We start from the raw sequence: 57671 nt of genomic DNA on the forward strand, positions 1-57671 counted from the left end.
CGCGGCCGCCGCCGAGACAGCCATCGACACCGCCGAAGGCACCGAAGCCAAGCCCCGGCGGACTCGGAAGACCGCGGCGACAGCTGCCGCCGACACGGCCGAGGGGGCGGAGGCCAAGCCTCGGCGCCGTACCCGTAAGGCCGTCGAGAGCGTCGATACCGCTGGTATCCCGGCCCAGGCCACGCAGGAGCCGGAGGCCGCGCCGCGGCGTCGGACCCGTAAGGCCGCGGCCGCCACGGCCGCCACGGAGCCCGTGGAGAGCTGATCTCCTGTCCGACGGCCCGGTCCCACCCTGCGTGGGGCCGGGCCGTCGGCGTTCCTGGGGGCCTGCGCGGGGTCGCTCGCCCCCGCCGCCCCTACCCGTCCCGTCCCAGGGGCTCCGCCCCTTCGACCCCGCCGGGGGCTCTGCCCCTGGACCCCCGCCCCTCAAACGCCGGAGGGGCTGAAGCCAAGGGGCTGGAGCCAGGGGGCTGAGATGCGGTCCCGGCCCGACCGGTCCACTCCACCGGCCGCTACCCTCTCTCCGTGAGCAGCCAAGTCTCCTTCACCCCGCCGCCCAGTGCCCGTTCGTATCCTCTGCGGACCGCGCGTGGCGAGTTCGCCGTCGTGGATTCGCCCGTCCCGCCCGGTGTCGAGGCGAAGGGAGTCGCCCTGCTGGTTCCCGGGTTCACCGGGAGCAAGGAGGACTTCACACTGATGCACGAACCGCTCGCGGCGCGCGGGTACCGAACCGTCGCCGTGGACGGGCGGGGACAGTACGAGTCCGACGGGCCAGAGGACGATGAATCGGCGTACGCGCAATCGGAGTTGGCGCGGGACGTGCTCGCACAGGCCGAGGCCCTGGACGCTCCCGTGCACCTGCTCGGCCACTCGCTCGGCGGGCATGTCTCGCGCGCTGCCGTTCTCCTCGACCACTCCCCCTTCGTCTCGCTCACCCTCATGTCGTCGGGCCCGGCCCGCATCTCCGACTCCCAGCAGCAGCGCGTGAAGCTGCTGTGGGACGCCCTCGCGGTGATGAACATGGCTCAGGTGTGGGAGGCCATTCAGGCCATGGGCCCGCCGGAGGAGGTCGGCGGGCCCGCCAGCGGCATCGGCGACCCGGCCCTGCTCCGCCGCCGCTGGCTGGGCAACAAACCGGCACAACTCCTCGCCACCGGCCGCCAGTTGTGTTCCGAGCCGGATCGTGTGGCCGAACTCGCCGCCGTCCCGCTCCCGTTCCACGTGCTGTCCGGCGCCAGCGACGACACCTGGCCGGTGACGCTTCTCGACGACATGGCCGTACGGCTGAGGGCGCGCCGTACCGTCATCCCTGGTGCCGAGCACTCCCCCAACGCGGACCAGCCCCTCCCGACGTCCCACGCCCTCGCCGACTTCTGGGACAGCACGAGCCGGTAGCCGGTCCGGTAACCGGTGTGGAGGTCAGTACAGCGTCTGCAGGTGCTCCCAGAAGCCGTCGCGCAGCGCGCGCCGCAGGTCGGCCTGGCCACGGAGCGAGTACTGGAGAAGGACCTCCGCCTCCACCAGCAGGTCCTGGTCCACCGAACCCGGCAGGTACGGGTGTCCGGGCAGCAGTTCCACCAGGGACTCCCGGCCCCGCGCCGCCAGCCACTTCGCCGCGATCTGCGCGCCGACGAAGCGGACGTCCTCCCGTGTGGGCCTGCTCGTCGTCGCCTCGTATGCCGGTGCCGTCCGCCGTGCCACGTAGGGCTTGAAGAAGTCGAGGTCGAAGGTGCGCTGACTGTCGACCTCCCACAGCAATGGTTCCGCCTGGTTGCGGCCCTCCGGCGCCTCGATGCCCCAGAGGTGCACCCGCGCCCCGTACCCTTGCGCCGCCTCCACCGCCGACACCAGGTCCTCGTCGCCGCCCAGCAGAGCCGCGTCGCTGATCGCCCGGTGTCTGGCCAGTGACTCGAGGTCCGTCCGGATGAGCGAGTCGACGCCCTTCTGCTGGTTGTTGGCGTTGAGGTTGCCCAACCGGACCTTCACGTCCGGGAGTTCGGCGATGGACTGCTGCTCCGCGGTGTGGATGCGGCGTCTCGCGCCGTCGTACCAGTAGACCCGCAGCAGCCGGCTGTCCGCGAAGATCGTGCGGGCCCGGTCGATGAGCGCCTCGATGAGCCCTTCGGCGTCCAGGTCGAAGGCTCGGCGGTCCTCCGTGCCGGCGATGAGACGGCCCGCGGCCGCGTACAGATAGCCCGCGTCGACGAAGATCGCATGGGTCGAGGGCGTCTTCGCCACCTCGGCGAGCATGCGCTGGAGCAGCTCGTTCGTGCGGTCGATGCGGGCGATCAGCGCCGCGAGGTCGTCGTTCATCGCCTCCATTGTCCCGGCGGTCACGCTGCGAACACAACCGATCCCGATCGGTCTCGTGGAGTTGCCTTACCGGTCAGTAGTTAGACGTTCGAAAAATTTCCTTAGCGTAGGGAATGTTTGTAACACGCAGCTCGTTGAATACGTATGGAACACGGGCACCGATGCTCCGTGGGCCACCACCAGTAGTTCTCCTCAGGAGGATGACCAGACGAAGGGAGAAGCCAATGCGCTTCGAAATCATGCGACTCGACGATGTCGACGGCACGCCCGTGGACAGCACCGTCGTGGACGCCGCCTCCGTCAACCGTATCGTTCAGCAGGCTGCCTCGATCGGACAGCGGCTGTGGATCCGGCCGGCCGGGACCCCGGCCTCGTAACAACCAGGGTCCCAACACAGGTTTCAGAGCCCCCGTACGGCATCGACTCCGACGCCGTACGGGGGCTCTGCGCATGCCGGAAGAGGGCCCTCAGCTCCCTTGGATCACCTGCGTGACCCCATTGATGATCTGCTGCACGGCGATCGCGGAGAGCATCATGCCCGCGAGCCGTGTCACCAGGACCACGCCGCCGTCCTTGATGACCCGGATGATCAGCAGCGAGTACCGCATCACCAGCCACAGCACGGCATGGATGGCGAGGATCGCCGCCCATACCGACACCTGCGAGGCGACACTGTCGGCCTTCTGCACCGCGAGGATGACGGAGACGATCGCGCCGGGCCCGGCCAGCAGCGGCATACCCAGCGGCACGAGCGCGACGTTGACGTCCTTGGTCTGCTTCGGCTCGTCCGTCTTGCCGGTGAGCAGGTCCAGCGCGATCAGCAGGAGCAGCAGCCCGCCCGCGATCATCAGCGCGGGCACGGACACATGCAGGTAGTCGAGGATCTGGTGCCCGAGGAGTCCGAAGACGGCGATCACTGCGCCGGCCACGCAGACGGCCTGGAACGCCATACGCTTCTGGACCTTGCCGGGCCGGCCGGCGGTCAGCGCGAGGAAGATCGGGGTGATCCCGGGGGGATCCATGATGACGAAGAGGGTCAGGAACAGGGAGCCGAAGACGGCGACGTCGAACATGGGTGAGTACAAGCCTTGCAGGAGAGACACGGACGTGGACGCGCGGAGGTGCGGCTCAGGCCCCGCCGGTCCCCGGCACCGGGAACGCGCCGGTCGCGCGCCGGGTGATCTCCCCGTACACCTCGGGGTCCGTCGTGTACTCGCCGAGCGAGACCGCCTTCCGGCTGCCGTGGTAGTCGCTGGAACCGGTCGCCAGCAGCCCCAGTTCCCCGGCCAGGCCGCGCAGCCGCCCCCGCGTGTCCGGGTCGTGGTCCATGTGGTCGACCTCGATGCCGTCGAGCCCCGCCGCGGCCATCTCCGCGATCGCGGACTCCGGCACGGTCCGGCCCCGCTTGCTGGCGGCCGGGTGCGCGAACACGGCGACGCCGCCCGCGCCCTTGATCAGCCGGATCACCTCGAAGGGGTCGGTCTCGTGCTTCTCCACGAAGGCCCGGCCGCCGTTGGCCAGCCACTCCCGGGTGAACGCGTCGCTCACGGTCGGCACGACGCCGAGCTCGACGAGCGCGGTCGCGACATGCGGGCGGCCGACCGAGCCGTCCCCCGCGATCCGCGCCACCTGTTCCCAGGTGACGGGCACACCGAGCTCCTGGAGCCTGGCGACCATCCCCCGCGCCCGCGGCACCCGGTCGTCCCGCACCAGCTCGCGCTCGGCGAGCAGCGCCGGCTCCTCGGGGTCGAAGAGGTAGGCCAGCATGTGCATGCTGACGCCGTCGATACGGCAGGACAGCTCGGCACCGGTGACCAGCGTGAGCCCCGCAGGGAGCGCGGCGATCGCCTCGGCGTACCCGCGGGTGGTGTCGTGGTCGGTGAGGGCCACCACGTCCAGACCGGCCGCGGCGGCGTTGCGGACCAGCTCGGCCGGGGTGTCCGTGCCGTCGGAGGCCGTGGAGTGGCAGTGCAGATCTATGCGCACGACGCGGCTCCAGGCGGTGACGGGACGGAAGGGGACGCTCCAGCATAACGGGAATCCCGAGCCCCCTGTCACACCCGCAGCGGCCCAGCGCCCCCTACAGGCTCCCAGAGGGCATCAGACGCTCTCTCAGGGTTCGAGCAGCCGGGGCGACAAGGCGCCGCACGGCACGAGTTCCACCTCGGCCCCGGCGTCCCGCAGGTCGGTCAGCACCAGCTCGTCGTACATCAGCAGCCCCGACTGTTCGGGCCAGACGACCGCCCACAGCCACATCCCGAGCGCCTCGCCCGCGAAGACGGCACGGTCGCCCGGAGTCCCGGTGACGTGCCAGAGCGGAGTCGGACGGCCGGCGGCGAGGAGCTTGGCCTGGGCCGGCTTCTCGACGTTCATGTACGGCCCCGGGTCCGGGCCGTCGATGCCCGCGTACCGGGCGCCGAGGCCGACGCCGAGCTCCTCGGCCACCAGGATCAGTTCCCCCATGCCACCGAGCGGACCGGGTCCGGAACAGGCCACCGCCGTGGCACGGCCGCCGCTGCGGTCGTCGCCCGCGCAGGCCACGCCCGTGAACAGCCAGCCGACGGGCAGCGGCCACGGCATCCACACCGGCACCTGCGTGCGGTGCACGACGACGTCGAGAGCCTCGACGCTGGGCGGGATCACGGGCTGCACCGGATGCACGGTCCCGTGGACATCGCACTGCCAGGTGTCGGCGAAGAGTCCGGGAGCCCTGACCCGGCCACCACACTTCGGGCAACTGGGTTCGCCCCTCATAGGGCCCCACGGTCCTACCCCTGCTGCCCCACGTCAAGGACGATCACCCGTCCGGACCGAAGCGAGTCAACTAAGTGCAGGTTGCATTAATCAGCTGGGCCGAGTTGTCGCATGCCGGCGCGGCGGCATCCGACCGCGGTGCGGGCGGGCGCCGGCGCGGCGTCGGCTCCGACCGTGCCGGGTGCCGCCGGCCGCCGGCGTACTCGTCCTCGTTCCACGGCACCACGGGTGTCACCGTCTTTGCCAACTGACGCTTCCCAGGCACGGGTTGGTGAGCTTGCTCACTCCCCCGTCAGTCCAGCGGGACGGACCGGCGGGACGGATCCCTGAGGTCCGTCCCGTTCGCGAGCCAGCGCTCCTGGAGCGCCGGGGCACCGTGCACCCGCTTCCAGGCGGCCTCGTTCGGGGTCATGGGCAGCAGCGGCAGGAACCGTACGGGGTCGAGTGGCTCGTCGAGTTCCAGGTCCTCGACCAGGCCGCCCGGCTCGGCGACCAGCACCGAGGTGAACGAGGCGCCGGGCCACAGGGGTTCACCGACGTCGAGGGAGGCTCCGGGAGCCACGACCACACCCTCGACCTGGGGGGAAGCGGCCAGCACGGCGAGCGGGCGGAGCACCTTGTCGGTCTCCGCGAGGCCGGCCCGGACGGACAGGATCAGCTCGGCGCGGGGCCCTTTGACCGGGTCGGCGAGCACCGCGGTGGGGTCGCTCATCGGCTGCGCGGACATGCCGAGCGTGGCGTAGCGGACGAAGGCTCCCTCCTGGCCGGTGTCCTGGAAGCGCAGCACCTCGATGCGGTCCGTACCGAGGAAGGTGACCGCGGCGCGGGCGTCCGGCTCGCCCAGCGCGGTGCGCAGACGGGCCTCGACCAGAGGAAGAACATCAGCCATGCGGCGAGCATAGAACTCGTCAGTACCGGGCAAAGCAGCGCCTTGACACTTCTGTCGGCTGATACTCTTGCCCGGTGGTTCGGGGCAGCACGCAGAAGCGTCGCGATCGAGTCCCGACGCCGATGAGACTCCCCTACGGGGGCTCCCCTTCACGGGGAATGGATCGTCCCTCACGAGGGACCGGCCGGAGGAGGTGGGGCTGCAATGGACCGAAGTCGACCGTGCAGTACCACCCGCTCTTCCGGCCGCTGATGTAGCTGCTACGGCTCTGGTCTGGCTGCCACCTCTCGCGTTCGCGTCACAGCGGAAGAGCACTTCGTTTCGTTATTGCCTGATCTGTCTGATCTGTCTGTCTGCATCAGTACCTGTATCAGTAGCGAAGCTCGCCACCGCGACGGTGCGGTGCTCCCCGCTTTGTGGACGTGCCAAACATCCGCAGTCAGGACGTCCCCATTCCGGGTAGTTCCACCCGTTCGCCGGCGGCCTCTCGTTGCTCGCTCGCGAAGGAGCCAGCCATGTCGATGATCCGTGACCTGCGTGCCGTGGTCCGCCCGTCCCGCGTCTCCCTGCGCAAGGACAGCAGCGCGTACGACACCACCCGCGACCCCTCGACGCCGTCCGCCGTCGTCGACTGCGCCGTCTACCGCGACGGCGCCCGCGTCGCGACGCCGAAGCCGCTGACCCCGCACGAGGCGATGCGCCAAGTCCGCCGGGACGGCGGGTTCGTGTGGATCGGTCTGCACGAGCCGACCGAGGCCGAATTCTCCGGTATCGCCGGTGAGTTCGGGCTGCACCCGCTCGCCGTCGAGGACGCGGTCCAGGCCCACCAGCGGCCCAAGCTGGAGCGGTACGACGACTCCCTCTTCACCGTCTTCAAGACCATCCACTACGTCGAGCACGACCGGCTCACCGCCAACAGCGAGGTCGTCGAGACCGGCGAGGTCATGTGCTTCACCGGACGGGACTTCTTCATCACCGTCCGGCACGGCGGGCAGGGCTCGCTGCGGGCGCTGCGGCACCGGCTGCAGGACGACCCCGAACTGCTCGCGAAGGGCCCCTCGGCCGTGCTGCACGCGATCGCCGACCATGTCGTCGACGGCTACATCGCGGTCGCCGACGCCGTGCAGGACGACATCGACGACGTCGAGACGGAGGTCTTCTCGCCGGGGCGCAAGGGCGGGGTCTCGCGCGGTGTGGACTCGGCGCGGATCTACCAGCTCAAGCGCGAGGTCCTGGAGTTCAAGCGGGCGGTCTCGCCGCTGCTGCGGCCCATGCAGCTGCTGAGCGAGCGGCCGATGCGGCTGATCGACCCCGACATCCAGAAGTACTTCCGTGACGTCGCCGACCACCTGGCCCGGGTGCAGGAGCAGGTCATCGGCTTCGACGAACTGCTGAACTCGATCCTCCAGGCCAACCTCGCGCAGGCGTCCGTGGCCCAGAACGAGGACATGCGGAAGATCACCTCCTGGGCCGCGATCATCGCCGTACCGACGATGGTGTGCGGGGTGTACGGCATGAACTTCGACTACATGCCGGAGACACACTGGAGGTTCGGTTACCCGGTGATCATGATGGTCACCGGAGTCATCTGCCTGGGCATCCACCGCACTCTGAAGCGGAACGGCTGGCTGTGAAGCCGCCTGGATAGGCTGGGACCATGACAAGCGAGCTGCTCGACCAGGCCCTCGTCGAGGAGGCCACGAAGAAGTCCGGCCTCATCTGGGTCAGGGGTCCCGCGGGCCCGGCCCGGGCGCTGTGGCACGTGTGGCACGAGGGTGCCGCGTGCGTGGTCGGCGACGGGCCCGGTGAGCAGCCGCTGCCGGGGCTGGCCGACGGGGCCGGCGCCGAGGTGACCGTCCGCAGCAAGGACAAGGGCGGCAGGCTGGTGTCGTGGGCGGCGAAGGCCGTGGAGCTGACGCCGGGTTCGCCGGAGTGGGCGGCGGCCGTCGCGGAGCTCAAGGGCAAGCGCCTGAACGCCCCCGACGGCGAGGCCATGACGGAGCGCTGGGAGCGCGAGTGCCGGGTGCTCCGCCTGGAGCCGACAGGAGTGCGGGCGCCGTTGCCCGCCGACAGCCTGGCCGAAGCGCCGCTGCCGTCGCCCGCCACGACACGAGAGCCGATGCCGGCGGGTCTGCCGCGGCTGCTCGTGAAGAAGCGGCGGAAGTAGAAGAACAGCCGGAAGGACAGAGAAACAGGCGGAGGACGAGAACAGGCGGAAGGACCGGAGTCAGGACGTCGGCAGCTGCTTGCCGTAGTCCACCGTTTCGTTCTTCGCCGGTTCCCGCACGGCGAAGTCCTTCCCCCAGTCCGAGAAGCTGAGCGTCCCCGCGCGGCCGGCCCGCACCAGACGCAGCGGATACGGCGTGCCCTCCAGGGAGACGTCCAGCGTGCCTCCGGAGCCCTGGTCGCCGGCGATGCGGATGGTGCGGACGCCCGCCTGCTCGTGGCGGCCGTCCGTCGCCAGCTCGCCGTGCAGCGTCAGCAGACCGTCGAGGAGGACGTCCTTGTCCGTGAAACCGCTGAACTTCTTGTACGACGGGTCGCCTTGCGGCACCTTCACGAACTTGCCGTCGAGCTTGTCGGCGGCCGCCGGTTCCGCGTCGTCGCCCGCCTGGCTCCAGAAGCTCGCGTCCGCCTTCAGGTACAGCTGCTCACCGAACCGCAGCAGCCGGAAGGCCATCCCCTTCGAGGTGACCGAACCGCTGGCGCCGTCGGCCTTGAGGCGCATGTCGAGTCTGTAGGTGCGCCCGCTGGTGACCACGGTTCCGGAGAGACGTACCGCGTCGGCGGACTCGGCGGCCGTACGGGTCCTGGACTGGATCTGGGCGGCCGGGAGTTTGCCGACCCCGTTCGTGCCGGCGTCCGGGTCGTCGCTGCATCCCGTCAGCCCGGTTCCCGTCACGGCCAGGGCGCACACCGCGCCCGCCAGAGCGGCCCTGCGGGTACGGCGCCGGGGAATCGCAGTCACAGGTGGGGCTGCCTTTCTGAGAGAGTCCGGGAGCGGCGTACGGCAGCGTACCGGGGCTGTGGCGGCCGGGCGGAGCCAGTGCGTCCGGAGCGACCACCAGGGCGTATCCGAACAGGACGGGCTAGCCTGAAGCCCATCCGAGCGGGCAATTCGGAAAAGAACCACACTGCGTAACGCAGCTCGAACCCTGTACGAAAAGGAGGCGCGGCCATGGCAGCGGGCGCCCCCCGGATCTTCGTCTCGCACCTCGCCGGCGTCGCCGTCTTCGATCCGAACGGCGACCAGGTGGGCCGCGTGCGCGATCTGGTCGTCATGCTGCGGGTCGGGCGGCGGCCTCCCCGGGTGCTCGGCCTGGTGGTCGAACTCTCCACCCGGCGCCGCATCTTCCTTCCCATGACCCGGGTGACGAGCATCGAGTCCGGCCAGGTCATCACCACCGGCGTGCTCAATGTCCGGCGCTTCGAGCAGCGGCCCACCGAGCGGCTCGTCTTCGGCGAACTGCTCGACCGGCGCGTCACGCTCGTCGAGACCGGCGAGAAGATCACCGTCCTCGACGCGTCGGTGCAGCAACTGCCTGCCCGCCGGGACTGGGAGATCGACCGGGTGTTCGTACGGAAGGGTGGCAAGAGCGGCGCGTTCCGGCGCAAGGGCGAGACGCTCACCGTCGAGTGGTCCGCCGTCACCGGGTTCTCCCTGGAGGAACACGGGCAGGGCGCCGAGAGCCTGCTTGCCACCTTCGAGCAGCTGCGCCCAGCCGACCTCGCGAACGTCCTGCACCACCTCTCCGCCAAGCGGCGCGCCGAGGTCGCCGCCGCCCTGGACGACGACCGTCTCGCCGACGTGCTGGAGGAGTTGCCGGAGGACGACCAGATCGAGATCCTCGGCAAGCTGAAGGAGGAACGCGCCGCCGACGTGCTGGAGGCGATGGACCCGGACGATGCCGCAGACCTGCTCGCGGAGCTGCCGGAGGAGGACAAGGAACGTCTGCTGACGCTGATGCAGCCGGACGAGGCAGCCGACGTGCGCCGGCTCATGGCCTACGAGGAGAAGACCGCCGGCGGGCTCATGACCACCGAGCCGATCGTGCTGCGGCCGGACGCCACCGTCGCCGACGCGCTCGCCCGCGTACGCAACCGCGACCTGTCCCCCGCCCTCGCCGCCCAGGTCTACGTCTGCCGCCCGCCCGACGAGACCCCGACCGGCAAGTACCTCGGCACGGTCCACTTCCAGCGGCTGCTGCGCGACCCGCCGTACACCCTGGTCAGCGCGATGATCGACGACGATCTACAGACGCTGCGGCCGGACGCGGCGCTGCCGGTCGTCGCCGGGTTGTTCGCGACGTACGACATGGTCGCCGTGCCCGTCGTGGACGAGGCCGGGTCGCTGCTCGGCGCGGTGACCGTGGACGACGTGCTGGACCACATGCTGCCGGAGGACTGGCGGGAGACGGAGTTCCACCTCGACGAGGGTGAGGAGGTGGTTCCCCATGCCCCATGAGCGGTCTCATGAGCGCGAGACGGTCCGCGAGCGGACGCCGGCGGGCGCCACCGCCACCACCCGGCACCGCCCCCGGCTCGACCAGCCGCGGCCGCCGCGCCGCCGGCTGCTGCCCGAGTGGGACCCGGAGGCCTTCGGGCGGCTGTCGGAGCGGGTCGCCCGCTTCATCGGCACCGGGCGGTTCCTTGTCTGGATGACGGTCGTCATCATCCTGTGGGTGGTGTGGAACGTCTTCGCGCCGCGCGACCTGCGCTTCGACAACTACCCGTTCATCTTCCTGACGCTGATGCTGTCCCTGCAGGCCTCCTACGCGGCCCCGCTGATCCTGCTCGCGCAGAACCGGCAGGACGACCGCGACCGGGTCAATCTGGAGCAGGACCGCAAGCAGAACGAGCGGTCGATCGCGGACACCGAGTACCTGACACGCGAGATCGCCGCCCTGCGCATCGGCCTCGGCGAGGTGGCGACCCGCGACTACATCCGCTCCGAGCTGCAGGACCTGATGAAGGAACTGGAGGACAGGCACGACGGCCACCACAAGCGCGTCGTATTCCCGGCAGAACGGCCGCACGGACGTGACGTAGACGACCGCTGACAGGCTTCCCGGGGCCCCCGTGCGGCGCCGTACCATCGTCCTATGGCTACGGAAGACGCGGTGCGCGAAGCACTGGCGACGGTGAACGACCCCGAGATCCAGCGACCCATCACCGAGCTGGGGATGGTCAAATCGGTGGAGATCGGTGCGGACGGAGCGGTCGCGGTCGCCGTGTACCTGACGGTCTCCGGCTGCCCGATGCGCGACACGATCACGCAGCGCGTGACGGAGGCGGTCGCGCGGGTCGAGGGCGTCACCCGCGTCGACGTCGAGCTGGACGTGATGAGTGACACGCAGCGCAAGGAGCTGGCGACCGCACTGCGCGGCGGCCAGGCCGAGCGCGAGGTCCCGTTCGCCAAGCCGGGCTCGCTGACCCGCGTGTACGCGGTCGCCTCCGGCAAGGGCGGCGTCGGCAAGTCGTCGGTGACGGTGAACCTGGCGGCGGCGATGGCGGCCGACGGTCTGAAGGTGGGTGTCGTCGACGCCGACATCTACGGCCACTCGGTGCCGCGCATGCTCGGTGCCGAGGGCCGTCCCACCCAGGTCGAGAACATGATCATGCCGCCGTCCGCGAACGGCGTGAAGGTCATCTCGATCGGCATGTTCACCCCGGGCAACGCGCCGGTCGTGTGGCGCGGCCCGATGCTCCACCGGGCGCTGCAGCAGTTCCTGGCGGACGTGTTCTGGGGCGACCTGGACGTGCTCCTGCTCGACCTCCCGCCGGGCACCGGCGACATCGCCATCTCCGTGGCCCAGCTGGTCCCGAACGCCGAGATCCTGGTCGTCACCACCCCGCAGCAGGCGGCGGCAGAGGTCGCGGAGCGGGCCGGCTCCATCGCCGTGCAGACCCACCAGAAGATCGTGGGCGTGGTCGAGAACATGTCCGGCCTGCCCTGCCCGCACTGCGACGAGATGGTCGACGTCTTCGGCACGGGCGGCGGCCAGCGGGTCGCCGACGGCCTCAGCAGGACCACGGGCACGAACGTCCCGGTGCTCGGCAGCATCCCCATCGACGTCCGCCTGCGCGAGGGCGGCGACGAGGGCAAGCCGGTCGTCCTGACGGACCCGGACTCCCCGGCGGGGTCCGCGCTGCGGGCGATCGCGGGGAAGCTCGGCGGCCGGCAGCGCGGCCTGTCCGGACTGTCGCTCGGGATCACGCCGAAGAACAAGTTCTAGGCGGTACGCACGGAAAGAACCCCCGGGGCAGGGTCGTCCCAGGGGTTCTCTGTGTGTCGGGTCCCGTGGGTCTTCCGGGTGTCGGTCCCGGAGGCTTCGAGGTGGCCGGTTTCCGGGGGTTCTCCGTGTGTCAGGTCGTGTGCTGGTTCACCGGATTCGCCGGGCGGTCCGTCACGGGCACGGGGCCGGTCGGCCCGCCCCGGCGACAGCACCGGCCCCCGTCACGCGTATGCCGAGATGTCCTTGATCATGGCGAAGCCGAGACCGTACGCGCTCATCCCTCTGCCGTACGCCCCCACGTGCACCCCTTCCTGCGTCGACCCGGCCAGCACCCAGCCGAACTCGGACTCGCGGTAGTGGAAGGGCGTCGGCACGCCGTCGACCGGCAGGGACAGCGTGGACCAGGCCGGACCGGCGAGATCGTCGGCGAGGGCCCAGGCTGTCTCGGTCTGCTGCTCCAGCCAGTCGTCGCGCAGCGAGTGGTCCATCTGGCCGGGCCAGGTGAAGGACAGCAGCCCCACCCCCGCGAGCCAGGCCGCGGACGACACCGACGTGGCCTCCAGAACGCCGGTGCCGTCCGCGCTGTGGCGCATGGGGTTGGCCGCGACGGTGACCACGACGGCGTACTTCTCCCGCTCCTCCGTCGTCTCGTTGCGCACGGAGGGCTCGTCGCCGTGCCCGATCGAACCGTGCTCGACGGCTCCGTCGGCCGACGTACCGACCTGCATCAGCCAGCGCGGCCCCGTGAAGGCCTCGTCGAGGCCGTACCACGGGAAGGGGGCCAGCAGGTAGCCGTCGACCGTGCGCCGGGCTGAGGGCACCTGCTGTGCGCCCTCCGCGGCCGGCGCCTGCGCGACCGCCTGACTCGTCGTCTCCATGTGCCGGGACGCCTCCTCGCTCTCGTCGGACCGGAGGGCCCGCCCCCCTTCGGGCGGCGTCGCTCGTTTGCGTACGGTCCGCACAACAACTCGGCAGCATAGCCACCCCGCACCGGGCAGCCGGGAAACCGACCGCCACGTAGGTCGCTCAGAGGGGTGGGTTCAGGCCGTGGGAGGCTCCGTCCGGAGCATGAAACGCGTCACCTCAGGCGGGCGGCGACGCGGCTCAGGTGGCGTCCGCGTCGAACGGCGGGCGGTCGTCGGGGATCTCGGGCTTCTTCGTCATGTCGAGGCCGCCGCCGGAGGAACCGGAGGAGGACGACGACACCGCCGAAGAGGCCGAGGACAGGTCGGTGTCGCGGCCGTGGACCGCGTCCGTGACCTCGGCCATCTCCTTCTTCAGGTCGAAGCCGTTGCGGATCTCCTTGAGCCCCAGCTCGTCGGTGTCCAACTGCTTGCGGATGAACGTCTTGGGGTTGAGGTCCTCGAACTCGAAGTCCTTGAACTCCGGGCCGAGTTCCTGCCGGATGTCCTGCTTGGCGCTCTCCGAGAACTCGCGGATCTTGCGGACCGTCCGCATCACGTCCTGGATGACCTTCGGGAGCTTGTCCGGACCGAAGACGAGCACGGCGAGGACAACGAGCGTGATCAGCTCGAGCGGTCCTATGTCATTGAACACCTGAAGCTCCTTGCGATGTCCTCGGTCCTCGGCCCTCGGTGGTCTGTGCGGTCTTCCGTGGTCCGGGCCGCATCCACGGTACCCGGCGATCCCGTACGACCGGTACTGTCCGGCTCCGGGTGCGGGTCGGCGCACGGCTTTCCAGGTTGTTTGCCTTGTGGAACCGGGGGCGGGACGGCCGAGGCGGCCCTGCTGTGAGGTCGCCGTGATTCCCACCGTCGTCAGCGTCCGTCGGAGGAGCCGAGGACCAGCGCGATCTTCTCCTCCTTGCCGTCGCGCTCCAGGGTCAGCTCCAGCCGGTCGCCGGGGCGGTGCGCGCGGGTCTTCACGATGAGCTCGTCGCCGGAGTGGATGCGCTGGCCGTCGACCTCGGTGATGACGTCGCCGGGTTTGATCCCGGCCTCGTCGCCGGGGCCGCCCTCGGTGACCGCGGGTCCGCCGTCGACGGCCTTCGTGCCGACGCGCGCGCCGTCGCCCGTGTAGTCCAGGTCGAGGGTGACACCGATGACCGGGTGGGACGCCTTGCCGGTGTTGATCAGCTCCTCGGCGACGCGCTTGGCCTGGTTGACGGGGATCGCGAAGCCGAGCCCTATGGAGCCGGCCTGCCCGCGGTCCGGGGCGGAGCCGCCGTCGGCGGAGCGGATGGCGGAGTTGATGCCGATGACGCGGGCCTGGGCGTCGAGGAGAGGGCCGCCGGAGTTGCCGGGGTTGATCGGGGCGTCGGTCTGCAACGCGTCCACGTACGAGACGTCGCTGCCGTCGCCGCTGTTGCCGCCGGCCGTGATGGGCCGCTCCTTGGCACTGATGATGCCGGAGGTGACGGTGCCTTCCAGGTCGAAGGGGGCGCCGATGGCGACGACGGGGTCACCGACCTGGACGTTGTCGGAGTTGCCGAGGGTCATGGGCTTGAGGCCGCTGACGCCGGTGACCTTGACGACGGCGAGGTCGTAGCCGCTGTCCCGGCCGACGACCGTGGCCCTGGCCGTGTCCCCGCTGTTGAAGGTCACGGATATGCCGCCGCCGTCGCCTGCGGGCTCGACGACATGGTTGTTGGTGAGGATGTGACCCCGGTCGTCGAGGACGAAGCCCGTGCCGGTGCCCGACTCCTCGGTGCCGGTCACATGCAGGGTCACCACACTGGGCAGCGCCCGCGCCGCGATCCCGGCCACGCTGTCCGGGGCGCGCCCGCTGGGCTCCGCGCCGGCCTGCGGCAGCTCCACGTCCCCGATCCCGCCGTTGCGCTCCAGATACGCCCCGGTGGCCCCGCCGACGAGCCCGGAGACGAGCGCGAGCAGCACGGCCCCGCCGACGAGCCCCTTCCGGGCCCGCCTGCGCCGCTGGTCCCTGGGGGCGATGGGCGCGCCGTTCTGCTGGAGGGGGGCGGGGACGGGAGCCCAGGGGTCGTAGTTCTGCCAGGGGGTGCTGACGGGTGGGGTGGGGGCGGGCGCGGCAGGGGCGGGGGTGGGCGGCGGAGCCTGTACGCCGGGGGCGGGCAGGGGATGTGCCGTGGGCGCGAGCATGCCAGGGGCGGAAGCGAACGCAGCGTGCGCCGGTGTGGGGGGCGTTACGGGCTGCGGTGCGCGAGGCGTCGGCAACGCCGTGCCGTGCGCGGGCGTTGCCGCCGGGTGCTGCACCGGCGGAGCGGGCGCCCAGGGGCCCGGCTGGCCGTACGGCGGGGTGCTGTAGGGGTCACGGTCGTGCAGGGGCTTGACACGCTCCGCTTCGGGCGCGGCGGGCTGCTCGCCCAAGCGGGCGGCCGGCTGCTCGGCGGGCGGCGCGGCGCGCTGCTCTGCGGCGGGCGCGGCTGATCGCGGCGGCACGGCAGCTCCTGTCGGTGGTACGTCCGCCGCTGTGGGCCGTTCCAGCACGTTGTCGTCCTGGGAGGAAGCCGGCGCCGCGTCGCCTCGGGCGGCCGGGGCGGGCCGCCCGAGTTCGAAGTCACCGTCGTCGTCACGCGGTTCCATCCCCGCAGCCCCCGCGCCCGGCGTCACCTCGTCCGGTGTCGGTGCGGCCCCCTCCGCCGGCCCCGCGGGGTCCTGCGGCCGAGGACGGCTCCACCACTTCGCCTTCGTGGGCTTCCCCTCGTTCATGCTCTCCCCACAGCTGGCCACGGCACGGCACAACTCGTCGGCGGTGACCGTGGTTCGTCGACTTCCCTGGATTCAACCAGGTTCGCGGACCACTGCGCAGAGCCCGGTCAGCGGGAGGATGCGGAGGAGGAAGGGGAGGAAGGGGAGGACGTCGCGTCGGGGACGGGTTCGGCGGGCGGGCCGGAGGCCGTGAGGTCCGGGGCGGACCACGACGTCAGGGTGAGCGGCGGGGTGGCGGTGAGCGGACGTATCAACGGTGACATCGCGGCCGCGCCGGCCACCACGGGCGCCGTCAGCCTGTGCGCGGCATCCTCGGCCCGGGCCACGGTGGCGGCCGAGATCCCGGGCAGCAGCGGTGCGGAGACCTCGGTCGGGGCCACCGCGGTGTCGCCGAACGACCGCTGGCCCTGTCCCTGCGCGAGCAGCGGGCCGACCCCACGGCGGCGCTGGTTCTCGGGTGCGGTGGCCGCTCCGGTGTTCTGGGGGCGGGCCGGCGTCGCATTGCTGCCAGCGCCGGTGCCGCCGCGCGCGTCCGTGGCCGTGTCGACGGGTGTGCCGGTCGTGACACCGCCCAGTGCGATCGCGGCCAGGGACACGGCCCCGGCGGCGACGAACGCGAAGCGCATGCCGCGCGAGGCCGAGCGCTCGGCGTCGTGTCGGCTGACGTCATGGATGCGGAAGCCGTCGGCCGCCGAGGCGGCGGCCGGCAGCACGGAGGCGTGCGGGCGGCCGGGGACGTAGCCGAACTCGAAGAGCTCTCCGCGTTTCAGTCCGAAGACACCGAAGACACCGGCGGTTCCGGTACGTGCGGACAGGCCGTCGCCCCCTCCCCCGCCCAGCGGCGCATCGCCGCCGTCGGTGTCACTCCCTCCGGAGAGCCCCTGCAGGCGCGCCAGGAAGCTCTCCGAGGGCGGCGGCGGGGCCGCCTCCGCGAAGACGTTCTTCAGTCGGCGCTGCGCGTCCGCCTCCGCCTTGCACTTCGGGCAGGTGGCCAGGTGCGCGAGGACGCGGTCGCGCGACTCATGACCGAGCTCGCCGTCCACCAGGGCGGCCAGTCGGTCTCCCAGGTGCTGTTCGGCCAGGAGCCGCTCGGCGGGATCGGGTCGTGTTCCACTCACGCGGTCGCGCCCCCTCCCCCGAGAGCGGGCACCCGGGCCATGAAGGAACGGCGCTCGGCACGCGCCTCCGGTGAACGGTGCGCGAGGGCCTTGCGCAGCTGGGAGCGGCCGCGGTGGATGCGGGAGCGGACCGTGCCCAGCTTGACGCCCAGGGTGGCGGCGATCTCCTCGTACGACAGTCCCTCGATGTCGCACAGGACGACCGCGGCGCGGAACTCGGGGGCGAGGGTGTCGAGAGCCTGCTGGACGTCCGCGTCGAAGTGCGCGTCGTTGAAGATCTGCTGCGGGGACGGCTCGCGGCTGGGCAGCCGCTCGGCCGCGTCCTCGCCGAGAGCGTCGAAGCGGATGCGCTGCTTGCGGCGCACCATGTCCAGGAAGAGGTTGGTGGTGATGCGGTGCAGCCAGCCCTCGAAGGTGCCCGGCGAGTACGTCGACAGGGAGCGGAAGACCCGGACGAAGACCTCCTGGGTGAGGTCCTCGGCGTCGTGCTGGTTGCCGGTCAGCCGGTACGCGAGCCGGTAGACCCGGGCGCTGTGCGTGCTGACGATCTCCTCCCAGGCAGGGGGAGTCCACGCCGGCCCGTCCGCGTCGGTCGTGAAAGTCGCGGTCTGGGCGTCAGCGGCGTGACTGTGGTCAGCAGCGGTGTCGTTCACGGATTTCGGCCTGCCCGCCGATCCGAGGAAGCGCCGGAGCACTCCTCCCCGATCCACAGGTGCAGCCGCACCTCCCCTGTCGGCTCTGGTGGTGTCCAGTGGAGCCCCTACCATAGCCACCTCGCCCGTTAGCTCCGGATAAGCGGTTTTACGAGAATTTGATCTGTGCTGATACGGCTCGTGCGGCTGCGTCAGCACTTGTTGGACCTCTTGCTCGTCATCGTGATCCAACCGTGTCCCCCCGCGTCGTTTCCCACCCTTCTAAACGCCTGGTCCCATCTGCGGGTTCCCGGCAGCAACGGATACAGTCACGCCCAGGCAACCACGGGGACAGGAGAGGGTCATTACCGGCAACCGGCAGACGAGCTGGGCGTTCGCCGACGCCTATGTCGCCGAGGACGAAGCGCTGCGCTGGGCCCGCGACCGGGCCCGTGACGCGGGGCTGCGCTCGGTGTCGCCCGGCACGGGCGCTGCGTTGCGGTTGCTGGCCGCCTCCGTGGACGCGAAGGCGGTCGCGGAGATCGGTACCGGCACCGGCGTCTCCGGAATCCATCTGCTGCACGGCATGCGGCCGGACGGGGTGCTGACCACGGTGGACCCGGAGCCGGAGCACCAGCAGTTCGCCCGCCAGGCGTTCCGCGCGTGCGGCTTCGCCAGCAACCGGGCCCGTTTCATCCCGGGCCGCGCCCTGGACGTGCTGCCGCGGCTCGCGGACGCCGGCTACGACCTCGTCTTCTGCGACGGTGACCGCCTGGAGTTCCTGGACTACCTCGCTGAATCGTTGCGCCTGCTGCGACCCGGTGGCCTCGTCGTCTTCGAGGGCGTCTTCGCAGGCGGCCGCACGGTGGACTCGGGGCCCCAGCCCACGGAGGTCCTCAGGCTGCGGGAGCTGCTGCGCGCGGTGCGCGAGAGCCAGGATCTGGTGCCGTCCCTGCTGCCGGTGGGGGACGGGCTGCTGTGCGCGGTCAAGCGCTGACCGAGCGGTGACACCCGGCGACAGAGAGCGACCCCGGCACCACGTGGGATGCCGGGGTCACCGAAAGGGTATGGTCGCTTCCGCGTCAGCCGACGACCTTCTTGAGGGCGTCGCCGAGCGCGTCGGCCTCGTCAGGGGTCAGCTCGACGACGAGCCGACCGCCGCCTTCGAGCGGAACGCGCATGACGATGCCCCGCCCCTCCTTGGTCACCTCGAGCGGGCCATCACCCGTTCGCGGCTTCATGGCCGCCATGCTCGTTCCCCTTCCTGAAACCAGCTCATCGTCAAAGCCGACGGCCCTGGAGGGCACGCGGATCCTGTGGGGACACGCGACACCGGCATCGAACACATTGCTTCCAAGCCATTATCCCGCATCTCAGGACCCGATGACCAACATCAGTCGGCATCGCTTGGGCAACGCGCGCGAGCAAAACCACTCAATTCGGCGATGTGACTGCGATACTGCGCGGCCGCACGGACTTCCGCCGGCCGGATGGAGTCCGGAATTCTTTGACGCAGGTCACACGTTCGGTCCGGCCCGTCGCCGGTGATCTCCGCCATGCTGTCCTTCGAAGACAGGGACGTACCGACGGGTACGCCGAGCCGCTGCACCGGAGGGGATACGCCATGGCCGACACCGTGCTCTACGAGGTGGACGACGGGCTCGCGACGATCACGCTGAACCGCCCCGAGGCGATGAACGCGCTGAACGTCGCCGCCAAGGTCGCCCTCCGGGACGCGGTCCGGTCCGCGGCGGCCGACGACGCCGTACGGGCGGTCCTGCTGACCGCCGCCGGCGAGCGGGCGTTCTGCGTCGGGCAGGACCTCAAGGAGCACATCGGGCTGCTGGCCGCCGACCGGGATGCCGGCACGGGCCAGACCATGACCACGGTGCGGGAGCACTACAACCCGATCGTGAAGGCACTCACCGGGATGCGGAAGCCCGTGGTGGCCGGGGTGAACGGGGTCGCGGCCGGGGCCGGCTTCGGCTTCGCGCTGGCGGCGGACTACCGGGTGGTGGCGGACACGGCGGCCTTCAACACGTCGTTCGCGGGTGTCGCACTGAGCGCCGACTCCGGGATCTCGTGGACGCTGCCGCGGGTCGTGGGGCCCGGGCGCGCCGCCGATCTGCTGCTCTTCCCGCGGAGCATCAAGGCGCAGGAGGCGTACGAGCTGGGGATCGCGAGCCGTCTCGTGCCGGCCGCCGAGCTGCACGACGAGGCCGAGAAGGTGGCGCGGACGCTGGCCGAGGGGCCGACGGTGGCGTACGGGGCGATCAAGGAGGCGATGGCGTACGGGCTGTCCCACTCCTTGGAGGAGACGCTGGAGACGGAGGACGAGCTGCAGACGCGGGCGGGGGCGTCCGACGACCACGCGATCGCGGTGCGGGCCTTCGTCAACAAGGAGAAGCCCCAGTACTCGGGCCGGTGAGTCAAGGGGCGGCAGCGCCGTGGGGGCTGCGGGGCCGCTGTGGCTGGTCGCGCGGTTCCCCGCCCCCCTCAGGGGGCGCTCCGGGCCACGCACGCTTCCAAGTGGTCGTCCACCAGGCCGCACGCCTGCATCAGCGCGTACGCCGTCGTCGGGCCGACGAAACGCAAGCCCCGCTTCTTCAGGTCCTTGGACAGGGCCGTCGACTCGGGGGTGACCGCCGGGACGTCTCCGAGGGTCCTCGGGGCCGGTCCCGGGGCGGGCGCGTGGGACCAGATCAGCTCGTCCAGCTCGCCCGGCGCCCAGTCGGCCAGCACTCGCGCGTTGGCGAGCGTCGCGTCGATCTTGGATCGATTGCGGATGATGCCGGCGTCGGCGAGGAGGCGCTCACGGTCGTCGTCGGTGAAGGCCGCGACCTTCGCGATCTCGAAGTCGGCGAAGGCGGCGCGGAAGCCGGGGCGGCGGCGCAGGATCGTGATCCAGGACAGGCCGGACTGGAAGGCCTCGAGGCTGAGGCGTTCGAAGAGGGCGTCGTCGCCGTGGACCGGGCGGCCCCACTCCTCGTCGTGGTACGTCACGTAGTCCGGGGTGGACAGGGCCCAGGGGCAGCGCAGCGCGCCGTCCGGGCCGGCGAGGGCGGCGCCGTCGCTCACTGCTGCTCTCCCCGGGCGCGCCACTGCCGGTCTTCCGGGGCGGGCTTCTCCATGGAGACGTGGGGCGCGGCCTGCGCGCCCGCCAGCGCGGACTCCAGGTCGGCGATGCGGGCGTCGCGCTCGGCGAGCTCGGCGCCGAGGCGGCTGAGGGCGTCGTCGACGTCCCCCATGCGGTAGCCGCGGGCGGCGAGCGGGAAGCGCAGGTTCTCGACGTCCGCGCGGTCCACCGGGCGGTCCGGCGGCAGGGGGTCCTGCAGCCGCTCGGGGGCGGCCTCCGGCAGCGGGCCGTCGCCCTCGCCGCCCCCCACCACCGCGAGCGTCACCGCGGCGACGACCACGGCGAGCGCGACGACCAGGAACAAGAACATAACCATCGCTGGGGTCCCCACCGTCGGATGTGTCGGAGTCGGATGTGTCAGGGTCCGATCGTGCCATGCGAGTCTGACAGTTAGGGTCGCAGGCGGCCGGAGAACCGGTCGTACCCAGGTCGTACTAGGAGAGGTCACAGCGGATGCTCAGGCTGGGCAGGCGCGCATTCGAGGCGCACGAGCCGGTGATCATGGCGATCGTGAACCGCACCCCGGACTCCTTCTACGACCAGGGCGCGACCTTCCGCGACGAGCCCGCCCTCGCCCGCGTGGAGCAGGCGGTGGCCGAGGGGGCGGCCATCATCGACATCGGCGGGGTCAAGGCCGGACCGGGCGAAGAGGTCACCGCTCAGGAGGAGGCGCGGCGGACGGTCGGGTTCGTGGCGGAGGTGCGACGGCGCTTCCCCGACGTCGTCATCAGTGTGGACACATGGCGGCACGAGGTCGGCGAGGCCGTGTGCGAGGCGGGCGCGGATCTCCTCAACGACGCGTGGGGCGGCGTCGATCCACGCCTCGCGGAGGTCGCCGCGCGGTACGGGGTGGGGCTGGTGTGCACGCATGCCGGGGGCGCCGAGCCGCGGACGCGGCCGCACCGGGTGACGTACGACGACGTCATGGCCGACATCCTGGCGGTGACCCTGGGCCTGGCCGAGCGGGCCGTGTCGCTGGGGGTGCCCCGGGAGTCGGTGCTGATCGATCCCGGGCACGACTTCGGGAAGAACACCCGGCACAGCCTGGAGGCGACGCGGCGGCTGGACGAGATGGTGGCGACCGGGTGGCCGGTGCTGGTGTCGCTGTCCAACAAGGACTTCGTCGGGGAGACGCTGGACCGGCCCGTCAGGGAGCGGGTGGTCGGGACGCTGGCGACGACCGCGGTGTCCGCGTGGCTCGGGGCGCAGGTGTACCGGGTGCACGAGGTGGCGGAGACCCGGCAGGTGCTGGACATGGTGGCGTCGATCGCCGGCCGTCGGCCTCCGGCGGTGGCGCGCCGGGGGCTGGCCTAGCTTTCGAGCAAGGGCCGGCCCCCGCACGTGGTCGGGGCCCAAGGCCCTGTCGTCACATTCCCGCCTGCCCCGCGACGCCACGCACGCTCCCCCACTGCCTTGAGGGCGTGGGAGGTGCCCCCCACTCGCGGCAGCGGGCCCCGGCCCGCGTACAGCCGGTACGAGGGCCAGGGCCCGGCACGCCGAGAGCACGCACCTGACGCCGCGGAGCCCGCCCTCCGGGCGGAGGACGGGAATTCGACGACAGGACCTGGGCCCATGTGCGTATGCCCCGATGCGAGCGGATTCACGCCGATGGGCCGGTTTCGCCACCCTTCGCGGTGGCGGAACCGGCCCATCCGGACCAGGCGTGGCGGGTCAGTCGCGCGCGGGCTCCACGGAGTCGACCGCGGCCGCCGTACGGTCGAACCTGCCGTCCAGCTTGGCGACGAGGCCGGTGACCTGGCGGGCGATGTCGGGGGCCGTGAGGCCGATCTCGGCCATGACCTCGGCGCGGGAGGCGTGGTCGAGGAAGCGGGGCGGGATGCCGAAGTCGCGCAGCGGGACGTCGACGCCCGCGTCGCGCAGGGCCTGTGCGACCGCGGAGCCGACTCCGCCGACGCGGGAGTTGTCCTCGACGGTGACGACCACCCGGTGCCGCTCGGCGAGCGGGGCCATGGCCTCGTCGACGGGCTTGACCCAGCGCGGGTCGACGACGGTGGTGGTGATGCCCTGCCTGTCGAGCAGACCGGCGATGTCCAGGCACATCGGCGCGAGGGCACCGACGGAGACGAGCAGTACGTCCGGGGTGTCCGTGCCGGGCTCGCGCAGCACGTCCATGCCGCCGACGCGGCCCACGGCCGGTACGGCGGGGCCGACGGCGCCCTTGGAGAAGCGGACCACGGTCGGCGCGTCGGTCACCTCGACCGCCTCGCGCAGCTGGGCGCGCACCTGGTCGGCGTCGCGCGGCGCGGCGAGTCTGAGGCCCGGGACGACCTGGAGGATCGACATGTCCCACATGCCGTTGTGGGAGGCGCCGTCGGTGCCGGTGACACCGGCCCGGTCCAGTACGAAGGTCACCCCGCACTTGTGGAGGGCGACATCCATCAGCACCTGGTCGAAGGCACGGTTGAGGAAGGTCGCGTACACCGCGAACACCGGGTGCAGACCACCCGTGGCCAGGCCCGCCGCGGACACGGCGCCATGCTGCTCCGCGATGCCGACGTCGTACACGCGCTCCGGGAAGGCCTTGGCGAACCTGTCCAGGCCGACCGGCTGGAGCATGGCCGCGGTGATGGCGACGATGTCCTTGCGCTCCTTGCCGAGCTCGACCATCTCCTCGCCGAACACGGACGTCCAGTCCGCGCCGGAGGTGGCGATCGGCAGGCCCGTGTCGGGGTGGATCCTGCCGACGGCGTGGAAGCGGTCGGCCTCGTCCTGGAGAGCGGGCTGGTAGCCGCGGCCCTTCTCGGTGAGGCAGTGCACGATGACCGGCCCGCGGAAGCGCTTGGCGCGCGCGAGAGCGGACTCCAGGGCCTCGATGTCGTGCCCGTCGATGGGGCCGACGTACTTGAGCCCCAGGTCCTCGAACATGCCCTGTGGGGCGATGAAGTCCTTGAGGCCCTTCTTGGCGCCGTGCAGGGTCTCGTAGAGGGGTCTGCCGACGACCGGAGTGCGCTCCAGGAGGTCCTTGGTGCGGGCCAGGAAGCGCTCGTAGCCGTCGGTGGTGCGCAGGGTCGCGAGGTGGTTCGCGAGGCCGCCGATGGTCGGCGCGTACGACCGCTCGTTGTCGTTGACGACGATGACCAAGGGGCGGTCCTTGGCGTCGGCGATGTTGTTCAGCGCCTCCCAGGCCATGCCGCCGGTGAGGGCCCCGTCACCGATCACGGCGACGACGTGGTCGTCGCGTTCGAGCACCTGGTTGGCCTTGGCGAGGCCGTCGGCCCAGCCGAGGACGGTCGAGGCGTGCGAGTTCTCGATGACGTCGTGTTCGGACTCGGCCTGAGAGGGGTAGCCGGACAGGCCGCCCTTCATCTTCAGCTTCGAGAAGTCCTGGCGGCCGGTGAGCAGCTTGTGGACGTAGGACTGGTGTCCGGTGTCCCAGAGCACCTTGTCCTTGGGGGATTCGAAAACCCTGTGCAGGGCGATGGTGAGCTCGACCACGCCGAGGTTCGGGCCGAGGTGTCCGCCGGTCTTGGAGACCGCCTCGACGAGGAAGGTCCGGATCTCCTCTGCCAGCTGGTGCAGCTGCTCCAGGCTGAGCCGGTCCAGATCGCGCGGTCCCCTGATGCGGGTCAGCAGCGGCACCCGTGCCTCCTTGCAGTAGAGCTGATCGAGCTGTTGCCGGGCTTGTCGAGTCTAATGTTCCGCCTTTGTGCCCGACGCCCGGGCGGTGCGTCATACGTCACGCGATCGGCTGTACCCAGGATGTGCCCGTCTTACGACATGACTGTTGCCCGGTACCCCCATTGGTACCGGGCAACAGTGGCTCCCCCAGGGGGCGTGGGCGCGACCGGCCACGGACAGCCGGCGCTCGCAGAACCCCACGCACCCCTGGGGCGATGGGCTCACGCCCGGCCGGAGGCCTTCTGGGACCTGCGGGACACCGAGTCGATGACCACCGCACCCAGCAGCACCGCACCGGTGATCATGTACTGAATCGACGTGTTCATGTTCAGCAGGTCGAGACCGGTCTGGATCGACTGGATGACCAGCATGCCCAGCAGGGCGGACCAGACGGTGCCCCGGCCACCGAAGAGGCTGGTACCACCGATGACCGCCGCCGCGATCGCCAGCATCAGCGTGTTGCCGCCACCGGCGTTCAGCGTCGCGCTCTGCGTCTGCCCGGCGAAGAACATGCCGCCGACCGCCGCGAAGAAGCCGGAGATGGCGAACACGGTGATGCGGATCACGGGCACGTTGATACCGGCACGGCGAGCCGCCTCGATGCCACCGCCGACCGCGAAGACCTTGCGGCCGTACGTGGTGCGCCGCAGCACGAAGTCGACGATCACCAGCGCCGCCAGGAAGATCACCAGGGAGTTGGTCACACCCGCGGCCTGGTTCAGCACGTACGCGGAGACGAACGCGGCCACCGCGAGGGCACTGACCCGCACCACGATCTCGCTGGTGGGCCGGAACGGAACCCCGGCGGCCCGGCGGCGGCGCTGCTCGATGAGCGAGCCGGCGAGCATGGACGCGACACCGAGGCCCGCCAGCAGGTAGGCACCGATCACGGCCTGGTCCATGAAGAACGAGGCCTGGCCGAAGAGGTGCACCGGACCCTCGTCCGGGATGTTGATGGTGCCGCTCGCGCCGAGCAGCCACAGCATCAGACCGTTCCAGCCGAGGAAGCCGGCCAGGGTCACCACGAAGGCCGGTACGCCGATCTTCGCGAAGAACCAGCCCTGCAGCGCGCCGATGGCCGCACCGATGACGAGCGTCAGCGACAGGGCGAGCCAGGCGTTCCACCCGTGAGTGACCACGTAGACGGCGAACAGCGTGGACGCCAGGCCGCTGACCGAGCCGACCGACAGGTCGATCTCGCCGAGCAGCAGCACGAACACCAGGCCGATGGCGAGCATGCCGGTGGCCGACATGTAGTAGCTGATGTTGGACAGGTTGTCGGCGCTGAGGAAACGGTCGTTCTGGAGCTGGAAGATCGTCCAGATGACGATCAGACCCAGGACCACCGGCAGTGAGCCGATCTCGCCGCCCTTCACCTTGCGCTTGAACTCGGTCCAGTAGCCCTTCAGACCCTCTTCGCGGATCAGCAGGCGCGGGTCGACGACGGTGACCGCTGCGGCCGTGGGGTCGTCGGAAGGGGCCACGGTGTCCTGGAGCGCCGGGTCCTTCTTCACTGTCTTGGACGTGTCGCTCACTTTGCCGCCTCCGTGGTGCGACGCCCCGCACGGCGGGTCACGGCGTTGTCCGTGGCACCGGTGATCGCGGCGATGATCTCTTCGTGGGTGGTGTCCTTCACCGGGAAGGACCCGTTGTTCTTGCCCAGGCGCAGGACGGCGACGGTGTCCGCGACGGCCTTGACGTCGGCCATGTTGTGGCTGATGAGGATGACGCCGAGGTTGCGCTCGCGCAGCCGCTCGACCAGGTCGAGGACCTGCGCGGTCTGCTCGACGCCGAGGGCGGCGGTGGGCTCGTCGAGGATGACGACCTTGGGTTCGCCGATCAGCGCGCGGGCGATGGCGACGACCTGCCGCTGACCGCCGGAGAGGCTGGCGATCGGGATGCGGACGCTCGGAATGCGGATGGAGAGCGTGCTCAGCAGCTCGCGGGAGTTCTTCTCCATCGTGACCTCGTCGATGACGCCGCGGTGCAGCAGCTCACGGCCGAGGTAGAGGTTCCCGACGACATCGAGGTTGTCGCACAGGGCGAGGTCCTGGTAGACCGTCGCGACGCCGAGTCCCTGGGCGTCGTGCGGCTTGTTGATGCTGACCGGCTTGCCCTCCCACTCGATGATTCCCTCATCGATGGGGTGCACACCGGCGATCGTCTTGACCAGAGTGGACTTTCCGGCGCCGTTGTCGCCGACCAGTGCGACCACTTCTCCGGCGTGGACCTCCAGCTCTACATCGGTGAGGGCCTGCACCGCACCGAAACGCTTGGAGACTCCGCGCAACGCCAGCACGGGCGTAGCGGACACGTGAACCATCTCCTTCGCCGCCTGACCGGCGGGGATGCCGCGCTTGTCGAAAGGCGCGGAGGGCTGTGCCGAAAGGCACTGGTTTACAAGATGAACATGCGCGCGGCGGGTGCCTTTTGGCAACGGCTGCGCCGGCTTCCGTCCGGCGCCCGCCCCGCAGCGGGGTTGAAGGTGGGGCGGGCGCCGGACAGGCTCCGCTGCCACGAGGCGCGTCCTGCGGGTCGGCCGACTCCGCAGGACACGCCCTGGGCGGCGATTACTGGAGGCCTGCGGCCTTGCACGCGCTGGCGTAGGCGGCGGTGCAGATCTCCTGGACCGTGTACAGCTTGTCCTTGACCACGGTGTCGGCGATGTTGTCCTTGGTCACCGAGACCGGGGTCAGCAGCTGCGAGGGCACCTTGTCGCCGGAGCCGCTGGTCAGCGTCTCGGTGGCGAGGGACTTGATGTCCTTGCCCTCGAGCAGGTTGACCGCGAGCTGGGCGGCCGCGTCGGCCTCGGGCTTGAAGGCCTTGTAGACCGTGCTGGACTGGGTGCCGGCGACGATGCGCTGGATACCGGCGAGCTCCGCGTCCTGACCGGTCAGCGGGATACCGCTGATGCCGGCGCCCTTGAGGGTGGTGGCGATACCTCCGGCCATGCCGTCGTTGGCGGCGTAGACGCCCGCGATGTTCTTGGCGCCGAGCTGCGTGATGGCCGCCGACATCTTCTGGGCGGCAACGCTGTCCTTCCACAGGCCGGACTGCTCGTAGGCGATGTCGACCTTGCCGTCCAGCGCCTTGTGGGCGCCCGACTTGAACTGGGCGGCGTTCGGGTCGGCGTCGTCACCGTTGATCATGACGACCTTGGACTTCGCCGTGGCCTTCGACCCCATGGCGTCCAGCAGGGCCTGGCCCTGGAGCTCGCCGACCTTGACGTTGTCGAAGGAGACGTACGCGGAGACCGGGCCCTGGGCGAGGCGGTCGTACGCGATGACCTTGACGCCCTTGTTGACCGCGGCCTGGATGGAGGACTTGATCGCGGCGGAGTCCTGGGCGCTGATCACGATGACCTTGACGCCCTTGGTGACCATGCTGCTGACCTGCTGGGCCTGCTTGGCCGCATCGGCGTTGGCGTTGGCGTAGTTGACGGTGCAGTCGGAGCAGAGCTCCTTGACCTTCGCCTCGAACAACGGCCGGTCGAACTTCTCGTACCGGGTGGTGACGCTGTCGGGCAGGAGCAGACCGATCGACTTGTTGCCGGAGTCGCTGCCGCTGTCCGAGTCGTTGTCACCGGCCTTGCCACATGCGGCCACCGAGACGGCGAGCGCCCCGGCGACGACGGCGACGGCGGCACGACGCATACGCGTGTTCACTTCAGAAACCTCCCTGACGAGGCCGCGTCGTTGCGGCCGAGGTGGCTGGAAGTCAACTCGGCCACGCGTGCGACGTCAAGAAGTAAATACTTAACGAGATGGCAACGGCGTCATGCGTTCTCTAAGTGAACGCAGGCGTCACTGCATGCAGCGTGCCGTCCAAAAGGGTCGAATCGCCCATCTCGCTGAGCGCGAGGGCAAGCGCTCCGAGCACCTCCGCACGGCCCCCAAGTGCCCCCGGAAGAACGGACAGTTGACGTGCCGCACTCGGGATCGCATAGCGGCCGACAGACTCTCTTATCGGCCCGAGCACCAGCTCACCGGCCTCGGCGAGATCACCGCCCAGGACCACCCGGCTCGGGTTCAGGAGATTGCAGAGATTGGCGACTCCACTGCCGATGTGTCGGCCGACGTCGGCGATCACCCGACGGCAGCCCGGGTCCCCGTCCCTGGCCAGCCGAACGACGCCTTCCATGGTCAGGTCGGTGCCGTGACTGGACTGGAGGAGCGGGAGCACGTAGCGCGCGGCCGCGAAGGTCTCCAGGCAGCCGCGGTTTCCGCAGCGACAGACCGGGCCGGATTCATCAAGTGTAATATGTCCGATTTCACCCGCAGTACCGCCGGGGCCCCGGTAGATCTTCCCGTTGATCACCAGACCGGCGCCGACACCGCTCGCGACCTTGATGTAGGCGAGGTCCCGGACCCCTCGGCCACTGCCCCAGACCATCTCCCCGAGGGCGCCGAGGTTGGCGTCGTTGTCCACGTGCACGGGCACGCCGAGCCGCCCCCGCAGCTCCTCGGCGGGCTTGGTGCCGATCCACCCCGGCAGGATGGCGGAGGAGCCGAGCGTGCCCGACTCGACGTCGATCGGGCCGGGCACGCCGAGGCCCACTCCGGCGATCTTGGACCGGTCCACTCCCGTTGCCGCGAGCAGGCGGTTCACCAGCTGTTCCGCCCGGTCGAACCCCTGCGTCGAGGAGGCGTCCACATCGAGCGGCTCGGACTCCTCGGCCAGCACCTGATGGGCGAGATTCCCGACCGCCACGCGCAAATGCGTATGCCCGAAGTCGACGCCGATGACGATGCCGGCGTCCCCGCTCAGTGACACGCTGCGGGCCCGTCGGCCACCCGACGAAGTGGGCGTGACCTCGACGGTCCCGCCGTCCTTGAGTTCGCGCACGATATTGGAGACCGTCGCCGCGGACAGACCCGTCGTCCTCGCGATCTCCGCTTGCGTGAGGGACCCGGCCAGCCGCACGGCCCGTACGACTCGCTCCAGGTTGGCTCGGTGCAGCGATGACTGCGACCCCGGAGTCTCCACGACGACCTCCTGCGCGCGGGGCCGCTTCTGTGGGGCCCCGTTGTCCAACTAGTGAACTCTAAGCTGAGCCGTTCGGGTTGCGATCCGTCAAGAGCTTGAACTGGATCCGCGGCCTTGCCCACACGCGTGCCCGCCGGCCCCTAAGCTGGGAACGGCGTGCGCACGCGGGGTCGCGGAGCGCTGTCTACTTGAGTGTGGCCGAGGTCAGACCGGACTGGACCTGGCGCTGGAAGGACAGGTACACGACCAGCATCGGGATCATCGCAATGGTCACGCCGGCGAACAGAACCGGCAGGTCGGAGGCGTATCCCTGCTGCTGCTGGAGCTGGATGAGGCCCTGCGTGAGCACATAGCGCTCGGGGTCGTCGCCGCTCTGCGGCTGCATCAGGACCGTCGGCAGGATGAACTGGTTCCACTGCCCCAGCGTGTTGAAGATGCCGACGCTGATCAGGCCCGGCTTCGCCATCGGCAGCATCACCTGGAAGAACGTCCGGGTGTGCGAGGCGCCGTCCAGGATCGACGCCTCGTAGACGGCCGTGGGCAGGGTCCGGAAGAAGGCGTGCATGAAGAACACCGTGAACGGCATCGAGTAGGCGACGTACACCAGGATCAGACCCTGGTAGGTGTTCAGCATGTCCAGTCGCTTGACCATGAAGAACAGCGGGACCAGGGCCAGGAACACCGGGAACATCGCGCCCGCGACGAAGAAGTAGTACAGCAGGCGGTTGCCCCAGAACCGGTAGCGGGCGAGCACGTACGCGGCCATCGAGCCGAACAGCATCGTCAGCGGAACCGAGAAGACCAGCACGATGACGGTGTTGAGGAAGTAGTCGCCGATGCCCTTGTCCCAGGCCCGCGAGAAGACGTCGAGGGACCAGCTCTCCGGCCAGCCGAAGGCCGAGCCGCCGATCTGGGCGTCGGTCTTGAACGAGCTCAGCACCAGCCACAGCAGGGGCAGCACGATCAGCAGCGCCCACAGGGCGAGGAAGCCGTGCGAGAAGACGTTCAGCACGACGCCTTCGCCGCGCTGGTCGCCGGGGCGGGCCGGGGTCTTGCCGACCGCGGGCTGGGCCGGGATCGAACCGCCCGAGGCCGCGGTCTCCTTGAGGGGTGCGCTCATCGTCGTCTCTCCCGCTCAGAACTCGATGCGGTCGCGGCGGGTGGCGCGCAGCATGACCACGGACACGATCAGGGTGAGGAGCAGCATGATCACGCCCATGGCGCAGGCGTAGCCGCTCTTGCCGTACAGGAGGAAGTTGCGCATCATCACGGTCGCCATGACCTCGCTGTGGTGGTCGGGGCCGCCACCGTAGTCCCCGGAGGTCATGGTGGACACCAGGATGAACATGTCCATCGCCGCGATGCCGAGGTAGACCCAGGCGGTCTGCACGGATTCCCACAGCAGCGGCAGCGTGATGCGGAAGAAGGACTGGGCGCGGCCGGCGCCGTCGATCAGCGCGGCCTCGTAGATGTCCCTGGGGATGGACTGCATGGAGGCGGAGAACAGCACCAGGTAGAAGCCGACACCGTGCCAGACGACGACCAGGATCAGCGCCCACAGCACGAGGTTCGGCTCGTTCAGCCACTCGACGGGGTTCTCCGCGTCGGCCAGGCCCATTTTGATCAGGACGCCGTTGAGCATGCCGCCGCTGTCGCTGCGGTAGACGGCGCCGAACAGCACCGCCATGATCGCCAGCGAGAGCACCTGCGGGAAGAAGTAGACGACCTTGTAGACCTTGGACCCGGCGACACCCGCGACACCGCCTGCCCGGCTGCGTCCGCCGGCATTGAGCATGAAGGCGAAGAACAGGGCGAGCAGAATGGTGATCACCGGGATGAACACCAGGAACAGGATGTTGTGCCAGATGGCACCTATGAAGATGTCGTCCTGGAACAGCGCCTTGTAGTTGTCGAGTCCGACGAACCCGAAGGTCTGCGACTGCCCCTTCCAGTCGGTCAGCGAATAGCCGAACGTCTGGACATACGGCCATATGACGAAGATCAGATAGAGCGCCACGGGAACGAGGAGAAATCCCGCGACGAACCGGTACTGCCCTTTGCGCATTGGCGTTCCTGCCCCTGGTGTCCCGTTCCGGGCCGGGGAGTTCCCGGCCCGGAATCCGGTCGGCCGACCGAGATCAGTCGCGGCGGTTCTTCTTCGAGGCCGGGTCCTTGGCCTGCTTGTCGACCGCGGCCTGTGCCCGCTTGAGCCACTCCGCGGGCTGAATGCGCTTGGCCATCAGCTCGTTGGACGCGTTCTCGATGGCGGTGCCCATCTCGCTGTACCACTCGGTGTACAGGTAGCGGAAGGTGTTGTCACCGGCCGCCTTGGACGCGGCGACCGTGGACTGCGTGCCGGGACGCAGCCGGACGTTCGGGTCGACGCCGTCCTTGACGATGGTGAGCGAGTTCGCCTCCTTGGCGAACAGCGTCGACCACTCCTTGGAGAGCATCATCCGCATGAACTCCTTGGCCGCGGGCAGGTTCCTGGCCTTGGCCGGGATGATGAAGGGCTCACCGGAACCGGCCCGGATCGCCTCGAAGGGCAGCTTGCTGTCGGGCAGCAGCGGCATCGGCAGGAACTTCATGTCGAAGTCGTCCGGCGTCTGCTTGAGCTGCTCGTTCTCCAGCCAGGAGCCGCTGGTGATGAACACGGCCTTGTACTGGTTCCAGCGGGCCTGAGAGTCGGTGTGGGTCAGGCCGTTCGTACCGGGCATCAGATAGCCCTTCTCGACGACCTCGTAGATCGCCTCGACGCCGGCCTGCGCCGCCTCGGAACCGACGAACGCCTTGGGGTCGAGGTTGTCGATCGCCTTCATGGCGTCCAGGCCGCCTTTCTTGGCGATCATGTCCATGATGGCGACGTTGATGTAGTACGGGTACTTGCCTTGATGGGCGAGGCCGCCGATGCCCTGGGCCTTGGCGTCCTTGCAGATGGCGAGGAAGTCGGCCCAGGTCTTGGGCTCCGTCCAGCCCTTCTCCTTGAAGAGCTTGCCGGAGTACCACAGGCCCCACACCGTGTAGATGTAGTTGAGGGCGACGACCTTGTTCTCCTGCATGCCCGCGTCGAGCGTGCCGGGGATGAGGGTGTCGCGGACCTTCTTGCCCGGGTCGTCGACCGACGGGGCGTCCAGGACCGCGGCGAGGTCGAGAAGCTGGCCGTTCTTGTACAGCACGTCGATCGGGATCTGCTGGGCGCCGGAGTCGTCCACGATGTCCGGCGGGGTGCCCGCGTTGAAGCGGGGCTGGAGCTTGCCGGTGATCTCCTGGGTGCCGGTGTGGGTGGATGTGACGCCCCACTTCTCCTGGAAGCCTGCCTCCCACGCCTTGGCGTACGCGTCGCCGTAGCCGCCCTTGAAGATGACCACGTCGAGTTTGCTGTTCTTCTGCACGCCGAAGGGGTTGGACTTGGACGTCTTCCCCTGGGAGTCGTCGGTCGAGTCGTCGCCCCCGCCGCTGGCACACCCCGACAAAAAGCTCATCGCCGGTACGGAGATCAGCCCGAGGGCGGCTGACCGCTTGATCAGATCGCGGCGGCCCACGCCTGCGGAGCCGTTGTTCGCTGCCGAGTTGGATCCCATGCTCAAGTCCTCGCCTTCTCCAGGACTCAGGCGGTGAACCGGATCCTTCCCGGCACCGCTGTCGGGTCAAGCTGGGTCGTGCAGGAAGTGCGTGTCGTATGAATCGCCGACAGGTATAGTCCACTTCCCGCCAACGGGGCAAGATCGAATGCAAGGTTGGTCACGGGAGTTTCCGACTTGAGACCTCCCGGAAATATGAGCGGACTGTGGGCGCCCTGCCGGAAAAATCCGCGACATGCGCCACGAATTCCACAGCCAACACCCTTGACATGAATGAGCACTTGGGCCACAACTGATCCTTGCGTCCACAGTTGACAACGTTGTCCAGTACGCCGGGAGGGTGCTCGCCCATGCAGCGAAGAGCTCGGTACAGATCGGCGGTCGTCGGTGCGGCCGCCTTCGCTTTGGCACTGGGGTTACCAGGGGCCGCCGTCGCGCTGCCAGTGGCGGACAAGGGCTCCGACCGGGAGTTCGCGTCGTCGTTCGAGGCCGGCGATCCGGCACCGGACTGGCTCAGTACGGTCGACACGGCACCGGACGGCGGCAAGCCGGCGTCCGGGGTCGACGGCGGCTACGGCAGCGGCATTCCGGGCAATGTGACCGACCAGGTCACCGGCGTCCGGGCGAGCGCCGAGAACACGGGCGGCGGCGAGGTGAAGGAGAACCTCGTCGACGGAGAGCCGGGCACCAAGTGGCTGGCCTTCGAGCCCGCCGGCTGGGTCGAGTTCGATCTCGACAGGCCGCTGAAGATCGTGACGTACGCGCTCACCTCGGCCAACGACTACGCGGAACGCGACCCGAAGGACTGGACCCTCCAGGGATCCGCCGACGGCAAGGACTGGAAGACCCTCGACACCCGCTCCGGGGAGTCGTTCGGCGAGCGGTTCCAGACGAAGTCGTACGACCTCGCCGAACCGGCCGAGTACCAGCACCTCCGGCTCGACGTCACGAAGAACGCCGGCGACACGGACATCCTGCAGTTCGCCGACGTCCAGTTCTCCACGGGCGGCGGCGACGGGCCCGTACCGCCGGACATGCTCTCGCTGGTGGACCGCGGCCCGAGCGGCTCGCCGACCGCGAAGGCGGGCGCCGGCTTCACCGGGAAGCGGGCCCTGCGCTACGCCGGCCGGCACACGGCGGACGGGCGGGCGTACTCGTACAACAAGGTCTTCGACGTGAACGTGGCGGTGCGCCGGGACACCGAGCTGGCGTACCGGATCTTCCCGTCGATGGCCGACGGCGACCGTGACTACGACGCCACGAACGTGGCGGTCGACCTCGCCTTCACGGACGGCACCCGGCTCAGCGGCCTCGCCGCGAGAGACCGGCACGGGTTCGTGCTGTCCCCTCGGGGGCAGGGCGCCGCCAAGGTGCTGTACGTCAACCAGTGGAACGACGTGGCCTCGCGGATCGGGTCGGTCGCGGCCGGGAAGACGGTCGACCGGATCCTCGTCGCGTACGACTCCCCCGGCGGCCCGGCGAGGTTCCGCGGCTGGCTGGACGACGTGGAACTGCGGGTCGCCCCGCCCGAGAAGCCGAAGGCACATCTGTCCGACTATGCGCTGACCACGCGCGGCACCAACTCCAGCAGCGGATTCTCCCGCGGCAACAACTTCCCGGCGACCGCCGTGCCGCACGGCTTCAACTTCTGGACGCCGGTGACCAACGCGTCCTCGCTCAGCTGGCTCTACGACTACGCGCGCGCGAACAACGCCGACAATCTGCCGACGGTCCAGGCCTTCAGCGCCAGCCACGAGCCGAGCCCGTGGATGGGTGACCGGCAGACCTTCCAGGTCATGCCGTCCGCCGCGGCGGGGACACCCGAGACGGGGCGTGCGGCGCGGGAGCTCGCCTTCCGGCACGAGAACGAGACCGCGCGCCCGTACTACTACGGCGTCCGGTTCGAGAACGGGCTCCTGGCGGAGATGACGCCGACCGACCACGCGGCCGTCCTGCGCTTCACCTACCCGGGCGACGACGCGAGCGTCCTCTTCGACAACGTGACGGACCAGGCGGGCCTCACCCTCGACAAGGACGCCGGAGTGATCACGGGCTACTCGGACGTGAAGTCCGGCCTGTCGACCGGGGCGACCCGGCTCTTCGTGTACGGGGTGTTCGACAGGCCGGTGACGGACGGCGCATCAAGCGGGGTCAAGGGCTACCTGCGGTTCGACGCGGGCGACGACCGGGCGGTCACCCTCCGCCTGGCCACCTCCCTCATCAGCATCGGCCAGGCGAGGGACAATCTGCGCCAGGAGGTCCCGGACGGCATCTCCTTCGAGACGGTGAGGTCGCGGGCCCAGCGGGCGTGGGACCGGATGCTCGGCAAGGTCGAGGTGAAGGGCGCTACCCCGGACCAGCTGACCACGTTGTACTCCAGCCTGTACCGGCTGTACCTGTATCCCAACTCCGGTTTCGAGAAGGTCGGTTCGAAGCACAGGTACGCCTCCCCGTTCTCACCGATGCCCGGTCCGGACACCCCGACGCACACCGGCGCGAAGATCGTGGACGGCAAGGTGTACGTCAACAACGGCTTCTGGGACACCTACCGGACGACCTGGCCGGCGTACTCCCTGCTGACACCCGGTCAGGCGGGTGAAATGGCCGACGGGTTCGTGCAGCAGTACAAGGACGGCGGCTGGACCTCGCGCTGGTCCTCGCCCGGGTACGCCGACCTGATGACGGGCACCTCGTCGGACGTCGCCTTCGCGGACGCCTACGTCAAGGGCGTCGGCTTCGACGCGAAGTCCGCGTACGAGGCGGCGCTGAAGAACGCGACCGTCGTTCCGCCCGCCTCGGGCGTCGGCCGCAAGGGCATGGCGACCTCGCCCTTCCTCGGCTACACGAGCACCGACACGCACGAGGGGCTGTCGTGGGCGCTGGAGGGCTTCGTCAACGACTACGGCATCGCCGAGATGGGACGGGCCCTGTACGAGAAGACCGGCGAGAAGCGCTACCGGGAGGAGTCCGCGTACTTCCTCGACCGCGCCCGGGACTATGTGAACCTGTTCGACCCCGAGGCCGGCTTCTTCCAGGGCCGCGACCAGAAGGGCGGCCGACGCGTCGAGTCGGAGAAGTACGACCCCCGGGTATGGGGCTACGACTACACCGAGACCAACGGCTGGGGCTACGCCTTCACCGCCCCGCAGGACAGCCGGGGCCTGGTCAACCTGTACGGCGGAAGGAGAGGGCTCGCCGAGAAGCTGGACGAGTACTTCGCCACTCCGGAGACCGCGTCGCCGGACTTCGTCGGCTCGTACGGCGGGGTCATCCACGAGATGACGGAGGCACGGGACGTACGGATGGGCATGTACGGGCACTCCAACCAGGTCGCGCACCACGTGAACTACATGTACGACGCGGCCGGACAGCCCTGGAAAGCACAGCGCAACGTCCGCGAGGTGCTGTCGCGGCTGTACACCGGCAGCGAGATCGGGCAGGGCTACCACGGCGACGAGGACAACGGCGAGCAGTCGGCCTGGTACCTCTTCTCCGCGCTGGGCTTCTACCCGCTGGTGCTCGGCAGCGGTGAATACGCGGTCGGGTCCCCGCTGTTCACCGAGGCGACCGTCCATCTGGAGAACGGCCGGGACCTGGTCGTCAGGGCTCCCCGGAACAGCGCGCAGAACGTGTACGTACAGGGGCTCAGGGTCAACGGCCGCACCTGGACGTCGACTTCGCTTCCCCACTCGCTGCTGGTGAAGGGCGGGGTGCTGGACTTCGGCATGGGGCCGCGTCCGTCCTCGTGGGGCACGGGCAAGAACGCGGCGCCCGTGTCCATCACCCGGGACGACAAGGTGCCGACACCGCGTTCGGACGTCCTGAAGGGTGACGGCGCGCTGTTCGACAACACGTCGGCGACGGACGCGAGCGTTGCCGCGGTCGTGGACCTGCCGGCCTCGGAGCGGGTGAAGGCGGTGCAGTACACGCTGACGTCGTCGGCGGACCGTGCGAAGGCGCCGACTGGCTGGACCCTCCAGGGCTCGTCCGACGGGACCACGTGGCAGACCCTGGACGAGCGCTCCGGCGAGTCCTTCACCTGGGACAGGCAGACACGCGCGTTCACGATCGGGTCGCCGGGCACGTACGAGAGGTACCGCCTGGTCGTCGACGGTGAGGCGACCTTGGCGGAGGTCGAACTGCTCGCCTGAGCACGCCTGCCGGGCGCGCACGCCCCGGCCGCCTTGGGGGCGGGGCGTGCGCAGCACCGTGGGTCCGCCGAGCGGCGCGTGCGCCGCCTTCGGCGGCTACGCCAGTGCCAGCGTGAACACGTGCAGGTCCGCGTTCCCGGGCAGCCGCACGCTCGCGATCGCCCTGCCCTCCGGCGCCGCGAACGGCTTCGTTCATCTGCGACTACCTCGCCGATGCGGACCTGCGGCGCGAGATCAACGACGGCCTCCAGGTCGTGGAGAACTGGAACTCCGCCAACCACGACCTGTTCTACGGCAAGGACGGCGACCTGACCGGCTCCGACAAGGAGTACCAGGAGGTCTCCATGCTCGCCCTGCACCTGCTCCAGTCCGCGTTGGTGCACGTCAACACCCTGCTGCTTCAGGACATCCTCAGCGAGGAGAAGTGGCGGAACAGGCTCACCGATGCCGACCGGCGGGCGCTGTCCCCGCTGTTTTGGACCCACGTGAACCCCTATGGCCGGTTCGAGCTGGACATGAACTCCCATCTCGCCCTCGCTGCCGCGGCGGCGGCCACGGTGCCCGGCCCCCGCACCATGCCTGAGACGGAAGCCTCTGCGAGACCCGGACACGGTCGGCTTGGATGAACACGACGACGGCGGGCAGGGGTGATCTTCCTCAGGGGCCGGGTGTCCCGGGGGTGCGCATCAGCTGTGGGGGCGGGCGCCCGTGATCTGCTCGGCCGCGGCCGGCGTGGGGGGTGGGGTGTCCCGTTTCCTGACGCGGAGTCCGAAGGCGACGCCGATGAGGACGAGCGCGGCTCCCGCGATCTGGTTGAGGGAGGCGGTTGCCGTGCCGGTCACGGCCAGGGCCAGAAGTGAGGCCAGGGGGACGAGGCCGTTGAAGAGGCCGGTCCGGCCAGCGTCGAGCCGCTCGACGGCTCCGTACCACATCAGGAAGACGACCGTGGTCACGCCGAGGGCGAGGAAGGCCAGTGCCGAGAGCTCGGCGCCGCTCGGCCGCCGCAGCACAGGGGTCCCGGTGACCGAGCCTGTGATCACGGCGGTCAGGAAGAGCATGCCTGCGGCGAGTGCGCACGCGTAGGTGGTGGCGGTTAGCGATCCGAGCCTTTTGGTGACGGGCGCACCGAGCAGCGTGATGGCGCACACTCCGGTGAGGGCCAGGCACGACCACGCGAAGCCCTGGGCGTTCCACTGCACTGTGCCGCCAGTGGACAGCTGTGCCACGGCGGACCCGCACGCCACGCACAGGGCCCCGCCCATCAGATTCCGGGAGGGGCTCACCCGGACGAGCAGGGACTGGACCAGGACGATGATCAAGGGCGCGGCGCCCAGCGCGACACCGACATTGCCCGGCGAGGTCATCGAGGTGGCATAGACGAGCACGACGCCGTACCCGGCCATCCCGATCGCGGCCAGCAGAAAAACCCACGCCATCTGGGTCGGGGAGGGCCGTATGAAGGTGTGCCGACGTATGCGGGCCCAGACCAGCAGGAACACGGTCGCCAGCCCGTAGCGGACGGCCTGCCCACCGATGAGCGGGAAGCCGTGAAGGTGGGTGGCAGCGGCGACGGACCCGCCGATGAGGCATACCGCCCCGAGAGCCAGGGCGGCCCCGGAGCGTTCTCGTGCATCGAGCATCATGCGGCCAGGCTGACAGCGGCGCATCGTAAGCAGAAGTACGGTATTGCTCACCACGCAGTAAGGGGAACTGATGATTGAGGTGCAGCGGCTCGCCCTGTTCCGCGAGGTTGCCCACCGGGGGAGTTTCGCCCGCGCGGCCGAGGCACTGCACATGACCCCCTCGGCCGTCTCCCAGCAGATGGCGGCCCTCGAACGCGCCGCCGGGTTGAGGCTCTTCGAACGCAGCACCCGAGGCGTCACCCTCACCCCGGCGGGCCAGATCCTCGCGCGCACCGCCGACACCGTCCACGGCGAACTGCACCGGGCCCACCGGACGCTGGCCCAGCTGCGTGACCAGGGCCCACCCTCGGTGACCGTCGCCACCTTCCCCAGTGCCGGCGTCTTCCTGCTCGCGCCCGCGCTGGCCGCACTCCAGGCGCGGCGCTACGCCCACGTCGACACAACGGTGATCGAATCCGAGCCCGCTCAGGCACTGGCCGCCCTCGGCGACGGCCGCGCCCATGTGGCCCTCGTCTACCATTTCAACACCAGGCAACCCCCACCGAGCTGGAAGGACGCCGCAGCCCGCTGCACCTACCACCCGCTCCTGCACGACGACCTGCGCCTGGTCGTACCCGCCGGTCACCGACTCGCCTCGCGCCGAACGGTCCGTCTCGAAGACGTCGCCGACGAACCATGGATTCACGGATGGGACCTGCCAGGAGACGCGGTCGACGCGCTCACCTCCGCGCACGGCCTGACGCCCAAGGTCGTCTGCCGCTCCAGCGACTTCCGCTTCATGCAGGCGCTCGTCGCGGCAGGAGTCGGCATCGCCCTCATCCCTTTCCTGGCCGTCGAGGACCGGGACGACACCCGCGCCCTGCCCGTCACGCCCACCGCCAAGCGGCGCATCGGCGTCTATACCGCACCAGGCACGCCACCCACGTCACCCGTGCGCGCCCTGCTCGAAGCCCTCCAGGTGCAAGCCGAAGCCCTGCAGCCGGACTGACCCCCTGCCGGGCCACAGGCAGAACCCGACGCCGTTCACCGCACCCAGCCCCGCCGCAGAGACCAACGCCGGAGTCCTCATCCACCGGTCGCCCGCGAAGTGACGGCTCGGAACCGGATTTCTCACAAACGGAGGCGAGCTCAAGCGGTCAGCGGGTCTGTCGGAACATCCGGAACTGTGCCGGCCGGCCACGCCACCGCGCTGGACGCCGCCTGGAGTGAGGTGCGGTTGTCCCTTCCACGTGATCGTTGCTCAGCGTGGGTGGCCCAAGGCACCTTGTCGATGTCGTCGCGCTGCCCCGGTTCAGCGGTGGGACCTCGTGTCAGAGGTGACATTGAACGGCGGAACAGAGGCGCCCCGAATCCGGCCCGGGGTGTCGGCGCAGGTGGCGCGGGATGCCGTGGAAGACGCGCCTCGGGAAGTCCGCGACGGCGGACGTAGCCTGGTGCGTCGTGAACAGTGACAACGTCGCCTTGAAGCGCCCTCACGTCGTCGCCGCTCTGGTCTACGACGGTATCCCGACTGGCAGCGCACACCGACGTACACGACGTCGCCGCCGACCCGGACGCCGGTGTCGACGGCCTCGTCATCATCGACACGCGGCCACACGAGAGCTGGCGGCAGGGGCACGTGCCAGGCGCCGTCCCGCTTCAGGCCGTATCCGTTGCAACCAGTGCAGTCGGCCTCGTGCCCCCCTCTTCCGTCGTGGTCACCTACGGGTGGGGACCCGCCTGCGACTCCCGCACCCGGGCCGCCGAACAGTTCGCACTGCTCGGATACCCGGTCAAGGAGATGCTCGGCGGTTACGAGCGCTCGAAGGGCTCGACACCGCGGCCCGCAAGGGCAAACACGGCGGCCGGCCACCCCGTCATCACCGACGACATGCTCCACACCGTGCTGCGACGTCGGGCGGGCGGCGAGTCCGTCGAGCAGATCCAGCCCGACTTGATCATCCCCACCGGCAAGCGCAAGGGACAGAACCCCTTCGTCGCCAGCATCTACCGGGCGCTCGCCGAACACGCCAAGCGCGAGGCGTACCCCGAAGCCGTCGAACAGGCCCACACCGACTTCGCCGCCCTCCAGATCGGAGAAGTACCCGGACCCCGCCCCGATCTCCCTGACCGAGCGTCACTCTGATTACACAGAGCTACTTGTCACTTCGCCGTAGCTTCGGGAGAACAGGGCCGACGAAGGCCGGTTCAGTAGCCGGTCGCCGTTTCGGGCGCGCGCTCGCAGGCCTTGCCGTTCACCCTGGTCACCCGGAACTTCGCGATGACCTCGGCGTCGTCCGGAAGCTTCGACAGCCGGGGGCTCTGATCGGCCGGGAGGATCACGTCCTCGATGGCGCTTCCGGCCTGCTCGGAGATGAGGAAGGCGTACATCCAGTAGGACTGGTCGTCCTTCTCTCCGGCACCGATCCAGAAGGTGTCGGTGTACCAGGACTTCGAGTCGTCCTGGTTCGCCTTGCGCAGGGCGTAGTAGGTCTTGGTGTCAGGGTGGCCGGCACTGTCGTTGGTGTGCGTGATCCACAGCTCCCTGCCGTCCGGGATCCTGCCCGATCCGGACGCGGACTGGCAGGCCTGGAGGCGGTCGTCGGCTCGTGGATACGCGACCCGGAGCGGGACGGCCCGGGGTTTGTCGTCGGCGGTGCGGGACGACTCGGGTCCGGCACTCAGACCGACGAGTGAAGGTCTTTCATGCACCACGATGCCGCCCGCCGTGAGCATCGCGATGACGCACAGGCATGCGATGAGCGCCGTCTTCGTGGCGGCGAAGTGAGCGGCCGTCGCATGCCTCCACACCCACACGACGCCGAGGGCGAACGCTGCGAGAAGCAGCGCGGTGGTGATCCATCCGGGCAGTCGGCCGATGACACCCGTGATCGCCGAGATGGTGAGGGCCAGGGCTGTACCGAGTTCCGCATACCGTTTGACGCGGTCCATGGTCGTGTGACTCATGAGTCTCAGATATCGATCACACGCGTGCCGGTCCGGCCCTTTTCCTTCTCGTGGCGCTCCCATGGCCGGTCACATTCCTGGTGTTCCCCCCGGGGCGGCACAGCCGTACGATCCGGTCGAACAGCGTCGCCCAGGGGGCGTACGGAGTCGTCGGCGCGGCGCTGGTCCACCCCCGCCCGGCGCAGCAGGCCGCGCAGCCGGAGCACGGCCTCCTCCAGGGAGAAGGGCTTGGTGACGTGGTCGTCGGCGCCGGCCTCGAAGCCGGCGAGGCGGTGCTCCAGGCGTCGGGGCGGTGAGCATGAGGACGGGCAGCTTCGGGCTCTCGTGGCGGACCGGTGAGCCGGCGCAGCACCCGCAGACCGTCGAGGCCGGGCTGCGTCCCGGCGAGCACGGCGGCGTGCGGAGCGCAGCCGCGGGCGACGCGCAGCGCGCCGAAAAGCGAAGGGCCGCGCCCCGGGTGAGGAGCGCGGCCCTGGACGGCCGCACCGGAGCGCGGCCGTACCGGATCGCCTACTTGCGGATCAGGCTGCGCAGCACGTACTGCATGATGCCGCCGTTGCGGTAGTAGTCGGCCTCACCGGGGGTGTCGATGCGGACGACCGCGTCGAACTCGACGCCAGTGTCCGTGGTGACCTTGACGGTGCGCGGGGTGGTGCCGTTGTTCAGCTCCTCGACGCCGGTGAAGGAGAAGGTCTCCTCGCCGGTCAGGCCGAGGGAGGCCGCCGAGGCGCCCTCCGGGAACTGGAGCGGCAGAACGCCCATGCCGATGAGGTTGGAGCGGTGGATGCGCTCGTACGACTCGGCGATGACGGCCTTGACGCCGAGGAGGGCCGTGCCCTTGGCCGCCCAGTCACGGGACGAACCGGAGCCGTACTCCTTGCCGGCCAGGACGACCAGCGGGATGCCCTGCTCGATGTAGTTGCGCGAGGCGTCGTAGATGAAGGAGACGGGGCCGCCTTCCTCCGTGAAGTCACGCGTGTAGCCGCCCTCGGTGCCCGGCGCGATCTGGTTGCGCAGGCGGATGTTGGCGAACGTACCGCGGATCATGACCTCGTGGTTGCCGCGGCGCGAGCCGTAGCTGTTGAAGTCGCGCCGCTCGACACCGTGCTCGGTGAGGTACTTGCCCGCCGGGGTGTCGGCCTTGATCGCACCGGCCGGGGAGATGTGGTCGGTAGTGACCGAGTCGCCCAGCTTGGCGAGCACACGGGCGCCGGTGATGTCGGAGACCGGCTCCGGGTCCATGCCCATGCCCTCGAAGTACGGGGGCTTGCGGACGTACGTCGACTCCGGGTCCCACTCGAAGGTGTTGCCGGTCGGGATCGGCAGCGCCTGCCACTGTGCGTCGCCCGCGAAGACGTCGGAGTAGGACTTGTTGAACATGTCCTCGCCGATGGCGTTCGCCACGACGTCGTTGACCTCGGCCTCGGAGGGCCAGATGTCCTTCAGGTAGACCGGGTTGCCGTCCTGGTCGATGCCCAGGGCGTCCTTGGTGATGTCCACCTTCATGGAGCCGGCGAGGGCGTACGCGACGACCAGCGGTGGGGACGCCAGGTAGTTCATCTTGACGTCGGGGTTGATACGGCCCTCGAAGTTCCGGTTGCCGGACAGCACCGAGGTGACGGCGAGGTCGTGGTCGTTGACGGCCTTGGAGACCTCCTCCGGCAGCGGGCCGGAGTTGCCGATGCAGGTGGTGCAGCCGTAGCCGACGAGGTTGAAGCCGACCTTGTCGAGGTACGGGGTCAGGCCCGCCTTGTCGAAGTAGTCGGTGACGACCTTGGAGCCGGGGGCGAGGGTGGTCTTGACCCACGGCTTGCGGGTCAGGCCCTTCTCCACGGCCTTCTTGGCGACGAGCGCGGCCGCGACCATGACGTACGGGTTCGAGGTGTTGGTGCAGGAGGTGATGGCCGCGACCGTCACCGCACCGTGGTCGATCTCGTACGTCGAGCCGTCGGGGGCGGTCACGGTGACCGGGTTCGACGGGGCGCCGTTGGGGTGGATGGCCGGGGCGTCGGACGCCGGGAAGGACTCCTGGCCCGCCTCGTCCACGGTGTCCACGTAGTTGCGTACGTCCTGCTTGAACTGCTCGGCGGCATTGGCCAGGACGATGCGGTCCTGCGGGCGCTTCGGGCCGGCGATCGACGGGACGACGGTGGACAGGTCCAGCTCGAGCTTCTCGGAGAAGTCCGGCTCGGCCTTCGGGTCCAGCCAGAGGCCCTGCTCCTTGGCGTACGACTCGACGAGCGCGACCTGCTGGTCGGAGCGGCCGGTCAGACGCAGGTACTTCAGGGTCTCGTCGTCGATCGGGAAGATCGCGGCGGTGGAGCCGAACTCCGGCGACATGTTGCCGATGGTGGCGCGGTTCGCGAGGGAGGTGGCGGCCACGCCCTCGCCGTAGAACTCGACGAACTTGCCGACCACACCGTGCTTGCGGAGCATCTCGGTGATGGTGAGGACGAGGTCCGTGGCGGTGGTGCCGGCGGGCAGCTCACCCGTGAGCTTGAAGCCGACGACGCGCGGGATGAGCATCGAGACCGGCTGGCCGAGCATCGCGGCCTCGGCCTCGATACCGCCGACGCCCCAGCCGAGGACGCCGAGGCCGTTGACCATGGTGGTGTGCGAGTCGGTGCCGACGAGCGTGTCGGGGTACGCCTGGCCGTTACGGACCATGACCGTACGGGCCAGGTGCTCGATGTTCACCTGGTGGACGATGCCGGTGCCGGGCGGGACGACCTTGAACTCGTCGAAGGCGGTCTGGCCCCAGCGCAGGAACTGGTAGCGCTCCTTGTTGCGGCCGTACTCCAGCTCGACGTTCTGCGCGAAGGCCTCGTTCGTGCCGAACTTGTCCGCGATGACGGAGTGGTCGATGACCAGCTCGGCCGGGGCCAGCGGGTTGATCTTCGCCGGGTCGCCGCCGAGCTCCTTGACGGCCTCGCGCATGGTGGCGAGGTCGACGACGCAGGGAACGCCGGTGAAGTCCTGCATGATCACACGGGCCGGCGTGAACTGGATCTCCTGCGAGGGCTGTGCCTGGGAGTCCCAGCCGCCCAGGGCACGGATGTGGTCGGCGGTGATGTTCGCGCCGTCCTCGGTGCGGAGCAGGTTCTCCAGCAGGACCTTAAGGCTGTAGGGGAGTCGGGCCGAGCCCTCCACCTTGTCCAGGCGGAAGATCTCGTACGACTCGTCGCCCACCTGCAGCGTGCTGCGGGCGTCGAAGCTGTTCGCCGACACGACAGTCTCCTTCATTGATGTGCGCGTACCACCACGATCCTGCCGCCACGACAACTTGGCCGATCCTCTAAGGTAAGACTAAGTTAGGTAACCCTTACCGGGGTGGCGGCTGCGGTGCACCTCGGCAGATATCTCGATGTCGAGATAACTCTAGTACATGGGGGCGGACTGGTCATGCCCGGCCCCCGTCACACCGCTCCGGTCCCGACGATCCCGCGCCCTTTGTCCGCTGTCATCCAATCGAGGCGTTTGACAGCGAACCCAGTCCTTCCGGCTTCCTTGCCAGCGAACCTCGTTGTACGAGGGACGTACTGGGGGTGCTGGGTGGCCGTACCGGTCGGGGCGGATCTTGCGGAGCCGCACGTCGAGCTGTCGTACATGGATGCTGGACGCGAGTCTCGGCGGCGTCCGCTGCCGGACCGCGCGACGGCGCGGTTCGAGGACGTGGCCGCGGTGCGGCCGTTTCGTTGGTCGCGTGGTGAGCGTCACTTCTCGGGCTGGTACTGGGCGGCGACGACCGGGCGGCACGTCGGCTTCGAGTCGTGGCTGGAGCGAGACCGGCTTGTGCTGATGGATTTCGATCCCGGGGTGGTGGGGATCGCCTCGCAGCCGTTCTGGCGCACTGGCACGACGGTGAGTGTGAGCGTCGGCATGCTCCGGACTACTTCGTGCGCCGCGCGGACGGTTTGGCCGTGGTCGTGGATGTCCGCGCTGATGAGCGGATCGAGCCGAAGGACGCGGAGGCGTTCGACGTGACGCGCCGGGCCTGCCGTCAGGCGGGGTGGGACTTCGAGCGGGTCGGGGTTCCGCAGGAAGTGTTGCTGGCGAATGTGCGGTGGCTGTCGCGTCACAGCTCCCGCCCCGGACCATCCGCACCATGCTGAACATGCCGGCGCCGAGCACCTACAAGTCCAGAAGCGGCCCCAAGAAGGGACGTGCGGCCAGACGGCCCGCACCAGCGATCAACGACGCCACGCGAGCCCTGATCGATGCCATGCTCACCGAACACCTCGACCGCAGAGAGATCTGGACCCGGCACCGTGGTGATCTTCAGGGACAGGTTCGGCGCCCAGGGGGCTTCAACAATCTGAGCGCGAACCAGTCTGTACTCACACCTGTGCTTCTTCCATGTCCGGCGGGCGGGCGGGGACAAACCCGCCCATACAGCAACGCGATCGCGTCATCACATCGACGTGACACCGCGTACCCGATGGCCGACGGCGATGGACTCGCCCGAGATCGCACCTGCGCGAGGGGATACCAGGAACGAGACGAGGTCGGCTATCTGCTCGGGACTCGACTCCCCACCCCGACCCATCTCCACCTCGGTCTCCGGAAATTCGGAGACGGTCCCGGGGCTGATCGTGTTGACGGTGACGCCTGACCCGGCGGCGGTGTCGGCGAGATTCTTCGCGGCGATGATCAAAGCGGCGTTACGGACGGACCCAGCTACGTTGCCGGTAAGGAAAGCGTTCTGGCCACTCACGCCGACGATCCGCCCATAGCCGGCGCGTGTCATGATCGGCAACGCCGCGTTGGCCAACCGGAGAAACGTCATCGTCTTTGCGTCGATCGCACTCAATACCTGTTCCGGATCGGCGTGGCGGGACGCTTCGAGGGTCCGCGCGCTGGGCGCTGCAGTGACCACGACCGCGTCGAGACGGCCGTGCTGCTTCAACACGCTGTCCAGCGCCGCCGTGACCGAGCCCGGCTCCCGCGCGTCAAGAGTGACGCCGTCCTCGACATGACGCGAGGCGGCGATCGCCGTGGCGCCTTCCGCGCGAAGTCGTGCGACGATCGCCCGACCGATCAGACCCGTCCCGCCTACCACCAGCACGACGCGTCCAACCAGTCCAAGATCCACCCAACTGATGCTATCAGCCGCTCAGGGCGGTCGACTCCATGGCCCGGCCGAGACCCGGAGAACGCGCGGGCATGCCGCCGACCGGGCGAGTACGCCTCGCACTTGGCGTGCTCGGCCAGCCGAGGACGTCGCCCGGGCTCTCACCGCTGAAGTTCGCCCTCCCCACACCGGCCGTCGACCTCCGCGTACGGGGCGCCGTGCCGGCCGGAGGCGACCGACTTCGGCCGGATCGAGGACCTGGAACCCGGCGCCTCGTGGCCCGCGGGGGTCGTGGAACTGCACCACGGATACGGCGACATCACGCCGCACCGCCCCACCGCCGGTCCCGTCACCCCGACTTACCGGCCATCTGTCCGCCAAGTCGGGGTAAGCGGCAAGAGAGGGCACGTATCCCGGACTCGCCGAAAGGAGGCGCGATGCCCCTCACGTTCCGCAAGAGTTTCCGGATCCTTCCCGGAGTGCGCCTGAACATCAACCGGCACTCCTGGTCGATCACCACCGGCGGCAGGAACGGGCCGCGGCACACCCACAGCAGCACGGGACGACATACGACATCGATGGATTTGACCGGACCTTTCGGGTGGCGTCGTACCCGTACCACCAGGCGTCACTGACAGCCCATCACCCGAATGCACCCTCCAGAAGGCGCCATCTCATATCTGAGATAGCCTCAACCCCATGGCAGACGACTACCTCGTACGCATCGGCAAGCTCATCCGTGACGCCCGGCAGCACCGGGGCTGGACACAGTCGCAGCTTGCCGAGGCGCTCGGCACCAGCCAGAGCGCGGTGAATCGCATCGAGCGCGGCAACCAGAACATCAGCCTTGAGATGATCGCTCGAATCGGTGAAGCACTGGACAGCGAAATCGTCTCCCTGGGCTATGCCGGCCCGATGCATCTGCGGGTGGTCGGCGGCCGTCGGCTGTCCGGCGCCATCGACGTGAAGACGAGCAAGAACGCGTGCGTGGCACTGCTGTGCGCCTCCCTGCTCAACAGGGGGCGCACGGTGCTGCGCCGGGTCGCCCGCATCGAGGAGGTGTACCGCCTGCTGGAGGTGCTGGGCTCCATCGGCGTACGCGCCCGGTGGATCAACGACGGCGTCGACCTGGAGATCGTGCCGTCGGCCGAGCTGGAGATGACGTCGATCGACGCCGACGCCGCCCGCCGTACGCGGTCCATCATCATGTTCCTCGGCCCGCTGCTGCACCGTCTGGACACCTTCAAACTCCCGTACGCCGGCGGCTGTGACCTCGGTACGCGGACCATCGAGCCGCACATGATCGCGCTGCGCCGGTTCGGGCTCGAGATCGCCGCGACCGAGGGCCTGTACCACGCGCAGGTGGACCGCTCGGTCTCCCCCGACCGCCCGATCGTGCTGACCGAACGCGGGGACACGGTCACCGAGAACGCGCTGCTGGCCGCCGCCCGGCACGACGGCGTCACCGTCATCCGCAACGCGTCCTCCAACTACATGGTCCAGGACCTCTGCTTCTTCCTGGAGGCGCTCGGCGTCAAGGTCGAGGGCATCGGCACCACCACGCTCACCGTGCACGGCGTGCCGGACATCGACGTCGACGTCGACTACTCCCCCTCCGAGGACCCGGTCGAGGCGATGAGCCTGCTGGCCGCCGCCGTCGTCACCGAGTCGGAGCTGACGGTGCGCCGGGTGCCGATCGAATTTCTCGAGATCGAGCTCGCGGTCCTGGAGGAGATGGGGCTCGACCACGACCGTACGCCCGAGTACTGGGCGGACAACGGCCGTACGCGCCTGGTGGACCTCACCGTCCGGCCCTCCAAGCTGGAGGCGCCGATCGACAAGATCCACCCGATGCCGTTCCCCGGCCTGAACATCGACAACGTCCCGTTCTTCGCGGCCATCGCGGCCGTGGCGCAGGGCAAGACCCTGATCCACGACTGGGTCTACGACAACCGCGCGATCTATCTGACGGACCTCAACCGCCTGGGCGGGCGACTCCAGCTCCTCGACCCGCACCGGGTGCTGGTCGAGGGCCCGACCCGCTGGCGCGCCGCCGAGATGATGTGCCCGCCTGCACTGCGGCCCGCAGTGGTCGTCCTGCTCGCGATGATGGCGGCCGAGGGCACGTCCGTGCTGCGCAACGTGTACGTCATCAACCGCGGTTACGAGGACCTCGCAGAACGGCTGAACTCGATCGGGGCGCAGATCGAGATCTTCCGGGACATCTGATACGACGATGCCGCCGCACTCTGCCTGACCTGCTGTTCAGAGCTCCCCAGGCTGACGCTCCGCCTCGGGGTCGTCCTCGGTGAGAGAGGCGAGGTCGGTGAAGGCGTTGGAAGTAACGTCGAGGAAGTCCTTGACCTGCTCGATCACTTCGCCGTCGGTGAGAGTCTGCTCAGCCTTCTTGCTGATCCGACCGCCGGCTTGAATCGGGCGATCACCAGCTCGCCCCGATCGGCCGGGAAGACTCGACCGTCAGCGGGCCCGCCTCCTCAGCTCCGAGCGGCGCGGCGGCCTCGTCCTCGTCGCCGAGGTAGCGGTTGATCGAGGCGACCAGGCGACGCAGGCCCTCGGCGTCGAGGCGGTCCTCGCGGCCGAATTTGACCAGCACCTCGGCCTGGGTGGTGCCGCCGCCGCGCCGGTTGTGGACGAGCCGGAGGTAGAGGCCGGGCGCCCCATTGGGGGGCCACGGAAACGGTAATGGGAGGCGCCGGGCCCGCGGTCGGCGCCGGTCAACCGCCGAACGTGCCCGGGACCGTCTGCTCGGCCCAGATGACCTTGCCGTTCTCGGTGTAGCGCGTGCCCCAGCGCTCGGAGCACTGGGCCACGAGGAAGAGGCCCCGTCCGCCCTCGTCCAAGGTGGCCGCATAACGCAGATGCGGCGAGGTGCTGCTGTGGTCGGAGACCTCGCAGATGAGCGTACGGCGGTCGTGGATCAGCCGCGTTTTGATGGGCCCAACGGCGTGTCTCATGGCGTTGGTGATCAGTTCGCTGACGATCAGCTCCGTGGTGTCGATGAGATCCTCCAGCTCCCACTGCGTGAGCCGGGCGCAGAGGGCGGCGCGTACGTCGTGAACGGCGGCGGGGTCAGACGCCACGTCCCACTCGGCGACCTGCCCGGCCCCCAGTACCTGCGTACGTGCGACGAGTAGCGCGATGTCGTCGCTCTGGGGCTCCGGGAGCAGGGCGTCGAGCACGGCGTCGCAGGTCTCCTCCGGCGACTGGTCCGCGTGCGCCAGCGTCTCGCGGAGCAGCCAGAGCCCGGCGTCTATGCCGTGGTCGCGGCGCTCGACGAGGCCGTCGGTGAACAGAACGAGCCTGCTGCCCTCGGGCAGCCGAAACTCGGCGGACTCGAAGGGCAGTCCGCCGATGCCGAGGGGAAGGCCGGAGGGTACGTCCAGGAACTGCACCGTCCCGTCGGGGTGGGCGAGCGCGGGCATCGGGTGGCCGGCCCTGGCGAAGGCACAGTTGCCGGACACGGAGTCGTAGACGGCGTACAGGCAGGTGGCCCCGGTGACGGTGGTCTGGTCGCCGGCCGCGATCGCGTCCTGGTCGATGAGGGTGACCAGTTCGTCCAGGTGCCTGAGAAGTTCGTCGGGCGCCACATCAAGAGTGGAGAAGTTGTGCACGGCGGTGCGCAGTTGCCCCATCGTGGCTGCGGCATTCACTCCGTGCCCGACGACGTCGCCGATGACCAGCGCGACCCTGGCGCCCGGCAGCGGGATGACGTCGAACCAGTCGCCGCTGGCTCCCTCCCGCGCCGGGAGGTAGCGGGAAGCGGCCTCGACGGCGTTCTGTTTGGGCAGCGCGCGGGGCAGCAGTCTCCGCTGCAGCGCCACGGCCATGCCGTGCTCGCGGGTGTAGCGGCGTGCGTTGTCGAGGGACACGGCGGCTCGGGCGGCCAGTTCGGCTGCGAGGGCGAGATCGTCGGGCTCGAAGGGCTCGGGCTTCTCGGAGCGGTAGAAGGTGACGACGCCCAGCAGCACGCCGCGGGCGGACAGCGGCGCCGTGATGAGCGAATGGATCCCGTAGTCGATGACGAGGGAGGCCCGCGCGGGATCCACCGCCTGCCATCCCGTTGAATCACCCAGACGTGGCACCATGGCCGCCTGCCCGCTCTCGAGGCTGCGGGCCGTTGGCGACGACGGCACGTAATCGATCAGGGCGCCGACGGCGAAGAGGGGAGCGTCGTCGCGGATACCGCTGAGGGCCACGCGCCGCATCCGCCTACTGCCGCTGGTGATGGTGCCGTTCATCCCCGGTTCGTCACCGTGCAGCACGGGCTCGACCAGGTCGACGCTGGCGTAGTCGGCAAAGCGCGGAACCGCGACCTGCGCCAGCTCTTCGGCTGTACGAGTCACATCGAGGGTGGTGCCGATGCCGCCTGTGGCGTCGTAGAGCAACTTCAGCCGCCGCTGGACCAGCTCGACCCTCTGCGACGCCTCGCCGAGCATTTCCATCACCACGTCGGTGCCGACCGCCTCCCCTCCGGCCACCGCGCTGACCGCAAGCCGCGCGGACGCCGCGCCTACCGAACCAGCGAGCTGGGATTCCGCGTGATGAACCAGCTCCGGGGGCGCTTTGGCCGCCGGTGAAGCGAGGCTCGCTTCAGCTTCAGGGTAGGAGCGCCACGCCCGCTGGGCGCCCTCCCGCCCGAGGAAGCGCTCCAGCAGGGTCTGCAGTTCGCCGACCGTGGCACGGACCTGCCAGCGCCGCTCCCAGACAGGCGCTGGGGAGATCTCGACGAACTGCACCGCCTGCGCCCACTCGGCTGCGGTCGGTCGGTCGGCGAGGGAGACTGCGACGTACCCGCCGACGTTCAGCAGTGTGCTCCAGAACATCGCATGGCTGATCGCGTCCATTCCCGCCAGGCCGAACAACTGCTGCGGCCGGAGCAGCTCGATGCCGAGCGGGCCCTCACGCACGAATGAGGCAGACAGCAACCCGGCTTCGGCGAAGCTCGGCAGCAGCAGGGTGTACGCCCATACGGCGAACCCCGCCACCAGACCAACCAGCACGCCCCGGCGGGTACCGCCCTTCCAGAACAGGCCGCCCAGGACGGCGGGCGTGAACTGCGCTACAGCCGCGAACGACACCAGGCCTATCTCCACCAACGACACGCCCTCGCCTGCGAGCCGGAAGTACGCGTACCCGAGCAGCAGGACCAGCACGATAGTCGCCCGGCGAATGCCCAGCACCAGCCCGGAGAGGTCGTCTCGGCGCGTCAGCCGGGACTTGCCGCGCAGCAGCAGCGGCATCACGAGCGAGTTCGACACCATGGTGCTGAGCGCGATCGTCTCGACGATGATCATGCCGGTGCCCGCGCTGAGGCCGCCGATGAAGACGAACAGCGTGAGTGCCTGCTGGCCGTCGGCCATCGGCAGGGTCAGCACATAGGTTTCGGCGTTGACGTCGCTGCCGAGCCGCAGAAGCCCACCAGCTGCGACCGGAAGCACGAAGAGGCTGATCGCGAACAGGTACAGCGGGAACAGCCACATCGCCCTTCTGAGGTGCCGCTCGTCGACGTTCTCGACAACGCTCATCTGCCACTGCCGGGGCAGAAGCACCATCGCCAGCATGGACAGCACCGTGAGCCAGACCCACGTGCCGTAGCCGGTGCCCTCTCGCAGTGTGAACAGCGTGGTCAGGCCGGCGTCCGCTGCCTGTGAGAACAGGTCGCCGAACCCCCCGAACATCCCGAAGGTCACGAAAATCCCGACCGAGAGGAACGCCACGAGCTTGACCACGGACTCGAACGCGATGGCGGCGACCATGCCCTCGTGGCGCTCGGTGGCATCCAGGTGACGGGTGCCGAAGAGGATGGTGAACACGGCGAGCACCAGCGCTGTGTACAACCCGGTGTCCTGAAGCGGGGAAACCTGGCCGAGCTCCGCGGTGGAGGGGATCTCGGGGTACCGCCGAATGACCTCGAGGCTGCCAGAGACCGCTTTGAGCTGCAGGGCGATGTAGGGAACAACGCCGACCACAGCGATGATCGTCACCAGACCACCCAACACGGCGCTCTTCCCGTAACGGGCAGAGACGAAGTCGGCCAGCGAGGTGATCCTGTGCCGGCGGCTGATCCGGATGATTTTGCGCAGCACTGGCCAGCCCAGCGCGAGCATGAGCGTCGGCCCCAGGTAGATCGGCAGGAAGCCGACTCCAGCCGTGGCGGCCCGGCCCACGTGGCCGTAGTACGTCCACGCGGTGGTGTATACCGCAAGGGACAGCGCGTAGATCGTGCCGTTGTTGATCAGGCTCCGACCTGCGTCTGCCCGTCGGTCACCGTAGAAGGCCACAGCGAACAGCACACCGAGGTACAAGACAGAGACGGCGACGATGACCCAGGTCTGGAGCACGCCACTACTCCGATCTGCCACCGATGACGGCGACCAGAGCGATCACGATCGCCCAGACGAGATAGAGGTAGGCCCCGAGAACTGGGATGCCGAAGACCTGGCTCACCTCGTCAAACCGGGCCAAGAACGGCGGAGTGATCAGCAAGAACCCCAAAGCCCCCACGGCCGCCAGGCGCTGGCGGGTGAGCTGCTCGTCGTCCCGCGGCTCCGCCATGGATCGCCTCCGCATCCCCTATGTCACGCCGTGTGACCAGCCAGCTTTCCATATCATACTAAATCGGCAGATCTCTACCACCATGACCAGCACGGCACCGAGACGCCCGCTACTTCGCCGAACCGCCACACCCACTACGCGCTGTCGTGGAACAACCAGCCGACCCTGGCACATGGGACTTCGCGTGGGCAGGCGAGTCCGCCCACGTAGGGCAGGTCCTGCACGTAGACCTCCACCGGCCCCGGACCTGTGGCGCAACCACTGCAGTGCGGTGTCCCCCCGGAGCATCGTCTCCGGGGGGACACCGGTCTCAGGAGGGGACGGAGCAGCAGCAGCTGCTCTGGGGGTGGGTCTCTCGGTGCAGTGTGCGCTGTTCCTGGTATTCGCGGCGGGTGGGTACCGGGGCCCGGGGGTGGTGGCGTCGGTGGCGCTCGCAGTAGCGGTGGTACTCCCCTTGGCCCGTCAGTTCCCGCAGGTACTAGCGCACGCCCGCCCCCAGCGGGCGGCGGCCCTCAAGCCCGCACCTCGGCCAGGGACTCCTCCCGCTGGGCGGGGACGTCGATGCGGGAGGCGACGTAGGGTGCCTCGGCCGTCGGCACCGGCTGCCCGGCACGGACGGCACGGACGCACACCACGGCGCAGTTGACCAGGACGGTGAGGACGAGCAGAAGAAAGATCGCCATGATCACGCCGTCGACGGTGTTGTTGAGGACGATGGTGTGCATGTCGTCCATGTTCGTGGCACCCGGCAGGAGCTCGCCGTTCTCGATGGCCGCCGCGTACTTGTCACGCAGGGCGAAGAAGCCGATCTTCGGGTCCACAGAGAAGATCTTCTGCCAGCCCGCGGTGAAGGTGACGGCGACGACCCAGACCAGCGGAATGCCGGTGACCCAGGCCCAGCGCAGCTTGCCGACCTTGATCAGCACGGTGGTCGTGACGGCCAGGGCGACCGCGCCCAGCAGCTGGTTGGCGACGCCGAACAGCGGGTACAGCTGCTTGATGCCTCCGAGGGGGTCGGTGACACCGGCGTAGAGGAAGTAGCCCCACGCACCCACGACCAGGGCGCTGGTGATCCAGATACCGGGCTTCCAGGTGACCCGGCCGATCGGCTTCCACACGTTGCCCAGCATGTCCTGGAGCATGAACCGGCCGACCCGGGTGCCGGCGTCCACCGTGGTGAGGATGAACAGCGCCTCGAACATGATCGCGAAGTGGTACCAGAAGGCCTTCATCGTGGCGCCGAACACTCCGGCGAAGATCTCCGACATGCCCACGGCCAGGGTGGGCGCGCCGCCGGAGCGGCCCACCAGGGTCTGCTCCTCGACGGCCTTGGCCGCCGCGGCCAGCTCCTCCGGGGTGATGCTGAAGCCGAGGTTCTTCACCGCCTCCGCGGCAGTGTCGACGGTCGGGCCGAGCAGGGCCATGGGGGAGTTCATCGCGTAGAACAGGCCCGGCTCCAGGACACAGGCGGCGATCAGGGCCATGATGGCGACGAAGGACTCCGTGAGCATGGAGCCGTAGCCGATCAGCCGGACCTGGGACTCCTTCTGGATCAGCTTCGGGGTGGTGCCGGCCGAGATCAGGGCGTGGAAGCCGGACAGGGCGCCGCAGGTGATGGTGATGAACAAGAACGGGAACATCGATCCGGCGAAGACAGGCCCTGCGCCGGTGGAGGCGAACTCGGTCATGCCGTCGGCCTTGAGGGTCGGGGCGGCGATCACGACGCCGACGGCCAACAGGGCGATGGTGCCGACCTTCATGAACGTCGACAGGTAGTCACGGGGGGCCAGCAGCATCCACACCGGCAGCACGGAGGCGACGAAGCCGTAGCCGACCAGGCAGAAGACCAGGGTGGTGGGGCTCCAGATGAAGTACTCGGCGAGCGAGGAGTCCTGGATCCAGCCGCCGCCGAGGATGGCGAGCATCAGCAGCGCAACGCCGATGACGCTGGTCTCCACCACCCGGCCGGGCCGCAGGTAGCGCATGTAGAAGCCCATGAACAGGGCGATGGGGATGGTCATGGCAACCGAGAAGGTGCCCCAGGCGGACTCGGCCAGCGCGTTGACGACGACCATCGCCAGCACCGCCAGCAGGATGATCATGATGGCGAACACGCCGATCAGCGCGGCGGCACCGCCCACCTTGCCGATCTCGTCCCGGGCCATCTGGCCCAGGCTCTTGCCGTCCCGGCGCATGGAGAGGAACAGCACGATCATGTCCTGCACCGCACCGCCGAGGATCACGCCCGCGATGATCCAGATGGTGCCCGGCAGATAGCCCATCTGTGCGGCCAGCACTGGGCCGACCAGCGGACCGGCGCCGGCGATGGCCGCGAAGTGGTGGCCGAACAGCACCCGCTTGTCGGTCGGGTGGTAGTCGACACCGTCCTCCAGCCGCTCGGCCGGAGTGGCGCGGGAGTCGTCGACCTCCAGGACACGCCGGGCGATGAACCGCGAATAGAAGCGGTAGCCGATCGCGTACGAGCCCAGAGCCGCCATCACAAGCCAGACGGCAGAGATCTCCTCGCCCCGCGACAGGGCGAGCACGGCCCATCCGATCCCACCGGCCACGGCGACCGCGCTCCACACGAGAATCGAGCGCAGGGACATACGAGACCGCGGCGGCGGCGGTCCTTCAGGGTTCAGCAGAGCGGATTCGGGCATGGCTGATGTAGGCATGGCGGCTCCTCACCGGGCGGGTGTGAATGTAAACGGGGTGGCACGGCGTCCGGGGAAAGCCCTGGACGAGGAACGGCGGCGCGGACATCACGGGCCGGTCCTGCCTCCTGCTCGGCGGAGACGCGGCAGGCGGGGCGAAGGCACAGCCCAGTTCTTGCACGAGTCGGCACGCGCGCAAGAGCAGCACGCCGACACGTGAGGGGTGTGCACCGGCGACACACGGAACCCGCAGCAGGCCGACTGCAGGTGCGAGGAGCAATGCGGCAGCCGTGACGCGCGTCACCCGGGGTGACCGGGGCGTGCCAGGGCGGCCTCTCCTCTCCGTTGGCTTTCTGTCTGTACAAGAGTTGCCCAGACAATCCACATGGTTGACACCCAATCAGAGGATCTCCATGCAGGTTCCCATTCCTCTGAGCGGCAGCCGACGCAACCGGTCGTGAAGCCGGACGATCGCGGCGAGCTCTCGCACCCGCCGGCCGCCGGGCACCGGCTGCGCATCCTCTTCGAGGCATGAGAACCCGGGCGTGGTGCGGGAGAGCGGCCGAAGGGCGGCTTGCCCTGGCGAGTGCCTGGGTGAGGGGTGCGCGCATGGTGGCGACGCCGACCAGAACGTACGGCTGGTGCTGTGTGGGACGTGGGACGTCTCCCAGTGCGGGCGCGGCTCGAAGGGCTTCAGCGCGTCCTCGATCGCCGTCCTGATCAGCCCGTACAACATCACACGCACCGCCGAAAAGGGAGACGGCGACTGGGAGATGGCCACCATGGCCACCACTCTCTCCTTCGGCCGCTGACTCCGTGCGTTGGGATGCGGGTCATCCGCAAGGAACAGCTCCAGCCCCGGCCCGCCGTACGGAACCTTCTCGATGCGCTTACCCGCCGGTTCCAGGCCGTGCCTCTTCGCGTAGTTGACGACGCGCCGCCACTCCGCGACCTAATCGTCATCGGGATCAGCAATCCGGACGCGCCCCTCGGCGACGAGCCGCTCGATCCTGGGACTTCCGACCCCATCAACCGGCACGAGCATGAAACAACCGAAAGATCATTCGCGCAGGTCAGCGGACACCGGGCGCCCATCACGGCAGGTCACCGCGCTTGCTGGTCTCTTCCGGGACATCTGAACCGGGGACGTCTCCGGGACTCTCGGCCGAGATCGGATTGCTCCCGGCCTGGGGCGCACCCCGAGTTCGTTACCGCAAGGAGGAGTTTTCCTGCACCCAGTGGAAGCCGCGGCCGAAGAGGGGGAACGTGTCGAGATCCAGTCGGTGCAGTCGCACGTGCAGCCGGCAGCCGTCGGCCTCGCCCTCCAGGGTCAACAGATCGTCCGCGGGGCGCTGCAGCGTCAAGGCCGCCTTCCACGTCGGGTCGGCCATCTTGAGCAAGGTGATCGAATGGCCGTTCATGTCGACCGCCGCGGCGCAGCCGTCGAGCGAGTCGTCCATGCGCTGGATGGTCACGGTGTCGGCGGAGTCGAAAACGACTCGCCGCCATCGTTGCCCGTCGGACGTCAGCGGCGGGCGTTGCTGACCGTCGACCGAGAACTCGTCCACGTTCCAGATGCCGTACAGCGCGGGCTTTTCCCGTCCGCCGCCGTACTTCTTCCAGAACGCCCGGTCGTTGTTGATCTGCGAACGGAGCAGCCACAGTCCCGCGACGATCTGCGCGGCCGCGGCGATCT

At 69.4% G+C, this 57671-nt stretch carries 51 protein-coding genes and 3 pseudogenes (1 of these 54 cut by a window edge); 21 read left to right on the top strand and 33 right to left on the bottom strand.

From position 1 onward, the window contains the following. Together ACZ562_RS25040 and ACZ562_RS25045 are read left to right on the top strand one after the other, a co-directional pair. Window positions 1-265, top strand: a pseudogene (locus tag ACZ562_RS25040) (DEAD/DEAH box helicase); the annotation flags it as partial. 260 nt (window positions 266-525) lie between these two features. Beyond that, on the top strand, window positions 526-1395 hold the full coding sequence (locus tag ACZ562_RS25045; RefSeq protein WP_471183123.1) for an alpha/beta fold hydrolase: 870 nt from the start codon (window positions 526-528) through the stop codon (window positions 1393-1395). 24 nt (window positions 1396-1419) lie between these two features. Here the strand turns inward: ACZ562_RS25045 and ACZ562_RS25050 are convergent, their stop codons facing one another. Beyond that, complete coding sequence (locus ACZ562_RS25050; RefSeq protein WP_471183126.1) at window positions 1420-2313, bottom strand: NYN domain-containing protein; 894 nt, start codon at window positions 2311-2313, stop codon at window positions 1420-1422. A gap of 224 nt (window positions 2314-2537) precedes the next feature. Between ACZ562_RS25050 and ACZ562_RS25055 the strand changes: the two genes are divergently transcribed. Continuing rightward, window positions 2538-2690: a hypothetical protein gene (locus ACZ562_RS25055; protein WP_471183129.1), complete on the top strand. Its 153-nt coding sequence runs from the start codon at window positions 2538-2540 to the stop codon at window positions 2688-2690. A 90-nt stretch (window positions 2691-2780) separates the two neighbouring features. On the opposite strand, the gene ACZ562_RS25060 is transcribed toward ACZ562_RS25055, so the two are convergent. From ACZ562_RS25060 to ACZ562_RS25075, 4 genes are all read right to left on the bottom strand, one after another. After that, window positions 2781-3386, bottom strand: a complete 606-nt coding sequence (locus ACZ562_RS25060; protein WP_471183380.1) for a MarC family protein — start codon at window positions 3384-3386, stop codon at window positions 2781-2783. Between the two features lie 55 nt (window positions 3387-3441). Beyond that, entirely contained in the window at window positions 3442-4299 is an 858-nt protein-coding gene (locus ACZ562_RS25065; RefSeq protein WP_471183132.1) for a PHP domain-containing protein, read from the bottom strand. A gap of 126 nt (window positions 4300-4425) precedes the next feature. After that, a complete protein-coding gene (locus tag ACZ562_RS25070; protein WP_471183134.1) occupies window positions 4426-5067 on the bottom strand; it encodes a DUF6758 family protein in 642 nt (213 codons plus the stop codon). 292 nt (window positions 5068-5359) lie between these two features. After that, window positions 5360-5956 (bottom strand): suppressor of fused domain protein, encoded by a 597-nt coding sequence (locus ACZ562_RS25075; RefSeq protein WP_471183137.1) that lies wholly within the window; start codon window positions 5954-5956, stop codon window positions 5360-5362. A gap of 515 nt (window positions 5957-6471) precedes the next feature. Here ACZ562_RS25075 and ACZ562_RS25080 point away from each other — a divergent pair. Further along, window positions 6472-7590, top strand: a complete 1119-nt coding sequence (locus ACZ562_RS25080; RefSeq protein ID WP_471183139.1) for a magnesium and cobalt transport protein CorA — start codon at window positions 6472-6474, stop codon at window positions 7588-7590. A 23-nt stretch (window positions 7591-7613) separates the two neighbouring features. Further along, complete coding sequence (locus tag ACZ562_RS25085; protein ID WP_471183141.1) at window positions 7614-8123, top strand: hypothetical protein; 510 nt, start codon at window positions 7614-7616, stop codon at window positions 8121-8123. Window positions 8124-8183: 60 nt separating this feature from the next. Here the strand turns inward: ACZ562_RS25085 and ACZ562_RS25090 are convergent, their stop codons facing one another. Further along, window positions 8184-8924, bottom strand: coding sequence for a hypothetical protein (locus ACZ562_RS25090; RefSeq protein WP_471183143.1), 741 nt, complete (start codon window positions 8922-8924; stop codon window positions 8184-8186). A gap of 210 nt (window positions 8925-9134) precedes the next feature. Here ACZ562_RS25090 and ACZ562_RS25095 point away from each other — a divergent pair, with 210 nt between their 5' ends. Genes ACZ562_RS25095 through ACZ562_RS25105 form a run of 3 tightly spaced genes read left to right on the top strand, consistent with a single transcriptional unit; the run spans window position 9135 to window position 12192 of the window. After that, window positions 9135-10421: a magnesium transporter MgtE N-terminal domain-containing protein gene (locus ACZ562_RS25095; protein ID WP_471183146.1), complete on the top strand. Its 1287-nt coding sequence runs from the start codon at window positions 9135-9137 to the stop codon at window positions 10419-10421. Next, window positions 10411-11016 carry a DUF1003 domain-containing protein gene (locus tag ACZ562_RS25100; protein ID WP_471183149.1) on the top strand — a complete coding sequence of 202 codons (606 nt, stop codon included), beginning with the start codon at window positions 10411-10413 and terminating at the stop codon, window positions 11014-11016. Before ACZ562_RS25095 ends, ACZ562_RS25100 begins: the two co-directional genes overlap by 11 nt. A 42-nt stretch (window positions 11017-11058) precedes the next feature. Then, the gene (locus ACZ562_RS25105) at window positions 11059-12192 is read left to right on the top strand and encodes an Mrp/NBP35 family ATP-binding protein (RefSeq protein WP_471183152.1); all 1134 of its coding nucleotides are present in this window, start codon (window positions 11059-11061) and stop codon (window positions 12190-12192) included. A 221-nt stretch (window positions 12193-12413) separates the two neighbouring features. On the opposite strand, the gene ACZ562_RS25110 is transcribed toward ACZ562_RS25105, so the two are convergent. The 5 genes from ACZ562_RS25110 to sigE form a co-directional block, all read right to left on the bottom strand. After that, window positions 12414-13070 carry a hypothetical protein gene (locus tag ACZ562_RS25110; protein ID WP_471183154.1) on the bottom strand — a complete coding sequence of 219 codons (657 nt, stop codon included), beginning with the start codon at window positions 13068-13070 and terminating at the stop codon, window positions 12414-12416. A 226-nt stretch (window positions 13071-13296) separates the two neighbouring features. Continuing rightward, window positions 13297-13749 carry a sec-independent translocase gene (locus ACZ562_RS25115; protein ID WP_471183156.1) on the bottom strand — a complete coding sequence of 151 codons (453 nt, stop codon included), beginning with the start codon at window positions 13747-13749 and terminating at the stop codon, window positions 13297-13299. Window positions 13750-13970: 221 nt separating this feature from the next. Beyond that, window positions 13971-15839 (bottom strand): S1C family serine protease, encoded by a 1869-nt coding sequence (locus ACZ562_RS25120; protein ID WP_471183159.1) that lies wholly within the window; start codon window positions 15837-15839, stop codon window positions 13971-13973. A gap of 107 nt (window positions 15840-15946) precedes the next feature. Next, complete coding sequence (locus ACZ562_RS25125) at window positions 15947-16957, bottom strand: anti-sigma factor family protein (RefSeq protein WP_471183161.1); 1011 nt, start codon at window positions 16955-16957, stop codon at window positions 15947-15949. Then, a complete protein-coding gene (gene sigE, locus ACZ562_RS25130; RefSeq protein WP_471183382.1) occupies window positions 16954-17652 on the bottom strand; it encodes an RNA polymerase sigma factor SigE in 699 nt (232 codons plus the stop codon). The genes ACZ562_RS25125 and sigE overlap by 4 nt, the downstream gene beginning before the upstream one ends. Window positions 17653-17887: 235 nt before the next feature. Here sigE and ACZ562_RS25135 point away from each other — a divergent pair, with 235 nt between their 5' ends. Then, window positions 17888-18586 (top strand): O-methyltransferase, encoded by a 699-nt coding sequence (locus tag ACZ562_RS25135; protein ID WP_471183385.1) that lies wholly within the window; start codon window positions 17888-17890, stop codon window positions 18584-18586. Between the two features lie 85 nt (window positions 18587-18671). Here ACZ562_RS25135 and ACZ562_RS25140 read toward each other — a convergent pair whose 3' ends face one another. Together ACZ562_RS25140 and ACZ562_RS25145 are read right to left on the bottom strand one after the other, a co-directional pair. Beyond that, window positions 18672-18839: a DUF3117 domain-containing protein gene (locus ACZ562_RS25140; RefSeq protein ID WP_003966491.1), complete on the bottom strand. Its 168-nt coding sequence runs from the start codon at window positions 18837-18839 to the stop codon at window positions 18672-18674. A 143-nt stretch (window positions 18840-18982) separates the two neighbouring features. Next, window positions 18983-19147 carry a hypothetical protein gene (locus tag ACZ562_RS25145; RefSeq protein ID WP_471183164.1) on the bottom strand — a complete coding sequence of 55 codons (165 nt, stop codon included), beginning with the start codon at window positions 19145-19147 and terminating at the stop codon, window positions 18983-18985. 66 nt (window positions 19148-19213) lie between these two features. Here ACZ562_RS25145 and chcB point away from each other — a divergent pair, with 66 nt between their 5' ends. After that, window positions 19214-20017, top strand: a complete 804-nt coding sequence (gene chcB, locus ACZ562_RS25150) for a 2-cyclohexenylcarbonyl CoA isomerase (RefSeq protein ID WP_471183167.1) — start codon at window positions 19214-19216, stop codon at window positions 20015-20017. Between the two features lie 68 nt (window positions 20018-20085). Here chcB and ACZ562_RS25155 read toward each other — a convergent pair whose 3' ends face one another. Together ACZ562_RS25155 and ACZ562_RS25160 are read right to left on the bottom strand one after the other, a co-directional pair. Then, a complete protein-coding gene (locus tag ACZ562_RS25155; RefSeq protein ID WP_471183169.1) occupies window positions 20086-20667 on the bottom strand; it encodes a DNA-3-methyladenine glycosylase I in 582 nt (193 codons plus the stop codon). Continuing rightward, a complete protein-coding gene (locus tag ACZ562_RS25160; RefSeq protein ID WP_471183387.1) occupies window positions 20664-21035 on the bottom strand; it encodes a DivIVA domain-containing protein in 372 nt (123 codons plus the stop codon). The genes ACZ562_RS25155 and ACZ562_RS25160 overlap by 4 nt, the downstream gene beginning before the upstream one ends. A 143-nt stretch (window positions 21036-21178) precedes the next feature. On the opposite strand from ACZ562_RS25160, the gene folP reads away from it, so the two are divergent. After that, window positions 21179-22039: a dihydropteroate synthase gene (gene folP / locus ACZ562_RS25165; RefSeq protein ID WP_471183171.1), complete on the top strand. Its 861-nt coding sequence runs from the start codon at window positions 21179-21181 to the stop codon at window positions 22037-22039. 357 nt (window positions 22040-22396) lie between these two features. On the opposite strand, the gene dxs is transcribed toward folP, so the two are convergent. From dxs to ngcE, 8 genes are all read right to left on the bottom strand, one after another. Further along, entirely contained in the window at window positions 22397-24325 is a 1929-nt protein-coding gene (gene dxs / locus ACZ562_RS25170; protein WP_471183173.1) for a 1-deoxy-D-xylulose-5-phosphate synthase, read from the bottom strand. A 260-nt stretch (window positions 24326-24585) separates the two neighbouring features. After that, entirely contained in the window at window positions 24586-25899 is a 1314-nt protein-coding gene (locus ACZ562_RS25175; RefSeq protein WP_471183176.1) for a sugar ABC transporter permease, read from the bottom strand. Further along, on the bottom strand, window positions 25896-26687 hold the full coding sequence (locus ACZ562_RS25180) for an ATP-binding cassette domain-containing protein (RefSeq protein ID WP_471183179.1): 792 nt from the start codon (window positions 26685-26687) through the stop codon (window positions 25896-25898). Before ACZ562_RS25180 ends, ACZ562_RS25175 begins: the two co-directional genes overlap by 4 nt. 247 nt (window positions 26688-26934) lie before the next feature. Beyond that, entirely contained in the window at window positions 26935-28017 is a 1083-nt protein-coding gene (locus ACZ562_RS25185; RefSeq protein WP_471183389.1) for a sugar ABC transporter substrate-binding protein, read from the bottom strand. A 133-nt stretch (window positions 28018-28150) separates the two neighbouring features. Beyond that, on the bottom strand, window positions 28151-29350 hold the full coding sequence (locus tag ACZ562_RS25190; RefSeq protein WP_471183392.1) for an ROK family transcriptional regulator: 1200 nt from the start codon (window positions 29348-29350) through the stop codon (window positions 28151-28153). Between the two features lie 184 nt (window positions 29351-29534). Continuing rightward, complete coding sequence (locus tag ACZ562_RS25195) at window positions 29535-30470, bottom strand: carbohydrate ABC transporter permease (RefSeq protein WP_471183181.1); 936 nt, start codon at window positions 30468-30470, stop codon at window positions 29535-29537. A 15-nt stretch (window positions 30471-30485) separates the two neighbouring features. Further along, window positions 30486-31415, bottom strand: a complete 930-nt coding sequence (locus tag ACZ562_RS25200) for a carbohydrate ABC transporter permease (protein ID WP_471183183.1) — start codon at window positions 31413-31415, stop codon at window positions 30486-30488. A gap of 73 nt (window positions 31416-31488) precedes the next feature. After that, window positions 31489-32931: an N-acetylglucosamine/diacetylchitobiose ABC transporter substrate-binding protein gene (gene ngcE / locus ACZ562_RS25205; protein WP_471183186.1), complete on the bottom strand. Its 1443-nt coding sequence runs from the start codon at window positions 32929-32931 to the stop codon at window positions 31489-31491. A gap of 350 nt (window positions 32932-33281) precedes the next feature. On the opposite strand from ngcE, the gene ACZ562_RS25210 reads away from it, so the two are divergent. Together ACZ562_RS25210 and ACZ562_RS25215 are read left to right on the top strand one after the other, a co-directional pair. Then, window positions 33282-37082: a GH92 family glycosyl hydrolase gene (locus tag ACZ562_RS25210; protein WP_471183189.1), complete on the top strand. Its 3801-nt coding sequence runs from the start codon at window positions 33282-33284 to the stop codon at window positions 37080-37082. Between the two features lie 233 nt (window positions 37083-37315). Then, on the top strand, window positions 37316-37708 hold the full coding sequence (locus tag ACZ562_RS25215) for a Tn3 family transposase (RefSeq protein WP_471183394.1): 393 nt from the start codon (window positions 37316-37318) through the stop codon (window positions 37706-37708). A 60-nt stretch (window positions 37709-37768) separates the two neighbouring features. Here ACZ562_RS25215 and ACZ562_RS25220 read toward each other — a convergent pair whose 3' ends face one another. Next, window positions 37769-38725 (bottom strand): DMT family transporter, encoded by a 957-nt coding sequence (locus ACZ562_RS25220; RefSeq protein ID WP_471183191.1) that lies wholly within the window; start codon window positions 38723-38725, stop codon window positions 37769-37771. 70 nt (window positions 38726-38795) lie between these two features. Here ACZ562_RS25220 and ACZ562_RS25225 point away from each other — a divergent pair, with 70 nt between their 5' ends. Next, window positions 38796-39713 carry a LysR family transcriptional regulator gene (locus ACZ562_RS25225; protein ID WP_471183193.1) on the top strand — a complete coding sequence of 306 codons (918 nt, stop codon included), beginning with the start codon at window positions 38796-38798 and terminating at the stop codon, window positions 39711-39713. A gap of 630 nt (window positions 39714-40343) precedes the next feature. Beyond that, on the top strand, window positions 40344-40850 hold the full coding sequence (locus ACZ562_RS25230; RefSeq protein WP_471183196.1) for a rhodanese-like domain-containing protein: 507 nt from the start codon (window positions 40344-40346) through the stop codon (window positions 40848-40850). 62 nt (window positions 40851-40912) lie between these two features. Here ACZ562_RS25230 and ACZ562_RS25235 read toward each other — a convergent pair whose 3' ends face one another. Then, window positions 40913-41671, bottom strand: coding sequence for a hypothetical protein (locus ACZ562_RS25235; protein ID WP_471183197.1), 759 nt, complete (start codon window positions 41669-41671; stop codon window positions 40913-40915). 50 nt (window positions 41672-41721) lie between these two features. On the opposite strand from ACZ562_RS25235, the gene ACZ562_RS25240 reads away from it, so the two are divergent. Continuing rightward, entirely contained in the window at window positions 41722-41967 is a 246-nt protein-coding gene (locus ACZ562_RS25240) for a hypothetical protein (RefSeq protein ID WP_471183200.1), read from the top strand. After that, window positions 41964-42236 (top strand): hypothetical protein, encoded by a 273-nt coding sequence (locus ACZ562_RS25245; RefSeq protein ID WP_471183202.1) that lies wholly within the window; start codon window positions 41964-41966, stop codon window positions 42234-42236. Before ACZ562_RS25240 ends, ACZ562_RS25245 begins: the two co-directional genes overlap by 4 nt. Here the strand turns inward: ACZ562_RS25245 and acnA are convergent. Next, the gene (acnA, locus tag ACZ562_RS25250; RefSeq protein ID WP_471183204.1) at window positions 42182-44899 is read right to left on the bottom strand and encodes an aconitate hydratase AcnA; all 2718 of its coding nucleotides are present in this window, start codon (window positions 44897-44899) and stop codon (window positions 42182-42184) included. The two genes, ACZ562_RS25245 and acnA, sit on opposite strands and share 55 nt — an antisense overlap. 324 nt (window positions 44900-45223) lie before the next feature. Between acnA and ACZ562_RS25255 the strand changes: the two genes are divergently transcribed. After that, entirely contained in the window at window positions 45224-45655 is a 432-nt protein-coding gene (locus ACZ562_RS25255; RefSeq protein ID WP_471183207.1) for a hypothetical protein, read from the top strand. A 427-nt stretch (window positions 45656-46082) separates the two neighbouring features. On the opposite strand, the gene ACZ562_RS25260 is transcribed toward ACZ562_RS25255, so the two are convergent. After that, window positions 46083-46763, bottom strand: a complete 681-nt coding sequence (locus ACZ562_RS25260) for an SDR family NAD(P)-dependent oxidoreductase (protein ID WP_471183209.1) — start codon at window positions 46761-46763, stop codon at window positions 46083-46085. Between the two features lie 416 nt (window positions 46764-47179). On the opposite strand from ACZ562_RS25260, the gene ACZ562_RS25265 reads away from it, so the two are divergent. Further along, window positions 47180-47377, top strand: coding sequence for a DUF4236 domain-containing protein (locus ACZ562_RS25265; RefSeq protein ID WP_471183211.1), 198 nt, complete (start codon window positions 47180-47182; stop codon window positions 47375-47377). A gap of 64 nt (window positions 47378-47441) precedes the next feature. Further along, window positions 47442-48971 carry a helix-turn-helix domain-containing protein gene (locus ACZ562_RS25270; RefSeq protein ID WP_471183214.1) on the top strand — a complete coding sequence of 510 codons (1530 nt, stop codon included), beginning with the start codon at window positions 47442-47444 and terminating at the stop codon, window positions 48969-48971. Window positions 48972-49185: 214 nt separating this feature from the next. Here the strand turns inward: ACZ562_RS25270 and ACZ562_RS25275 are convergent. The 5 genes and pseudogenes from ACZ562_RS25275 to ACZ562_RS25295 form a co-directional block, all read right to left on the bottom strand. Continuing rightward, a pseudogene (locus ACZ562_RS25275) lies at window positions 49186-49398 on the bottom strand (IS1634 family transposase); the annotation flags it as partial. Between the two features lie 79 nt (window positions 49399-49477). Beyond that, window positions 49478-51184: pseudogene (locus ACZ562_RS25280) on the bottom strand (ATP-binding SpoIIE family protein phosphatase); the annotation flags it as partial. Window positions 51185-53108: 1924 nt separating this feature from the next. Further along, window positions 53109-53318 (bottom strand): hypothetical protein, encoded by a 210-nt coding sequence (locus ACZ562_RS25285; protein WP_471183217.1) that lies wholly within the window; start codon window positions 53316-53318, stop codon window positions 53109-53111. 310 nt (window positions 53319-53628) lie between these two features. Continuing rightward, window positions 53629-53793, bottom strand: a complete 165-nt coding sequence (locus ACZ562_RS25290) for a YbdD/YjiX family protein (protein WP_471183396.1) — start codon at window positions 53791-53793, stop codon at window positions 53629-53631. Between the two features lie 37 nt (window positions 53794-53830). After that, window positions 53831-55996 (bottom strand): carbon starvation CstA family protein, encoded by a 2166-nt coding sequence (locus ACZ562_RS25295; protein ID WP_471183219.1) that lies wholly within the window; start codon window positions 55994-55996, stop codon window positions 53831-53833. 620 nt (window positions 55997-56616) lie between these two features. Here ACZ562_RS25295 and ACZ562_RS25300 point away from each other — a divergent pair. Then, window positions 56617-56787 (top strand): hypothetical protein, encoded by a 171-nt coding sequence (locus ACZ562_RS25300; RefSeq protein ID WP_471183220.1) that lies wholly within the window; start codon window positions 56617-56619, stop codon window positions 56785-56787. Window positions 56788-57183: 396 nt separating this feature from the next. Here the strand turns inward: ACZ562_RS25300 and ACZ562_RS25305 are convergent, their stop codons facing one another. Then, window positions 57184-57671: the 3' end of a hypothetical protein gene (locus ACZ562_RS25305; protein ID WP_471183222.1), read on the bottom strand. It continues 616 nt past the right edge of the window; only the last 488 of its 1104 coding nucleotides appear in the window; its start codon lies off the right edge, out of view; it ends in the stop codon at window positions 57184-57186.

The sequence above is a fragment of the Streptomyces sp. NPDC040410 genome, assembly GCF_055595715.1.

Coding starts and splice junctions, on each gene's coding strand:
- ACZ562_RS25050 (WP_471183126.1), bottom strand. CDS start 2,313: ATGAACGACGACCTCGCGGCGCTGATCGCCCGCATCGACCGCACGAAC.
- ACZ562_RS25055 (WP_471183129.1), top strand. CDS start 2,538: ATGCGCTTCGAAATCATGCGACTCGACGATGTCGACGGCACGCCCGTG.
- ACZ562_RS25060 (WP_471183380.1), bottom strand. CDS start 3,386: ATGTTCGACGTCGCCGTCTTCGGCTCCCTGTTCCTGACCCTCTTCGTC.
- ACZ562_RS25070 (WP_471183134.1), bottom strand. CDS start 5,067: ATGAGGGGCGAACCCAGTTGCCCGAAGTGTGGTGGCCGGGTCAGGGCT.
- ACZ562_RS25075 (WP_471183137.1), bottom strand. CDS start 5,956: ATGGCTGATGTTCTTCCTCTGGTCGAGGCCCGTCTGCGCACCGCGCTG.
- ACZ562_RS25080 (WP_471183139.1), top strand. CDS start 6,472: ATGTCGATGATCCGTGACCTGCGTGCCGTGGTCCGCCCGTCCCGCGTC.
- ACZ562_RS25085 (WP_471183141.1), top strand. CDS start 7,614: ATGACAAGCGAGCTGCTCGACCAGGCCCTCGTCGAGGAGGCCACGAAG.
- ACZ562_RS25095 (WP_471183146.1), top strand. CDS start 9,135: ATGGCAGCGGGCGCCCCCCGGATCTTCGTCTCGCACCTCGCCGGCGTC.
- ACZ562_RS25100 (WP_471183149.1), top strand. CDS start 10,411: ATGCCCCATGAGCGGTCTCATGAGCGCGAGACGGTCCGCGAGCGGACG.
- ACZ562_RS25105 (WP_471183152.1), top strand. CDS start 11,059: ATGGCTACGGAAGACGCGGTGCGCGAAGCACTGGCGACGGTGAACGAC.
- ACZ562_RS25110 (WP_471183154.1), bottom strand. CDS start 13,070: ATGGAGACGACGAGTCAGGCGGTCGCGCAGGCGCCGGCCGCGGAGGGC.
- ACZ562_RS25120 (WP_471183159.1), bottom strand. CDS start 15,839: ATGAACGAGGGGAAGCCCACGAAGGCGAAGTGGTGGAGCCGTCCTCGG.
- ACZ562_RS25140 (WP_003966491.1), bottom strand. CDS start 18,839: ATGGCGGCCATGAAGCCGCGAACGGGTGATGGCCCGCTCGAGGTGACC.
- ACZ562_RS25145 (WP_471183164.1), bottom strand. CDS start 19,147: ATGGCGGAGATCACCGGCGACGGGCCGGACCGAACGTGTGACCTGCGT.
- chcB (WP_471183167.1), top strand. CDS start 19,214: ATGGCCGACACCGTGCTCTACGAGGTGGACGACGGGCTCGCGACGATC.
- ACZ562_RS25160 (WP_471183387.1), bottom strand. CDS start 21,035: ATGTTCTTGTTCCTGGTCGTCGCGCTCGCCGTGGTCGTCGCCGCGGTG.
- folP (WP_471183171.1), top strand. CDS start 21,179: ATGCTCAGGCTGGGCAGGCGCGCATTCGAGGCGCACGAGCCGGTGATC.
- ACZ562_RS25180 (WP_471183179.1), bottom strand. CDS start 26,687: ATGGTTCACGTGTCCGCTACGCCCGTGCTGGCGTTGCGCGGAGTCTCC.
- ACZ562_RS25185 (WP_471183389.1), bottom strand. CDS start 28,017: ATGCGTCGTGCCGCCGTCGCCGTCGTCGCCGGGGCGCTCGCCGTCTCG.
- ACZ562_RS25195 (WP_471183181.1), bottom strand. CDS start 30,470: ATGAGCGCACCCCTCAAGGAGACCGCGGCCTCGGGCGGTTCGATCCCG.
- ACZ562_RS25200 (WP_471183183.1), bottom strand. CDS start 31,415: ATGCGCAAAGGGCAGTACCGGTTCGTCGCGGGATTTCTCCTCGTTCCC.
- ngcE (WP_471183186.1), bottom strand. CDS start 32,931: ATGGGATCCAACTCGGCAGCGAACAACGGCTCCGCAGGCGTGGGCCGC.
- ACZ562_RS25210 (WP_471183189.1), top strand. CDS start 33,282: ATGCAGCGAAGAGCTCGGTACAGATCGGCGGTCGTCGGTGCGGCCGCC.
- ACZ562_RS25220 (WP_471183191.1), bottom strand. CDS start 38,725: ATGATGCTCGATGCACGAGAACGCTCCGGGGCCGCCCTGGCTCTCGGG.
- ACZ562_RS25225 (WP_471183193.1), top strand. CDS start 38,796: ATGATTGAGGTGCAGCGGCTCGCCCTGTTCCGCGAGGTTGCCCACCGG.
- ACZ562_RS25235 (WP_471183197.1), bottom strand. CDS start 41,671: ATGAGTCACACGACCATGGACCGCGTCAAACGGTATGCGGAACTCGGT.
- ACZ562_RS25265 (WP_471183211.1), top strand. CDS start 47,180: ATGCCCCTCACGTTCCGCAAGAGTTTCCGGATCCTTCCCGGAGTGCGC.
- ACZ562_RS25270 (WP_471183214.1), top strand. CDS start 47,442: ATGGCAGACGACTACCTCGTACGCATCGGCAAGCTCATCCGTGACGCC.
- ACZ562_RS25285 (WP_471183217.1), bottom strand. CDS start 53,318: ATGGCGGAGCCGCGGGACGACGAGCAGCTCACCCGCCAGCGCCTGGCG.
- ACZ562_RS25295 (WP_471183219.1), bottom strand. CDS start 55,996: ATGCCTACATCAGCCATGCCCGAATCCGCTCTGCTGAACCCTGAAGGA.